General features: G+C 44.4%; 47 protein-coding genes, 3 tRNA genes and 1 other RNA gene (1 of these 51 running past the window's edge). 22 read left to right on the plus strand and 29 right to left on the minus strand.

The window, feature by feature from the left end; genetic code table 11:
• Window positions 1–69: 69 nt before the first annotated feature.
• The 12 genes from ACRN9H_RS10545 to ACRN9H_RS10600 all read right to left on the minus strand — a co-directional run bounded on the left by ACRN9H_RS10545 (window position 70) and on the right by ACRN9H_RS10600 (window position 17937).
• Window positions 70–384, minus strand: a complete 315-nt coding sequence (locus ACRN9H_RS10545) for a hypothetical protein (protein ID WP_432313614.1) — start codon at window positions 382–384, stop codon at window positions 70–72.
• Window positions 385–1245: 861 nt separating this feature from the next.
• The gene (gene panP / locus ACRN9H_RS10550) at window positions 1246–2895 is read right to left on the minus strand and encodes a pyridoxal-dependent aspartate 1-decarboxylase PanP (RefSeq protein ID WP_432313615.1); all 1650 of its coding nucleotides are present in this window, start codon (window positions 2893–2895) and stop codon (window positions 1246–1248) included.
• A gap of 288 nt (window positions 2896–3183) precedes the next feature.
• Window positions 3184–4377 (minus strand): glycerate kinase, encoded by a 1194-nt coding sequence (locus ACRN9H_RS10555; RefSeq protein WP_432313616.1) that lies wholly within the window; start codon window positions 4375–4377, stop codon window positions 3184–3186.
• 251 nt (window positions 4378–4628) lie between these two features.
• Complete coding sequence (locus tag ACRN9H_RS10560) at window positions 4629–5987, minus strand: GntP family permease (RefSeq protein WP_432313617.1); 1359 nt, start codon at window positions 5985–5987, stop codon at window positions 4629–4631.
• Window positions 5988–6293: 306 nt separating this feature from the next.
• Window positions 6294–7286 carry a catalase family peroxidase gene (locus ACRN9H_RS10565; protein ID WP_432313618.1) on the minus strand — a complete coding sequence of 331 codons (993 nt, stop codon included), beginning with the start codon at window positions 7284–7286 and terminating at the stop codon, window positions 6294–6296.
• Window positions 7287–7450: 164 nt separating this feature from the next.
• Window positions 7451–8692 carry a sugar diacid recognition domain-containing protein gene (locus tag ACRN9H_RS10570; protein WP_432313619.1) on the minus strand — a complete coding sequence of 414 codons (1242 nt, stop codon included), beginning with the start codon at window positions 8690–8692 and terminating at the stop codon, window positions 7451–7453.
• Between the two features lie 19 nt (window positions 8693–8711).
• Entirely contained in the window at window positions 8712–9365 is a 654-nt protein-coding gene (locus ACRN9H_RS10575) for a uracil-DNA glycosylase family protein (protein WP_432313689.1), read from the minus strand.
• Between the two features lie 54 nt (window positions 9366–9419).
• The gene (locus tag ACRN9H_RS10580; protein WP_432313620.1) at window positions 9420–10025 is read right to left on the minus strand and encodes a hypothetical protein; all 606 of its coding nucleotides are present in this window, start codon (window positions 10023–10025) and stop codon (window positions 9420–9422) included.
• Between the two features lie 225 nt (window positions 10026–10250).
• Window positions 10251–12338 (minus strand): MtrB/PioB family decaheme-associated outer membrane protein, encoded by a 2088-nt coding sequence (locus tag ACRN9H_RS10585; RefSeq protein ID WP_432313621.1) that lies wholly within the window; start codon window positions 12336–12338, stop codon window positions 10251–10253.
• Window positions 12339–12350: 12 nt separating this feature from the next.
• Window positions 12351–13352 (minus strand): decaheme c-type cytochrome MtrA, encoded by a 1002-nt coding sequence (gene mtrA / locus ACRN9H_RS10590; RefSeq protein WP_432313622.1) that lies wholly within the window; start codon window positions 13350–13352, stop codon window positions 12351–12353.
• A gap of 68 nt (window positions 13353–13420) precedes the next feature.
• Window positions 13421–15391 (minus strand): OmcA/MtrC family decaheme c-type cytochrome, encoded by a 1971-nt coding sequence (locus ACRN9H_RS10595; protein ID WP_432313623.1) that lies wholly within the window; start codon window positions 15389–15391, stop codon window positions 13421–13423.
• Between the two features lie 353 nt (window positions 15392–15744).
• Window positions 15745–17937: an OmcA/MtrC family decaheme c-type cytochrome gene (locus ACRN9H_RS10600; protein ID WP_432313624.1), complete on the minus strand. Its 2193-nt coding sequence runs from the start codon at window positions 17935–17937 to the stop codon at window positions 15745–15747.
• A 750-nt stretch (window positions 17938–18687) separates the two neighbouring features.
• Between ACRN9H_RS10600 and ACRN9H_RS10605 the strand changes: the two genes are divergently transcribed.
• The 3 genes from ACRN9H_RS10605 (at window position 18688) to glnS (ending at window position 23076) form a co-directional block, all read left to right on the plus strand.
• Entirely contained in the window at window positions 18688–18927 is a 240-nt protein-coding gene (locus ACRN9H_RS10605; RefSeq protein WP_432313625.1) for a FeoA family protein, read from the plus strand.
• Entirely contained in the window at window positions 18920–21214 is a 2295-nt protein-coding gene (feoB, locus tag ACRN9H_RS10610; RefSeq protein WP_432313626.1) for a Fe(2+) transporter permease subunit FeoB, read from the plus strand. Before ACRN9H_RS10605 ends, feoB begins: the two co-directional genes overlap by 8 nt.
• A gap of 191 nt (window positions 21215–21405) precedes the next feature.
• The gene (gene glnS / locus ACRN9H_RS10615; RefSeq protein WP_432313627.1) at window positions 21406–23076 is read left to right on the plus strand and encodes a glutamine--tRNA ligase; all 1671 of its coding nucleotides are present in this window, start codon (window positions 21406–21408) and stop codon (window positions 23074–23076) included.
• A gap of 189 nt (window positions 23077–23265) precedes the next feature.
• On the opposite strand, the gene ACRN9H_RS10620 is transcribed toward glnS, so the two are convergent.
• Window positions 23266–23862: a Yip1 family protein gene (locus tag ACRN9H_RS10620; protein ID WP_105252940.1), complete on the minus strand. Its 597-nt coding sequence runs from the start codon at window positions 23860–23862 to the stop codon at window positions 23266–23268.
• A gap of 283 nt (window positions 23863–24145) precedes the next feature.
• Here ACRN9H_RS10620 and miaE point away from each other — a divergent pair, with 283 nt between their 5' ends.
• Window positions 24146–24916 carry a tRNA isopentenyl-2-thiomethyl-A-37 hydroxylase MiaE gene (gene miaE / locus ACRN9H_RS10625; RefSeq protein WP_432313628.1) on the plus strand — a complete coding sequence of 257 codons (771 nt, stop codon included), beginning with the start codon at window positions 24146–24148 and terminating at the stop codon, window positions 24914–24916.
• Between the two features lie 127 nt (window positions 24917–25043).
• On the opposite strand, the gene ACRN9H_RS10630 is transcribed toward miaE, so the two are convergent.
• Together ACRN9H_RS10630 and ACRN9H_RS10635 are read right to left on the minus strand one after the other, a co-directional pair.
• Window positions 25044–25766, minus strand: coding sequence for a UDP-2,3-diacylglucosamine diphosphatase (locus ACRN9H_RS10630; RefSeq protein WP_432313629.1), 723 nt, complete (start codon window positions 25764–25766; stop codon window positions 25044–25046).
• 9 nt (window positions 25767–25775) lie between these two features.
• Entirely contained in the window at window positions 25776–26270 is a 495-nt protein-coding gene (locus ACRN9H_RS10635) for a peptidylprolyl isomerase (protein WP_076498185.1), read from the minus strand.
• Window positions 26271–26410: 140 nt separating this feature from the next.
• On the opposite strand from ACRN9H_RS10635, the gene cysS reads away from it, so the two are divergent.
• Window positions 26411–27790 (plus strand): cysteine--tRNA ligase, encoded by a 1380-nt coding sequence (gene cysS, locus ACRN9H_RS10640; RefSeq protein WP_432313630.1) that lies wholly within the window; start codon window positions 26411–26413, stop codon window positions 27788–27790.
• A gap of 133 nt (window positions 27791–27923) precedes the next feature.
• Here the strand turns inward: cysS and folD are convergent, their stop codons facing one another.
• On the minus strand, window positions 27924–28778 hold the full coding sequence (gene folD / locus ACRN9H_RS10645; protein ID WP_432313631.1) for a bifunctional methylenetetrahydrofolate dehydrogenase/methenyltetrahydrofolate cyclohydrolase FolD: 855 nt from the start codon (window positions 28776–28778) through the stop codon (window positions 27924–27926).
• Window positions 28779–29045: 267 nt separating this feature from the next.
• Between folD and ACRN9H_RS10650 the strand changes: the two genes are divergently transcribed.
• The 9 genes from ACRN9H_RS10650 to ACRN9H_RS10690 all read left to right on the plus strand — a co-directional run bounded on the left by ACRN9H_RS10650 (window position 29046) and on the right by ACRN9H_RS10690 (window position 38148).
• Window positions 29046–29122: transfer RNA gene (locus ACRN9H_RS10650), tRNA-Pro, on the plus strand.
• A 118-nt stretch (window positions 29123–29240) separates the two neighbouring features.
• Window positions 29241–29317, plus strand: a tRNA-Arg gene (locus ACRN9H_RS10655).
• 9 nt (window positions 29318–29326) lie between these two features.
• Window positions 29327–29402 (plus strand) — tRNA-His (locus tag ACRN9H_RS10660).
• Between the two features lie 264 nt (window positions 29403–29666).
• On the plus strand, window positions 29667–30971 hold the full coding sequence (gene tig / locus ACRN9H_RS10665; protein ID WP_432313632.1) for a trigger factor: 1305 nt from the start codon (window positions 29667–29669) through the stop codon (window positions 30969–30971).
• A gap of 89 nt (window positions 30972–31060) precedes the next feature.
• Entirely contained in the window at window positions 31061–31669 is a 609-nt protein-coding gene (gene clpP, locus ACRN9H_RS10670; RefSeq protein ID WP_006081124.1) for an ATP-dependent Clp endopeptidase proteolytic subunit ClpP, read from the plus strand.
• Window positions 31670–31754: 85 nt separating this feature from the next.
• Window positions 31755–33035 carry an ATP-dependent protease ATP-binding subunit ClpX gene (gene clpX, locus ACRN9H_RS10675; protein WP_220772604.1) on the plus strand — a complete coding sequence of 427 codons (1281 nt, stop codon included), beginning with the start codon at window positions 31755–31757 and terminating at the stop codon, window positions 33033–33035.
• Window positions 33036–33167: 132 nt separating this feature from the next.
• Window positions 33168–35525, plus strand: a complete 2358-nt coding sequence (lon, locus tag ACRN9H_RS10680; protein ID WP_432313633.1) for an endopeptidase La — start codon at window positions 33168–33170, stop codon at window positions 35523–35525.
• A gap of 259 nt (window positions 35526–35784) precedes the next feature.
• A complete protein-coding gene (gene hupB, locus ACRN9H_RS10685; protein ID WP_006081127.1) occupies window positions 35785–36057 on the plus strand; it encodes a nucleoid-associated protein HU-beta in 273 nt (90 codons plus the stop codon).
• A gap of 225 nt (window positions 36058–36282) precedes the next feature.
• Complete coding sequence (locus ACRN9H_RS10690) at window positions 36283–38148, plus strand: SurA N-terminal domain-containing protein (RefSeq protein WP_432313634.1); 1866 nt, start codon at window positions 36283–36285, stop codon at window positions 38146–38148.
• A 174-nt stretch (window positions 38149–38322) separates the two neighbouring features.
• On the opposite strand, the gene ACRN9H_RS10695 is transcribed toward ACRN9H_RS10690, so the two are convergent.
• The 8 genes from ACRN9H_RS10695 to pspF all read right to left on the minus strand — a co-directional run bounded on the left by ACRN9H_RS10695 (window position 38323) and on the right by pspF (window position 46570).
• Entirely contained in the window at window positions 38323–38535 is a 213-nt protein-coding gene (locus tag ACRN9H_RS10695; protein ID WP_006085368.1) for a TOBE domain-containing protein, read from the minus strand.
• Between the two features lie 256 nt (window positions 38536–38791).
• Window positions 38792–39994 carry an enoyl-ACP reductase FabV gene (fabV, locus tag ACRN9H_RS10700; protein ID WP_432313635.1) on the minus strand — a complete coding sequence of 401 codons (1203 nt, stop codon included), beginning with the start codon at window positions 39992–39994 and terminating at the stop codon, window positions 38792–38794.
• 104 nt (window positions 39995–40098) lie between these two features.
• The gene (locus tag ACRN9H_RS10705) at window positions 40099–40884 is read right to left on the minus strand and encodes a peptide ABC transporter ATP-binding protein (protein ID WP_432313636.1); all 786 of its coding nucleotides are present in this window, start codon (window positions 40882–40884) and stop codon (window positions 40099–40101) included.
• Window positions 40865–41872: a peptide ABC transporter ATP-binding protein gene (locus ACRN9H_RS10710; protein WP_432313637.1), complete on the minus strand. Its 1008-nt coding sequence runs from the start codon at window positions 41870–41872 to the stop codon at window positions 40865–40867. Before ACRN9H_RS10710 ends, ACRN9H_RS10705 begins: the two co-directional genes overlap by 20 nt.
• A gap of 3 nt (window positions 41873–41875) precedes the next feature.
• Complete coding sequence (locus ACRN9H_RS10715; RefSeq protein ID WP_432313638.1) at window positions 41876–42766, minus strand: ABC transporter permease subunit; 891 nt, start codon at window positions 42764–42766, stop codon at window positions 41876–41878.
• Window positions 42753–43784, minus strand: a complete 1032-nt coding sequence (locus tag ACRN9H_RS10720) for an ABC transporter permease (RefSeq protein ID WP_432313639.1) — start codon at window positions 43782–43784, stop codon at window positions 42753–42755. Before ACRN9H_RS10720 ends, ACRN9H_RS10715 begins: the two co-directional genes overlap by 14 nt.
• Complete coding sequence (locus ACRN9H_RS10725; protein ID WP_432313640.1) at window positions 43784–45409, minus strand: ABC transporter substrate-binding protein; 1626 nt, start codon at window positions 45407–45409, stop codon at window positions 43784–43786. Before ACRN9H_RS10725 ends, ACRN9H_RS10720 begins: the two co-directional genes overlap by 1 nt.
• A 69-nt stretch (window positions 45410–45478) precedes the next feature.
• Window positions 45479–46570, minus strand: coding sequence for a phage shock protein operon transcriptional activator (gene pspF / locus ACRN9H_RS10730; RefSeq protein WP_432313641.1), 1092 nt, complete (start codon window positions 46568–46570; stop codon window positions 45479–45481).
• Between the two features lie 178 nt (window positions 46571–46748).
• Between pspF and pspA the strand changes: the two genes are divergently transcribed.
• The 8 genes from pspA (at window position 46749) to ffs (ending at window position 53232) form a co-directional block, all read left to right on the plus strand.
• Window positions 46749–47432 carry a phage shock protein PspA gene (gene pspA / locus ACRN9H_RS10735; protein WP_432313642.1) on the plus strand — a complete coding sequence of 228 codons (684 nt, stop codon included), beginning with the start codon at window positions 46749–46751 and terminating at the stop codon, window positions 47430–47432.
• 17 nt (window positions 47433–47449) lie between these two features.
• On the plus strand, window positions 47450–47689 hold the full coding sequence (gene pspB, locus ACRN9H_RS10740) for an envelope stress response membrane protein PspB (RefSeq protein ID WP_432313643.1): 240 nt from the start codon (window positions 47450–47452) through the stop codon (window positions 47687–47689).
• Window positions 47676–48062, plus strand: a complete 387-nt coding sequence (pspC, locus tag ACRN9H_RS10745; protein WP_432313644.1) for an envelope stress response membrane protein PspC — start codon at window positions 47676–47678, stop codon at window positions 48060–48062. The genes pspB and pspC overlap by 14 nt, the downstream gene beginning before the upstream one ends.
• A 93-nt stretch (window positions 48063–48155) precedes the next feature.
• A complete protein-coding gene (locus ACRN9H_RS10750) occupies window positions 48156–49616 on the plus strand; it encodes a YcjX family protein (protein ID WP_432313645.1) in 1461 nt (486 codons plus the stop codon).
• Window positions 49613–50821, plus strand: coding sequence for a TIGR01620 family protein (locus ACRN9H_RS10755; RefSeq protein ID WP_432313646.1), 1209 nt, complete (start codon window positions 49613–49615; stop codon window positions 50819–50821). Before ACRN9H_RS10750 ends, ACRN9H_RS10755 begins: the two co-directional genes overlap by 4 nt.
• A gap of 342 nt (window positions 50822–51163) precedes the next feature.
• Entirely contained in the window at window positions 51164–52357 is a 1194-nt protein-coding gene (gene megL, locus ACRN9H_RS10760; RefSeq protein ID WP_432313647.1) for a methionine gamma-lyase, read from the plus strand.
• A 167-nt stretch (window positions 52358–52524) separates the two neighbouring features.
• Window positions 52525–52890, plus strand: a complete 366-nt coding sequence (locus ACRN9H_RS10765; protein WP_432313648.1) for a ComEA family DNA-binding protein — start codon at window positions 52525–52527, stop codon at window positions 52888–52890.
• A 245-nt stretch (window positions 52891–53135) separates the two neighbouring features.
• An RNA gene (gene ffs / locus ACRN9H_RS10770) (signal recognition particle sRNA small type) lies at window positions 53136–53232 on the plus strand.
• Between the two features lie 254 nt (window positions 53233–53486).
• Here ffs and ACRN9H_RS10775 read toward each other — a convergent pair.
• The 5 genes from ACRN9H_RS10775 to dinG all read right to left on the minus strand — a co-directional run.
• A complete protein-coding gene (locus ACRN9H_RS10775; protein WP_432313649.1) occupies window positions 53487–53777 on the minus strand; it encodes a late competence development ComFB family protein in 291 nt (96 codons plus the stop codon).
• 444 nt (window positions 53778–54221) lie between these two features.
• Complete coding sequence (locus ACRN9H_RS10780; RefSeq protein ID WP_432313650.1) at window positions 54222–54911, minus strand: DUF2057 domain-containing protein; 690 nt, start codon at window positions 54909–54911, stop codon at window positions 54222–54224.
• A gap of 9 nt (window positions 54912–54920) precedes the next feature.
• On the minus strand, window positions 54921–55589 hold the full coding sequence (locus tag ACRN9H_RS10785) for a primosomal replication protein (protein ID WP_432313651.1): 669 nt from the start codon (window positions 55587–55589) through the stop codon (window positions 54921–54923).
• A complete protein-coding gene (locus ACRN9H_RS10790; protein ID WP_432313652.1) occupies window positions 55580–56353 on the minus strand; it encodes a sulfite exporter TauE/SafE family protein in 774 nt (257 codons plus the stop codon). Before ACRN9H_RS10790 ends, ACRN9H_RS10785 begins: the two co-directional genes overlap by 10 nt.
• 9 nt (window positions 56354–56362) lie before the next feature.
• Window positions 56363–57671, minus strand: the 3' portion of a protein-coding gene (gene dinG, locus ACRN9H_RS10795) for an ATP-dependent DNA helicase DinG (protein ID WP_432313653.1). The gene runs 764 nt beyond the window's last position; only the last 1309 of its 2073 coding nucleotides appear in the window; its start codon lies beyond the right edge, outside the window — the gene reads right to left on this strand; its stop codon occupies window positions 56363–56365.

A 57671-nucleotide genomic window follows, 5' to 3' on the forward strand; every position in this document is an offset into this window, starting at 1 on the left:
TCCCAGCGTTCATCGGTTAGCATAAGTCTTGGCATGGCTTGAGGTTATGGTTACTTTTGGCGAAGCAAATTATAACGTCTTGCCATGCTGTCTAAAAATCACTCTCGAAAGATCAACAGACCCTAGTAACTCAAACGTTGTCTCATACTGGCTAATATCTGTGCCACACTTTCTCATAGTTAGCAGCAGATTACTCATCTCAAAAGTTGATGTAAATATGTTGTTACATTGTGAAATTTTCTGCCTAAAATTGACTAACTTATTGTATTTGACTGTTGCTTTTATTTGGTTACGCCAAGAATAAACACCTACCAATGCTGCATAAGATGCAATAAGACCCGCTAATCCTCCCATTATTTGAGCAACATCGGTTAATGTTTTCAAAAAAGGATGTTTAGTTTCAATACCGTGAATAATCATCGCTAGGTAGAAAAAAACCATAACAATGAGGATGACAGTTTTAAGTACATTGCCATTTATTTTTTCAGGGATAGGTAACTTTAATTTATAAACCTTTTTATTAATACTAAGAACACTAATCCAAATTGAAGGGTTAAACCATCAGAATCAGGCTGTGTGGTTCCTCTTCCTGTTACTTTTTTGGTGTGTGGAATACTTACTGGAAGTTCTACTCGATCACTATTAGTCGAAGGTTTAGCACCACTGACAAGCATTAGAGTCTTAAGTAAGCGCATGCAACCTTCTGTTAGTTTATTCCCATATCAAGCATCCGCAGCATAACCTAGTTTAAAACCCGTTTAAATCTTTGTTAAAGCGTTTAAGTAGTTTTTAGAAAACAAAGAGTGAGGAAGTGAAAATAGTGAGGACACCCACAGCTTTCATGGTTGCTCTTTCACACCATCATCCCAATAGAATGTGATTAACATCGCTGCTATGTGATCGCGGTATTTGTTCTTCCATGTACTGAAGATTACGCAGAAATTAGCTAAGGTGAATTTAACTGCGGACGTGACCTTCGATGACATGGATGTCATCGTAGAGCCGCCATGGATGGCTTCACGGCGAGTCACGGAAGTAGTTGAATTCGGCGTGTAACAGATTGATATATAATGGCTTAATTACATGAATGATAGGTTAAAACTGAGGTTTTGACTAATGTTGATTTTGCCTTTTATTATTTCAAATTGCTATCGAAAACCCAAAATCATCAATTCAAAGCAACCCCAAGGAACTCTGGGGCTGCTTTGCTATTTTTAAATCTTTATCTGCTTTATCTGAAAGTTGCTATTGGGTAACCATCGCCATGAGTGCGGGTAAAAACTCGTTATCTAATGCGGCGATTTCGCTTTGTTCGACCAGCACTTGATTGAGAATGTCATGGCTGGTGAGGGGGTTGGCTAGTACCACACGGAATACCACGGTCGCTTGTCTAAAATAGCGGGCTGGTTGAATGCGGGTGCGGGAGACAAAGGATTTACCCTGTTCGCGTTGGTGCTTTTGAATAAACTGAGTGAGGCCATCGAGCAGCTCGTTAAAGCGGGCGAGTTTTACTGTGTCTGCTTGCTCACAGGCAAGCTGCATGGCGGCTTGCACACAGGCGGGGACATAACGGTAAGTCAGCAGACACAGTTCTGGCTCAGTGACCAGCTCAAAATCCTCATGGGCTTTGATTTTTTCCGCAAAATAGCGCGCTTTTTCAAGGCTGTTGTTGATTAAGATTTCATACCCATCGCGGCCGATGATCTGTAAGCAAGCGTGCACTAACATCGCCATGCCGGGGCGTGAACCTTCGAGCGTTTGGCTGCCTAAGTCCTTTGAACCACGGCGCAGAATGTATTCGGCGTGATGGGCAATGGCGTGGGCGAACTCTGGGTCTTTAAATAACACCATACCTGCGCCCATGGGCACATACATTTGTTTGTGGGCATCGATGGTAACTGAATCGGCAAGTTCGATACCTGCGAGTAAGTGGCGGTATTTATTGGATAATAAACTTGCGCCGCCCCACGCTGCATCCACATGGAAATGACAATTTAACTCTTTTGCCAGCGCCGCTAATTCTGTCAGTGGGTCAACATTACCGGTTTCTGTGGTGCCAGCCACGCCAACAATCGCCAACACTTTGATGTTTTTACTGGCAAGTTCAAGGGCGGCTTGGCGCATTTTCGCGACATCGACCTTGTTATCGCTGTCAGTGGGAATGCTGATGATATTGTCGCGGCCAATGCCAAGCAGATCGACGGCTTTGCCTAGCGAATAGTGGCCTCGCTCCGAGACTAAAATCGCTAAATCGTCATAGCCATAGTGGCGTAGCGCCTTGAGTAATCCTTCGCGGCTGACGCCTTTAAACTCGCCATCGGCTTTTAATAATTGGTTACGGGCAATCCACAGGGCCGTGATGTTGGCCACCGTGCCGCCGGAGCAAAATGCGCCGAGGGAATGATTGGCGCTGTGCATCCAGCTTTGATAAAAATCCGTATCTTGGGCGTAAATCAAATGGTGCATCATGCCGAGCACTTGGCGTTCAAGCGGCGTAAATGCCTTAGAGGTTTCTATTTTGACCAGATTTTGATTGAGCCCGACCATCATTTTTGACAGTGGCAATACAAAGTAGGGCAGTGCCGAAGTCATGTGGCCGATAAAGCTTGGTGCGGCTGTGTGCACTGAATGCGCAACCAGATTTTGCATGATTTCGTCGGTGTAATCGGAGACGAAACGCGGCTGAGTTGGGATCTCAAAGGCTTGAAAATCGGTTTCGATTTCCGATAAGGGTTTTTCGAGCGCGGCGATACTGTCACCCAAAAAGCCTGCTAAGTCCTCGGAGAGCTTCTGCTCGATAATACTCAGCGTTGATCCTGCATCTTCCGGTGCAGTAAAAATGCGGAGCAGACTTTCTTCGGATGCTGTGGCTTGGCGAGGGAGTTTCTGGGTCATGGGGCTTGCCGTCTATTAATTTTTATAGTGAAACCGCAAATTTGCTCGAAGAGTATAACGGACCAGTGACTTTCGACCAGTGACTCTCAAATGTTCAATCTGCGGAATACTAAAAAGGGAGCTCACTTTACTGCAAGGCCTTTTAGGCATCAAGCACTAAAATTTTGTGTTACCAAAGCGTGCGGCCTAAATAAGCAAAGGCGCCGTTATGGCGCCTTTATGTTTAACTCGACGAGCCACTCATCAAGCCTGAGCATTAGCCCTAAAAACTCGCGTTAGCCCTAAAAATTAGCGCTGGCCTAACATGAGTACCGCGCCGATATTTCGGGCGGTATTGCAAAGGTTTAGCTTGGCATTGGCCAGCACATCATCAAGCGGACTTAAGTGCGGGATGATAGGGAAGATAGCCGCCATACCGTGATCCAATATGGCATTGGCGTTTTCACCCAGGCAGCCCGCGATACCGATAGTGGGAATGCCCTGCAGTTTGGCTTGCTTTAACACACCCATCGGGGTTTTTCCAAACACGGTTTGCCCGTCGATACGGCCTTCACCTGTGATCACTAAATCAGCGCCACGGATTTTGTCAGCAAGGCCAACGGTTTGCATCACAATCTCGACACCGGGTTTAAGCTCGGCATTTAAAAAAGCCATCACGCCAAGGCCCATGCCGCCCGCAGCACCTGCTCCCGCATGTTCACGGTGATCTGTCATGCCATTGCGGGCAATCACATCGGCATAATGGGCAAGAGCGGCATCTAGCTGCTTAACCATCTCGGGCGTCGCACCTTTTTGCGGACCAAAAATTGCCGAGGCACCGCGTTCGCCGCACAGCGGGTTATCAACATCACAGGCGACTTCGAAACTGCATGCACGCAGTAGTGGATGTGCGTTTGAAGCGTCAATTTTTGCAAGATTTGCTAATGCTGCACCGCCAGAAGGCAGGGTTTTACCTTGATTATCGAGCAATAAAATATCCAGCGCTTGGGCCATCCCCGCGCCGCCATCGTTGGTGGCACTGCCGCCCAGCCCTAAAATAATGTGCTTTATCCCCCGATTTAGCGCATCACAAATCAGCTCACCCGTCCCATAACTCGTAGTCAGTAGCGGATTACGTTGCTCCCTTGGCACATGATGTAAGCCAGATGCTGAGGCCATTTCAATCACGGCAATCGCGCTATGTTGATGCGACTTGTCGATTGAGCTTGTACTAGAAGCTGAATCGGTATTTAAAGCATCACCGAGAATGCCATAGTGCGCCTGTACTTTTAGCCCAAGTGGGCCCATGACTTCTAGGCTAATAATGCTGCCACCCGTGGCATCAACCATAGACTGCACCGTGCCTTCGCCACCATCGGCAACGGGAATTTTGATGATATCGCAGTCAGGGATAACTTGTCTTAAGCCCTGTTCAATAGCATTGGCTACGTCGAGCGCGCTTAAGCTTTCTTTAAATGAGTCGGGGGCGATAACTATTTTCATTAAAAATCCTACAGCTAAATGGGATAAAGCAGGGCTCAATGTTGAACATTTAACCCAATACCACTTACTTTTGGGGCAACAATATCCCTGTGCCAACATGGAGTTTATATAAAATAGATTTATATAAAGCGTTGGCGCATGAATTTGTTGCAATGATTAGGGCGTGTAACACAGATATCTTGGGCGCGCTATGCGCCCAAGGGACACTATTAAATTAATATCATATTGTATTCAATCAAGAATACAGCATTTTAGAGCAGCACTAGGCTTAACAGATACACGGTCACCATGGCGGTCACACCTTGGATAAGCGTTGCCATAGTTTGCGCTTTGTAAGCTTGCTGTACGCTCATGCGGCTAAACTGGGCGACAACCCAAAAGAAGCTGTCGTTGGCGTGGGATACCGTCATTGCGCCTGCGCCAATGGCCATTACCGTTAATACTCGGCCCATCTCGCTGCCAAGACCAATATCGCCAAGCATAGGCGCGACTAATGCTGAGGTCGCAACCAAAGCCACAGTCGATGAACCTTGGGCTGATTTAAGCGCAGCGGCAACGATAAAGGGCATAAAGATACCAACGCCCAGTGCCGACAGTGATGTACCTAAAAAATCACCAATAGGCGTCGCTTTTAATACCGCGCCAAACGCACCGCCCGCACCAGTGATCAAAATAATTGGTGCGGCTGTGACTAGCCCTTGGCTAATACGCTCACTGAATTCACTGATTTTATTCTTACCTTTTAATAACGACAGCGATAAGAATAGACCAATCATTAGCGCGTTAACCGGCTGACCGAGGAACACTAACGCGTCAAACAAGCCTTCTTTGCCTAAAGGCGCTGAGGGGAAATTAGCGATAGAGCCTAAACAAATCAATATAATAGGGACAAATATCGGTGCAAATGCTTTTAGTGGGCTGGGCAGTGTGCCGTAACTTTTTTTGAGAGTTTCATAGTCGTTTGCCTGAGCTTTAAGCTCGTCTGCACCTTCACCATCGGGTTCTACACCGGCAAAACGGTTGGCCCATAACATACCTGCTAATGTAGCCACAGCGGCTACAAATAGACCTACACCAATCACTAAGCCTAAATTAGACTCTAGACCTAAGTTACCCGCAGCGGCGATGGGGCCCGGTGTTGGCGGCACAAAGGTGTGAGTGGCGTACAGACCTGTGGCTAAGGCTACGCTCATCGAGACGCTAGAAACCTTCATGCGGTTCGCCATTGATTGTTTCAATGAGTTTAAAATAACAAAACCCGAGTCACAAAATACTGGAATGGAGACGAGGTAACCGATGACCGACATCGTTAATGTCGGGAAGCGTTTACCCAATATTTTTATCACCACATCTGCCATGGTAATGGCGGCGCCACTTTTTTCTAGAATGATACCTATAATCGTCCCCAAGACGATCACGAGGCCAATATAACCTAAAATATTGCCAAAACCTGTGGTAATGGTTTTAGCGATTTCTCCGCTCGGTAGGCCATAGGCAAAGGCCGCGATAAAAGCGGCCAGAACTAAGGTTAAAAAGGGGTGGAGTTTAAATTTTGAGGTCGCGATAACAATAAATGCAATCACGCCAATGAGAATAAGCACTAAGTTCATATTATGTCCCGTTCAGTTCTTGGCTGAAGTTTTTGAGTGAGTTTCTTGACTGATATTGTAGGGCGCAGCTTTTATTTGGGGTTAAGTCCAATAAGGGCTGCTTTAAGGTCATTCTATTATTGTGCAGGTCTAATTGAATAGCTTTGGCTAAAACCACGGAATTGCGGGATTATTACCATTAATTTTTGTGCGTATGCACAGAAATTAATGGTAATTAGGCAGGTAATTGATTTTATTTTGTCGCAGAAGGTTGGCAAATATTCTTATTTGCCAACCTTCGATATGAGGATTTAGGTTTATGCGCACTTAAAGGCGACGAATAAGGGATTCCACGTAGGCGGGTGTGCGCGCATTGAGGATGGGATCGGCCGAAGGCGTAATACCTTTTGGCAGTAACACTGGGCTAAATATGCCTTTATCACACTGTTGAACTTGGGTATCGCTGTCTCGTTCGCCGTTAATTATCACTTGACCGACTAATAAGCGTTGACGGGTTTCTGGCCAGATAACCATTGGATCATTTATCTCATCGTCTTTTTCGGCGAGTTGAATATAAAGATTCCATTGCGCTGGCTGGGTTTGAATACGCTTGAGTAATTCAGCCTGTAAAAAATTATCGCTAAGATTGGCAAGTTCAGCAGTGCTTAGCGCTGCAGTGCCTGCTACGGGTTCAAAAATCCAGCGTCCCGGTTGTATCTCGCCATTTTTAGCGGTAAACAGAAAACTGTTTATACCGTAATAAGGGCTATTGGCAAAACTTGGGCTAGGAGGCAATTGCTTAACATAGTCGAAGAAGGCTTTAGCGTGTGGCTGATTGTCAATCAGCCATTGTTTACCTTCAGCACCTTGTTTACTTTTTGTTTGAAAGGTAAAAAACTCGTCAAGATTGCTGGCAAAAAATACGGGAACATTCGTGGTCACGAAGTTAAGGTTTTCTTTATCGCCATCAATTTTAAGCGACATAAAACGACCCGACGTTTTGTCTGAAATATTTGGGTTCGCACCACCGAGTGAAAAACGTGCCGTTACTTTAATCGCATCTTGATTAAAAAAGGGAATCGCTAGCGTGTCTTGTAATTTGGGGTTGGGCTTAAAACTGCCTGAGGTACAAAAACCTTTAGTATGATTGCGCAGTTTGACTTTTTTACCTGCTTCTCGACTTGCTGCATCGGGCGTGCCATTCACAGCATCAACCAATTCTGGAATAGTTTTCTCAGCTGCGAGTAATGTTGGAGAAGTTAGCGCAAAGCCGGTAATAAGGCATGCTTTAGCGAGTAAAGTGAGTTTTATTGGGTTCATTGCAATTCCTTTCAATGGATTGAGTCGAATGATGTTTTAGCATTGATTGCAGTATAAGAAAGGCAATACGGTAAAAATCTTTCAATTGATTTGTGAATAAATGAGAAAGACGGTTCAACAGCTTAAAAAATAGCTTAGCCACGGCGTTTTTGCTCATTGACTTGTTAAAGTGAGCGAGTGGCGGTATCGATCAATTGTCCTAAATACAGGCTTAACAGCCCATGTAGGGATTGAATATCTGTTTGAGTAATTTGTTGAATTTTATCGAGGCGGTATCTTAAGGTGTTACGGTGAATAAACAGTGCATTAGCACATTGCTGCGCATCACCAAAGTGAGTGATATACGCCGCTAAGGTTTTACGTAACTGTCCATTTTTATCAGCCTTAGCCAGTTGCTGATAAGGTGATGCCAGGGCTTGACCGCGCCAATCATGTTTAAGCCCTGCAAGCAGCACTTGTAGTGAATAGGTTTCGAACAGGTATTTGTTAGCTTCAGGGTTAAGTTGCTTACCCAAGGTTAAGGTTTCTTGCGCTGTTTGATATGAGCGCGTGATGCCGCCTTTTTCAGGGAAAAAATGCCCAAGGGCAATTTTAAAGTTTAAATCCATTTGCGCGGGTAAACGTTGTAGCAGTTTGTCGATACGTTGATTTTCAAGCTCAGGATCCCATTGTTTGCCATCTAAAAAGGCTGGTTTTAAGATCACCAATTGCGACATTGAGGTCATGGCAATCAAGTTACCACGGTCAGGATATTGCAATAGATGCAGCACTTGCTTGAGGATTTCACTGACTCTGGGGCTGCGTTCATCGGCGGACTGAGTGGATGCCTCTTCTAAGGACAAGGCCGATGAGATGGCGTCAGTCTTTAAATTATGTTTTTGGGTATTTTTCTCGCTGATCTCAATAATGGCCGCCACCCGTGGCAGGCTAATATCTATCTCAAGTTGTTTGGCCCAGCGGTGCAGCTGCGCATCATCGTCGTTCTCTGCTTTGATCAACTGCAGGATAAACTCTTCCCGTTGGCGGTTTTCCCACTGTAACTTATCTTGAAGATTTGCTTGTTCGACAATCATTTCGGCGGTCATTTTAAGTAACTCACCATAATGTGTGAGCTCACTCGGATCACCGGTAATGCCGACGACGCCGATAATTTGTCCTTGATAATGCAAGGGTAAATTGATGCCGGGTTTAACGCCATGCAGCCCTGAGGCGACTTCTTGACTGATCTCCACATTGCGATTTTGGGCAATCGCCAGCATCGCGCCTTCATGAGTTGAGCCAATACGCTTAGGGTCGCCTGAGCCTAAAATCACTCCTTGGCCGTTCATCACATTGATATTGTGGCCGATGATTTTCATTGTGCGGCTTACAATTTGTTTCGCGATAGCTGAATCAAGCAGATACATACAAGTGCCCAGTATATTGTTAAGGGTGTAATAGCGATGCAATGCGCATTTTGAGTTTGGGTAGCATATCGCGCTCAAATTCGGGATTACGCTTCAGCCAGAGATTATTGCGAGGGCTTGGGTGGGGCAACACAATGTATTTAGGCCAATATTGTTGCCACTGCACAGTTGCTTGCGTCACTGTGATTGATTTTACTTTAATGCTTTTCGAGTGCGTCTTGCTAGCCTGTGCTGTCGTACTGATTAGATCAATAGGCTCGCGGGGCAGGTGGTAATCAATTGCATACTGTCCGAGGATCACGATTAACTCAATATGTGGCATTAAGGCGAGTAACTGTTGATGCCAAGTGGCCGCGCATTCGGGTCGAGGAGGTTTATCGCCCTGTTTCTTGCCATTTTTCTCAATACTACCGGGAAAACAAAATCCCATCGGCACAATAGCAAAAAGAGTCGGATCGTAGAATTCCTCCCGCGTGACATCTAACCAAGAACGCAAACGCTTGCCGCTGGCATCATCAAAGGGAATACCTTTGTGATGGGTTTTCACGCCCGGTGCTTGGCCAGCAATTAAAATCCGCGCTTGGCTACTGGCCTGTAATATCGGTTTGGGCGCAAAGGGTAAATAGGCCTGACATAGTGTGCAGGCCCTAATTTTTATCAATAGTTCATCCATGGGCGCTGAAGAGGATGGGTGAGGCGGCGTTTTAGTTAGTGTATTCATAGACGATTAAGATTGCAGCATCATTATCGTTTGGTATATCCAGTAACCAAAAAGTGCGTAACCAAGCACTAAGCCTAAATAACTTAATAGCTTAGGCACATTGCGGGGTGAAGAGGTCAAGCTGATATGGGCTAGCACAATCGTAAAAAAGGCGAATGGGGCAATCACATAGCTCAAAGTTAAGATAAATAATGCCCCTAGGCTGATGATCCAATCAGCATTGCAATTGGTGGGCTTATCGATTTGGCAAAGCTGTAGTGGCAATAAAATCAGTCCAATACCGACACAGATAATACCTAAGTTAAGGGCGAAATCACTCCAACCTCTATGATCATAAATGGCTAACGCAATGGCAATTAATGGCACTATTAGTGCGCTTAATACATGGCGTTTGGCAAAAGTGGCGCTACGATACTGACCCGCAAAAAAGAATAAGCCCTGTAGAAACAGATTGATTAAGGTAAAACCACCTAGGCCTAAAATGATAAATAGGCTCGCTGCGCCACCCGAAGGGTCGAACGCCATGGCGGGTAAGGGTAATAGGCTTAGCCCCAATAGTGCAGAAAGTGATAACAGCCACTGAGATTGGGAGAGTGAAGAATAAATACGCATGGGCTCAGAGGATTAACTAAAAGATTGAATTAAGATCCGCTAAAGTGAGCCAAAACTCAAGGAATAAGGTTTTTATGGGCTAACTTTAGTGCCAGAGTCTGATCTTATTCAAGATTCTAATGTTATCTACCGTGATTTACTGACTTTAATGGGGAATATTACGATAAAAAAACCCGCAAAATGCGGGTTTTAAATGCTGATTTTAAATATGAGTATAGCTATCGATTAGATTTTGTAGCTCATGCTCAGCATGATCATCTGCGCCGTGTAATCATGGCTATTACTGCCAAAGCCTACGACGTTCCAAATCCCATCAACGGCGATATCATTGGCGGCGTCATTATCCTCATAATTCTCAATTTTGTAATCAAAGCGTAGCGCCATTTTCTCGCTGGCTTGATATTGAGCGTATAGGTTAATGTTATGCACTTTGGCAAAATAATCGCCATAGTCACCGGTGATACCTTGTCTGACTTGAGTGTTACTGTCGGAGTCTGAGTAAGTATAATCCAGTCCCAGACGTAACTTATTCTCGAGCAGGTTGTTATAACTTAGGCCTGCGCCAACAACATCAATCTGGTCTTCAATTAATCCGGTCCAGGTTGGCGTGCTGTAATTACTGCTGCCAGCTTGTTCAGATTCAATCGTTTGATAATTGTAAAACGCCGTTGCCAGTATGTCATCGGTGATCATGTAGCTGATGTTGGCATCATAACTGGTGTCTTTTGACTCAGTTAAGCCAATCACAGTATCGCTGTAGTCATCAAGCGCATAGCGAGCACCTAAATCAATCGTCAGGCTTTCTATGGGCGAGTGAGTCACACGAGCTTCGACTTGGGTTCTGTCACGGTTAGCCAGATTATACTTACGTAACAGGCTGTTGGTTTCAGACGATGTCCATTCAGAAGCTTGATATTGCGAGCCATCACGCTGACCGTAACTGCCCTTAACCCACATATCCCAAGTTTCAAAGCTGTTAACGCGCAAACGTGCCCAAACAGTATTTTCATCCGTGGTTTCACGGTCTTGATAATTACGGTCGTCACGTTTGAAGTCATAGCCGCCATCAAGCTTCAGTCCATGGGTAATACGATAATCCGCCGCCACTTTGAAGCGTTGGCTAGTATTATCGTAAGGGGTGTTATAGGCCACCTTACCATTGACATTGTTGATGCTGACTTGGGTCCACTCTTCAATTTGAGTATTGTTATCACGGTCGCTATAGTCGTAGCTACCACTTAAGCGCAGTGAGTTAGTCACTTTACTGACGACTTTTAAGTTCAACCCTGTGAGGTCAACTTTCGCATCAACGGCCTCTGTCGGCACTTGATAGCCATAGCCTGAGGTGACTAACGCTTGGTCTTGACTCATTTGTCCTGCAAGCATACGGCCAGTGAATACATGGATACTGTCGTTGTATTGGCCCATTAATGACACTGTATGTGCCTGATTATCGGGGTCAAGGGCGAGAGTACCTGAAGTTTGTGCGCCAAAAGTAGGATTGAAAGTACTGTCGAAATTTAACTGATTGTACTCGTTCTTAAAAATCGAGCCATTGTAGTTAAGTGCAGTAAACCAACGATCGCCTTTAAGCTTGATGCCAGCTTCGATGGAGTCAGTGGTGTAATCCACAGGCTCAGCGAGCATCATCGATTGGTTAAAGAATCCACCCGATGTTTTTTTCAAGCCGGTTTTTTCTTCACGCATGTAGCTCACATGCGTGCTCCACAGCGATTCACCTTGATAATCAAACCCTAAACCTGTGCGTTCACGCTTAAGCGACAGTTCTAAGGCATTGAGGTTATCCAATAACAAAGGCATTTGGCTGCTTGAACCCGCCGTTATCCAGTTGTCTGGCAGGGTTAAGTTGTTACCACCCATGCCAGAGTAGGGCGTTAAGGCGCTATTGCTGTTGTACGTGGCTATCTGGCGATAGTTAACATTGACATTATATTGGCCTGGTTTGCCGGCGTTCACATCTAAGCGGCCGCCATCCATCCCCAGCTGATAAGCTTCAACACTGGCGCGATAACCTTTTTCACCGCGAAAGGCTAAGTCTGCATCAAACTTACCCGCGACTTCGTTTGAAGTGCCAAAGGCATTCGCTGAGCGAATATCATTTTCGTTGTTGTAACCAATCCCCACGCCTACTGTGCCTGATGTTCCGGTTTCAACAAGGCAGCCTTTACAGCTCCAAGCGGACATTTTGACTTTTTCAGTATTGGCATTGGCCAAACCATACCCATCGGCCGCTATCGCAAAACCTGTGTTTGCTAGTAACGCCAGAGTGATCAAATTGAGTTTGAATTTCATTTTCTCGTCTCCTTAGCGCTGTAATAGCTTGCCAGATGGATGGTTTGAACCATGGACCTGACTGTGGCAATTTAAACAGCTCTTTCCACCCGTAAAGGCATTGTCGCCGACGTTTGAACCTAAACCAGTGTTACCTAAGTAAGCATTGCTGGCGTGGCCATCGCTGGCGTGACATTGCTGACACAGCTGCGGTGCGCGGGTTTTCAACATGGCATCATTCACGCTGCCATGGGGATTGTGGCATGTAACACAATTCTCAGTAACGGGAGCATGTTCCCACAATTTTGGACCGCGTTTTTCGGCGTGGCAGGAGTAACACGTTTCGTTGATGGTAGGCTTGTTAAGATCGGAATCCGTCATACTCCCATGGGGATTATGGCAATCGCTACAAGTCATTTGAGCCCATTTCAGTGGGTGACTTGAGCGCTTGTTCATGTCTGCTTTTTGCTTAGTGTGGCAGCTAGTACAGACTTCCATTTCAGTATTTTTTGATAACACAGGATCTTTTGCCACATGCACTTGGTGGCAAGAGGCACAGGCAACATCGGCATTGTCATGGTGACCCGCGTTCCAAGACATACGTTTATCGTCTTGGTGACAGCTCATACATACACTGTTCTGCTTGTCTGCACTTAAGGTAGATAGCTTACCAAAAGTGATCATCGGCTCGTTGCCACCTTTATTGTGTTGACCCATAGGACCATGACAGGCTTCACATTGCAGGCCAGCCATTGGGCTCTTTGATGAATCAATGGCGCCATGGACACCTTTGAAGAGGTCCATCACTTTTTCAGATTTTTTATGGCACATTAAACAAGAATCAGCACCTTTGGGGGAATAGTTGCCTTCGGCAAACTTTTTATCCAATGTGGTTTCAACTTGTTCAGGGGTCATTTTTTCATCCCACTTCGAGGCGTAAGCGCTCGGTGTTATGCACAATGACATCACAGCAGACATAGTCAAAGATATGACCAGTGCCGGCAATAGGTTTTTAATTTTTAAGGTGTTCTTCATAATAGGCTTCCCAATTTGTCCCAACAAGATTCAAGAAAGGGGGAGCGAACTCCCCCTGCTTGGGCAAATTACATTTTCACCTGAGTGTGATCTGTTGGTGTGGGTTTGTGACAGTAGAAACACGTTTCTGACTGCGCCGCTTGGTTAGCTTGGACATAATCACCGTTCACAATCGCGCCCATATTTTCTAAGCCATGGCCAATGGATTCTGGCGTGTGGCATGAAGTACAAGTGGCTGTGATTGGCGTGGTGTATTTACCTGCAGATGTCGCCAGTGCGCCTTTGACCTTGAATGCATCTAGGTTGAAGTCGTTATGACACTGAGTACATTCTTTGATGACACCTTGCTTACCGTGAACCACGTGCAGTTTCATCTCCAATGCACCTTTGTTAGCGCCAGAGGCATAAGTACCATCAGGTGTATGACAAGCAACACAACCATCAACCCCGACGATAGCTTTACCGTTAGCATCTTTTGCATGTGATACTTGCTCAGTCATCACAAACCCTGAGTGGTGGCCTTTGTGAATTTCGAAAGTATCACCGTGACAGCCTTGGCAGGTGGCAAACTCAACTGAGTTAACATGGCGCATGCTTGGGGCGTTGCCTGATTTAGTACCAAAGGCGAGCTCTGCTTTCATACTGGTGGTTGCGCTATCAACGGTACATGCCGTTAAGCTAGTACCTGTGCTACACATTTCCAGACCGATAAAAGTAAAGGCCGTATCTGTATCGCCAGCACCGAAAGGCAGGGCAGGTGTAGTGAAAACCAGTTTGCCGTCAACTATGGTTACATCCGCTTGCAGTGCGCCATCTTTAACTAAATCTTTTGCTATTTTGGCTTTTCCACTACCTGGGCTTGGGTTATAGCCCATGATAGGGAAGTTAGGGCCAACGTTAGTGACAGTTTCTAAACGTTTGATTTTGTCTTGAACTGTTGCAGCATCAATGGCGTTACCGTCTTTATCTAAGAGAGAGACAGTTAATATCGCAGTATCGTCAGCTTGTGCCGCTAATGCTGCAGACATACCTAACTGAGCAATCACCGCTTTTTTCTCAGTGGTTTTACTTGTGTGGAGTTCAGCAGTCCAATCACTGTTATGGCAGGCAATACAATTAGAGTTATCTAGCTGTTGTGAGTGACCTTTACCCGCAGCGAAGTCGATATTGCTATGACAGCTTCCGCAGGTGGCGGCCGTTGGAATACGTGACCAATTACCCCAATCTGGCGCAGCATCACTGGCTGTGTGACAGCTTTGACAGCTGTCTAATGAGCCTAACGTTAAGTCTTTATGTTTTGCGTGCACCAGCACATTAAACTCATTCCCAGGTTTTACTTTACCTTCGGTATGGCAACTGGCGCAGAAGTTGACATCACTGGTGTAGTGTTTAGCGTTGATAACATCTTCGTGGCAAGTATTACAGCTGGCGGTAGTGACGATTTTGCGGCTATAGGTCGCTTCTGCGCCTGTGTCTGCAACGTAATCAAATATGCCGGTAAATACGGGCAGCGTAGTGCCATCTGGTAGTGGTGCTGGAGTTGTACCCCGGATATAGTTATTCAGCACAATACGTTGTGCTAATTCACTGTTAAAGGTTGCGCGAGTGCTTGATTTGAGGTTGGTGCTGAAGCTATAGCTGTAGCTACCATTTTTGTTATCAACTAAGCTGCCAGCGCATTTGTTTACCTTAGGCGTTAAATCACAGGTCTCGTCAACAAGATATTGCCACTGTGAGGCATTACCCGCCCCTGTTGCCCCTTGTGGTACCAGCTGTTCTGCATAAAATTTGAAGTACTGTAAGCCGACAACCGGCATGTCATCTTCGTTAGTAACGCGAAAATCCACACGAGGCAGACCATCAGTTATTATTGCTTTTTCGAACGTGAAATTAAGCGTTTTAATGGCGCCTGCGGGCTCGCCACCTGGTTCACCCGGTTCACCAGAATTACCATCGCTGCCACCACAACCCGTTAAGGCCATAGTCACTGCACTTGCTGCGAGCAACAGTGCGATTTTAGTTTTATGTGTGTTCATCATTTTTTCCCTGCATAGGTTTGGCATTGCTTAAACACTATGTTCTAAAGCCAACAGATCTATGTCTGTATTTTTTGGCCAGTAGAAGCATTCAAGTGGATGCTGGAAATAGAATTCCCCAAGGAAAGGCTAACCTAACATGACCTTAAAATCTCCAAGGCCTTTGCTAATGTGTGACTTGGATCTTTCTATTTCTAAAGTGGTATGTAAAGTGAGAGTTAAAAATGATTATAGAACGAAAAAACAGCAGATTTTTGAAGATGATAATAAAAAGAGAGAGAGGTTTGCACCTCTCTCTCTTTTTGTTAGCCCAGCACTGCGTCTTTATTTACAAAACGAGGCAGTGTTATTGTTGACTAATTACCGTGTACTTCACTCAGTTGAGTCGGCGTGTGGCATGTTGCACAGCTTTCAGATGCACGAGTTTGAACATCCGCTGCACTGCTACCATTTAAGATACCACCGTTAGTCTCAATGTGAGATTTCGCCGTGTCACTAAGGTACTTCTGGTGACAACTTAAGCAAGTACCCGTATCTGAGGAAATCCAAATATCGGCACCGTTATTAGCCATATCACCAAAACGCCATGTGCGTGTTGGCGCGCGGCCTAAAGTGATACCAGTAATGACGTTTGACTTATCAACCGTATGGCAAGTTGCACAATCGGTTTTTAATACAGTACCTGATTGTACGCCTGCATATTTCAGGTAATGGCCTTCACGCTCGTGGGCTTTCCAAGCGAAGCTGGTTGGGATCTTGCCACCAGGATAATTGGTGTCAGTTTTTAAGACTTTATCCGAAGTATGACAAGTTTGGCAGTTTACACCGTTGTCATAATGGTGGATTTCTTGATTGTGACAACCTTGGCACTTAGCAGCATCAATGATTTCACGACGATTTTTTGCTGTGGCAGAACTGTCTACTCCAGTATCTTTCCATACAAAATGGTATGGAGCTTCTTTAACTGCGACCTTACGTACGTTTGCTGCAGAACAATCAGTCATTATAACTGCTGCAACGCCATAGCCACCATTATTGAAACACACATCTAGTGTCGAAAATAGTTCGAATGTCTTGCCATTAGCATCAGCAGGTAAGTTGAAATTAGTGCCTGTTAATGAATAAGTTTTACTTACTTCATTATAGGTACCTTCACTTAGCGCGATACGACGTTTACTATAAGATGCGCTAGCATCACTTGGATAATCTTTATCTGAATCCCATGCAACCACTACACGTGAGCTTTGACTGACGAATTCTTTCTCGATGGCATTGCCATCTTTGTCAACAACTTGGACATCAAAAGTGATTTTACCCGTGTTATTAACGCCTACATTCGTGAATTTAACGCTCATTGCTTCGGCATCTGTGTATGCCTTTAATACATCCCCGTGACGCTTCAGTGCGCTGCCCGTGCCGCCGTACGGTTCGGTTGCATTATGGCAAGCGACACAATCTGTGCTGCTATGGTTGCTCGAAGGCTTCTCTGTATGACAAGCGATACAGGCGGTATTGCTTAAGTCTGCTTTAAATAGATCTGCATTCGCAGGCGCATTTGCACCTTCAACGTGGCAGGAACTACAATCAGCAGCTGGTTTTTGTGGGAAATTGACTTTTCCGTAGTCGATGACTTTACCGCCATAGCCCACAATCTTGTACGGCGCGGCTAATGGTGCACCATTGGCATCGACAGTATTTCGGTCAGCACCTTTATGAATTGCATGGATCATATAGGTAAAATCAACACTATTGCCTGATTCTGGGTCACCAGAGGTAGCAGTATGGCAGGATGCACAGTTTTCAATATCGATTCTGCGACCGCCGTGTAGCGCTAAACTTTCAGGCTGGTGACAGGTATAACAAGCCTCAATTGAAACAACGTTACGCGTCTGAATACCTTCTGTTTTACCTGTGGATGGCTGCCAGTCTAGGTGCGCATTAGCCGTGACTTGAGGTAATTCAAGTTCTAATGTTGCACGTTGAGTTGCATCAGCACTGTAAGTGATGGTTAATGGTTCAGTAACATTGGCAATATTGGCTTGGTATGTGTAGCTATAGCTACCATCACCATGGTCGATTAAACAGCTATCACACTTAGCTGCTGCTTCTACGTTTGCCTGATATTGATCTGATGGATTAAGATTATCTACACCTGAAGGGACTGTACCGGGTGCTTTTTTGTCATTGATATAGGCTTGCCATTGGAAGCCGCGGTCAGCAGGCTTGGCGGGATCGTCTGTTGCAACAGTGACATGTGTTAACTGTGCAATACCAAAGCGAATGTCGTGATCTTTTGTTAAGCCTAGAACGGCTACGCCATTGGCATTCTCTAATGTAAAGTTGACAGTGACCTTACCTGCTTCAACAGTAGCATTAGTGAAATCAGCTTTTAGTGTAGGAGTGGCATCGATATTGACACCAACCACTCCTGGTTTTCCATCTTCACCATCTTTACCATCACTCCCACCGCAAGCGGTGAGCAGTAGTGAAAGTAAACCGGCACCCAACATCGCTTTTGTTGCGCTATTGAAATTGAACCGTTTCATCATGATATTTCCCTGCAATAGTTGTAATCATCATCTAACAATGGGTAAATGGAAATAAATCTCATTACCCGCATAAGATGTGTGGAATTATTTTTCCATCTGTAAGGCTAACTAAGTCACTGCTATTAATCCTTCATTTTAGGTGGGTAATGTGACTAAGATCTGACTATTTCTTTTGGAGTAGTTGGCCGCATCGTAAACGTGCCTCTTATATCTGTTGTTATTGGCTTTTTAGGCTTGTGTTATAGGATTTATTTATTGTGTGAACGCTTAAGTCGTTAACCATTAAGTCTTGTTTGTGATAAATAAGCTCGATTTTAACTTTAACCATTTGATCAGTTATTTTTAATAAAGCAGTGACTTAATAGGTGCACTAAATGAGCGGCTATATAGCAATGGCTGGTGTGCGGATCATGGTTGGTGTTGTCGTGGTAATCATTTTTCCCCTTACTCCATCAAACTTGCCCAAACAGGGCACTTATAGGGCGCATTAGGTGAGGAGCTGCGCTTTGACTTGAAGAGTAATCGTTAGCAAATTTGTCGTCTTCAAGAGGTAACGATTCCTTCTGGCATTTTTTATTTTCAGTTGACCGTTTATTCATGAGGTTTTTTGTCACATAATAGCCAACACAATTGAAAACTATTATCGTTACCAATCAAAAATCTTGATCTAGGTAAAGTTATTAGGGTCATTGCTCAGTTACAATGAGCACAGTTTTCCGAACTGGACCTGTTGCAAAGGTAGGATACGTAATGAAGTTAAGCGAACTCACTCCCGGTGATCGCGGTGTTATTTCTGAAGTCGGGCGCTTAGATCTACCGCAAACCGTAAAGCGCAAGTTGTTATCTATGGGGATAACACCCAATACGCGTTTTTTATTGATCCGATACGCACCAATGGGCTCAGGTTTAGAGTTGGATATTCGTGGTAGTAAACTTTGTATGCGCAAAGACTTGGCAGACATCATTGAGGTGGAAAAGGCGAATGGCTAAGCAGTTTCATTGCGTCACCGTTGGTAACCCTAATGCGGGTAAATCGACACTCTTTAACGCGCTAACTGGCGCGAATCAACAAGTCGGTAACTGGTCTGGTGTGACGGTTGAGAAAAAGACGGGCCATTTTACCTTAAATGGTGCTGATATCTATCTGACTGACTTACCCGGTATTTACGATCTTCTTCCCGCGGGTAATAGTTGTGACTGTTCTTTAGATGAGCAAATCGCGCAGCAGTATCTGGCTGAGCAACGCGTCGATAGCATTATCAACTTAGTCGATGCGACCAATATCGAGCGCCACTTATATCTCACGGTTCAATTACGCGAACTTGCTATTCCTATGGTCGTCGTATTAAACAAAATCGATGTCGCGATAAAGCATGGGATTAAAGTCGATTTAAAGAAAATGAGCCAAGAGCTTGGTTGCCCTGTGATTGGCGTGTGTTCGCGCGATCCCGCTGATGTAGAAAAAGTACAGGCGCAAGTATTGGATTTACTGCAAGGGCGAGTGTCTGAAGCGCCATTAATGCTTAATTACGATGAAAAAATTGAAACAGGCGTTAAGCTACTCTGTGGTAAAGATGAGCAATTAAGTCGCGGCCGTGCTTTAGCGATGTTAGGTAATGGGTCGGGTTGTGGTAGTTGTCAAAATGCTGAATTGCAGGATGAAATTAACACTTGCACTCAAAGTATCTCTTCACAAGGCCATGATATTGAAATTATGGTGGCCACGACTCGTTTTAATTTTGTTGAAAGAGTATTTCAAGGCTCAGTCAAAGCCGATGGTTTTCTTACGTTAAGTGACAAGCTAGATAAACTGATATTACACCCGGTGTTGGGCATTCCGGTGTTCTTATTGGTAATGTATTTGATGTTTATGTTCAGCATCAATATTGGTAGTGCCTTTATCGATTTCTTTGATGTGTTTGCTGGCGCATTACTGGTGGACCATTTTGGGGCGTTTTTAACCAATATGGGTTCACCAACCTGGTTGGTGACTATTTTAGCGGGCGGTGTTGGCCAAGGTATTCAAACTGTTTCAACCTTTATCCCGGTTATTGCGGCTCTATTCCTTGCCTTGTCAGTATTAGAAAGCTCGGGTTACATGGCGCGAGCGGCATTTGTGGTTGATGGTTTGATGCGCCGCATTGGCCTTCCTGGCAAAGCCTTTGTGCCGATGATTGTGGGTTTTGGTTGTTCGGTGCCTGCAATTATGGCGACGCGAACCTTAGGCAGTGAACGTGAGCGTATCGTCACCGGTATGATGGCGCCATTTATGTCATGTGGTGCGCGTTTACCCGTATATGCTTTATTTGCCGCGGCGTTTTTCCCAGACTCAGGGCAAAATTTAGTCTTCTTGCTTTATGTTATTGGGATATTGGCAGCAATTGGTACGGGTTTATTACTCAGAAACACCCTGTTACCCGGTACCAGTAGTGCGGTCGTGATGGAGCTACCAAGCTATGAGATGCCTAAACTTAAAGCCGTGATGGTTCGCACGGGTAAACGTACTAAAAGCTTTATTTTTGGCGCGGGTAAAACCATTGTTTTAGTCGTTACCTTTTTGAATTTTGTTAATGCTATTGGCGTTGACGGCACATTTGGCCATGAAGATAGCCAAGCATCATTGCTCAGTGTCGCGAGCCAACAAGTGACGCCAATCTTTGCGCCTATGGGTATTGAGCAAGAAAACTGGCCTGCAACTGTGGGTATTATTACTGGTATTTTTGCCAAAGAAGCTGTTGTGGGTACGTTAAACAGCCTTTATAGCAATGCTGGTGAAGATGATGCCGAGTTAACTCCGTTAGCCGATAGTTTTAATGCCGCTTTGGCTACAATCCCCGCTAATTTATTTGGTTTAGATTTAGAGGACCCGCTAAAACTATCTGTTGGTGATGTATCTAGCACCAGTGCTGCGGCAGAGTCTCAAGGCGTAGCGACGTCGACATTTAGTGCATTACAGGCTGGGTTTACGACTAAGATCGCAGCATTTTCTTACTTGTTGTTTATCTTACTTTACACACCTTGTGTTGCAGCTATGGGCGCTTTAGTGCATGAGTTTGGTTCTCGTTGGGCAACATTTGCCGGTACTTGGACTTTTGCGCTCGCCTATGGCACTGCAACGGTCGTGTATCAAGCGACAACCTTTAATGAGCATCCGCTGCAATCGAGTTTATGGATTAGCTTCTTCCTGTTTGCATTAGCCGCTTTTTATCTGTGGCTAAAACGTAAAGGCAGAAGAACACAGCAAATCATTCCTGGGATCCGCATCATTACTGAATAAGCTACTGAATGACTGAGCTATAAATGTCAGCTTAGTAAGAGTAAAGATAAAAGCAGCTTTCATGGCTGCTTTTATTGTTTTACTATCTCGACCATAACCCATAGTTTTATCACTAGGCATTGTAACTAGTAGTGATCTGTAGGATCATGCTGGCTTTATTAAAATTGCCATTGTTCGCAAAGAGGAATTCCATGAGTCATGTGGACACTGAAGTACGTCCGAGTAACTTTATTCGTAACATTATCGATGAAGATTTAAAAACCGGTAAGCACACGAGTGTACAGACTCGTTTTCCGCCCGAACCTAATGGCTATCTTCATATTGGTCATGCTAAATCTATCTGCTTAAATTTTGGCATAGCGCGAGACTATAACGGTCAGTGTAATTTACGTTTTGACGATACCAATCCTGAAAAAGAAGACATTGATTATGTGAATTCTATTCAGGCGGATGTGCGTTGGCTTGGATTCCAGTGGGATGGCGACGTGCGCTATTCATCAAACTATTTTGATCAGTTGCATCAGTATGCGGTTGAACTGATCAATAAAGGTTTGGCCTATGTGTGTTTCTTGAATGCTGATGAAACCCGTGAATACCGTGGCACGTTAAAAGAGCCAGGTAAAAATAGTCCTTTCCGCGACACATCAGTCGAAGAGAACCTCGCCTTATTTGCTAAGATGCGCGACGGTGGTTTTAAAGAAGGTGAGTGTGCGTTGCGTGCTAAAATTGATATGGCTTCGCCATTCATGTGCATGCGCGATCCTATCATCTACCGTATTCGTTTTGCTCATCATCACCAAACGGGTGACAAGTGGTGCATTTACCCAATGTACGACTTCACGCACTGTATTTCTGATGCGTTAGAACATATTACCCACTCTTTATGTACATTAGAGTTCCAAGACAACCGTCGTTTATACGATTGGGTGTTGGATAATTTGAACGATTTTCAAGCGCCGAATCGTACTCGTCAATACGAGTTTTCCCGCTTAAATCTCGAGTATACCTTGATGTCTAAGCGTAAGCTGAACGACCTTGTGACGCGTAAACTCGTATCAGGTTGGGATGACCCACGTATGCCAACGATTGCTGGCTTACGTCGCCGTGGTTATACGCCAGCGTCAATTCGCGAGTTCTGTCAACGTATCGGCGTGACTAAGCAAGAGAATATGATTGAAGTCGGCATGTTAGATGCTTGTATTCGTGAAGAACTGAACGAACATGCACCGCGTGCAATGGCCGTATTACGTCCATTGAAAGTGATCATCGAAAACTATGCCGAAGGTGAGCTTGAGTACATTCAAGCGGCCGCTCATCCAAATGATGAAAGTATGGGCACGCGTGAATTAGCCTTTGGCCGTGAAATATTAATTGATGTCGCTGACTTTAAAGAAGAAGGTAACAAACAATACAAGCGTCTGGTGACCGGTAAAGAAGTGCGTTTACGTAATGCTTATGTGATTAAGGCTGAGCGTTGTGATAAAGACAGTGATGGTAATATCACTACAGTTTACTGTACTTATGATCCTGAAACCTTAGGTAAAAACCCCGCTGATGGCCGCAAAGTCAAAGGCGTAATCCATTGGGTTGAGGCATCAACGGCTAAACCTGCGCAGTTCCGCTTATATCAACGTTTATTTACCGATCCTAATCCTGCAGCTGCAGAGACAGTGGATGAAGTATTAAACCCAGAGTCACTGATTATTGTGCAAGGCTTTGCCGAAGCAAGTCTAGTCAATGCGCCAGTTGAAAAAGCGTATCAGTTTGAGCGTGAAGGTTATTTTTGCGTGGATAGCAAAGATTCATCACCAGATAATTTAGTGTTTAACTTAACCGTAGCACTACGTGATTCTTTCGAGTAATTTACTGAATTAAATCAGTTTAGCGTAGTGAGTTATATCGCTCTGTTGCATTGCTTAATCAAATTGTTCTTAGAGTTAATCAAATCTAAAAAAGAAGGCCTTTTAGGCCTTCTTTTTTATTTTACGGATTTAATATAACGTTGCGCTGGATTTGCGTGAATCGCGATGAGTTACAATTAATTTTAATGACTATTGATACATAGGGCCAAAGCCTAAGCTCCATAGGATTACGCTGGTTGCCATTAACCCAACTAATAACACTAAACCAGCAGTTACCATTGAACTGGCATAAATAAAGCCTTTCTCCTCCGGAATATTCATAATGATTGGCACCCCTGCATAGAGCAAATACACAGAGTAAGCCAAACCAATTAACCCCACTATCATGATAAACCACAGTACAGGATAGAGCGCCGCTAAACCGACCATAAACAGTGGTGTTGCTGTGTAGGATGCGAGTTCTAATGCTTGGGTATAGGTTGGATTAGCATCGAAAGTTTTTGCCATCCAATAGGCTAAATAGGCGAGGGCGAAGACGCCCGCAATAAGGCCTAAGTACATGCCCGCAGACATAAATAAGGCGCTTTGGGGTGTAAGGTAAATAGGATCGCCAGCGCCAGGGTTCCAGCCAATGTAAGCCGTAGCAATATAGCTGCACACCGCAGGAATTAAGGCGATAAGTACTACATGGCTTAAGCTACTTTTCAGTGCCTCATGGTTTTTTTCAATTGTTTGCCACTCTTGTTTTGGATGAGTGTATAGCCCCATTAAGTGATTCAGTATCATTATAATTATCCTTGTTCAGCATTGATGAATGGCTCGCCAAACGTCAGACGAGCTGATAACAGCTCTACAATCGAGGTTAAAATGGTGTCCTGTCTCTTTATCCATCGATTGGTTACACATAGAGAAGTGAGAGGCTGCGTGATCAGGATCTCAGTTCTTTAGAGTGTAGATTATTTATTGAACAAAAAGTTCAGCGCGTCAAGTTTACTTAAGCCTAATGCTATAGCTTATGAGTAAATATGCGTAAAATAGTGCGATATTCAGAATGATATTGAGTGAGTCCATGCTGCAACTTCTTGCCCCCATCCACGCATTTCTTAGCTGTGAAACACCGCAAACTTGGATTGATGTCGCGATAAAATCAGATTCCTTGGATGAGTTGCTGATCGACCATTGTAACTGTGAGTTAAAAGCCGCTCAGACAGCGATTTTTTTGCTACGAAAATATGTGTTAGATAAAGACAGTGGTCGAGCTCTGTTGGCGTGGGCGAAACCCTATGAAGAGTTTATCTATTCGCAAGACCACGATGTGGTGAGCTTTCTGGCTCGTGATGTGAAAAAGAATGAACTGGTGGCCGAACTTATACCTAAGCCAAACTTTAAGTTTGCCGCGAATTTAGTTTCACCTTTAATCCGCTTGATTAAAGAAGAGTTTCATCATTTTGAACAAGTATTGGAGTTGATGCATAAACGTGGCATCGATTACCGTAATATTCGCGCGGGTCGTTATGCCAAGGGCATGATGAGTCATGTGACAACCCATGAGAAAGATATTTTGCGAGATAAGTTGATTGTAGGGGCATATATTGAAGCGCGTTCGTGCGAGCGCTTTGCTAAGTTGGCGCCTTATTTAGACAGTGAACTGAGTAAATTTTATGTGTCATTGTTGCGCTCTGAAGCGCGTCATTATCAAGATTATCTTGCGCTAGCACAGTTGGTTTCACCAGAGGATATTAGTGAGCGAGTAAAGTACTTTGGTGAGGTCGAGGCTGAGTTGATTTTGGCGCCGGATGATGAGTTTCGTTTCCACAGCGGATCGCCGCAATCAAATTAATTTGATTGCACCTTCTCTTTAAAAATTGATGAATTAAGTCTATATAGCTAAAACGATTAACGGTTCGCTCGAACCGTTAATTTGAAGCGTCTTTAAGCTGAAACAAGGTCAATAAAAGCAAGCTAATTTAAGTTGTCGGCTCGAAAGGTAACGATTCTAAATTAATCCCTTCAGCACTCACACTGAGTACACTTCCTTGTTCATACCAATCACCCACCACAATACGTTTACAGCCATTATCGAGTTGATGAATCGCGGGTCTATGGGTGTGACCGTGGATCATCTGCTGAGTATGTGTCTGGGCAAATAATGCTTCGACCGCATAGGGCTCCACATCCATGATGGTATAGCTTTTTTGCTGATTACTACTCTTACTCTTATTACGAATTTTATTAGCAATACTTTGGCGAGTTTTTCTCGATAAGCAACCGTATAACCATCTTGCTAGTGCAAAACGGCGTAACGTTCTAAAGCGTTGATAAGCCTTATCTAACGTACATAAGCTGTCGCCGTGTAAAATGACGGTTTCTACACCGTATAAATTCAGGCAAGTCACTTCGGGTAAGATTTGCATACCTGCGGCGCGCGCAAATTGCTTACCTAGCATAAAGTCACGATTGCCGTGGATGAAATACACCGGTAGCTTTTGTGATACTTGCTTAAGCTTTTTGGCGAGTTCGAGGGCAAAAGGCAAGGCGATATCATCGCCAACCCAGACTTCAAACAAATCACCGAGGATATAGAGGGCGTCAGCATTATCGAGTTGTGTATCGAGAAAATGAGTGAACGCTTGGGTGATATCAAGGCGATCTGCACTCAGGTGCAGATCGCCTATAAATAGAGTTCGCATTAGGCGCAATTATGCCGCAACGCTGACTTTTTCAATCACCACGGCTTCTAAAGGTACATCTTGATGCATGCCTTTATTACCTGTGCTAACCGCTTTGATTTTTTCGACAATATCCATACCTTCAACGACTTCACCAAATACGCAGTAGCCCCAACCTTGGTTGTTCTCTGCTTTAAAGTCTAAGAAAGTGTTGTCATTAATGTTAATAAAAAATTGTGCAGTGGCTGAATGTGGATCAGAGGTACGTGCCATAGCCACAGTACCAGTGCGATTTGATAAGCCATTGTTCGCTTCGTTTTTCACGGGCTCGCCGCTACGCTTTTGGCTCATATCTTCATTAAAGCCACCACCTTGGATCATGAAACCGTCAATCACACGGTGGAAGATAGTGCCGTCGAAGAAACCTTCGTCAACATATTTCATGAAGTTTGCTACTGTTAACGGTGCTTTCTCAGCATTCAGTTGCAGTTTAATGTCGCCAAAATTGGTGTGTAATGTGATCATGTTTTCATACTCTCCATAAATAGTGGCGCGATTCTAACTTATCTAGGATTGCGCGCAAAGTGCAGTATTCAAAAGCGGGCTTGCCGTGGTAGACTGACTCATTGATTTTACACCTGAATGTATCATTAAAGAGAATGTCGATGTTGAAGATTTACAACAGTATTACCCGCCAAAAACAGGAATTTAAGCCAATTACTCCCGGAAAAATCGGGATGTATGTGTGTGGTGTGACCATATACGATCTCTGTCACATTGGTCACGGGCGTACTTTTGTTTCCTTTGACATGATAGTGCGCTACCTGCGTTATGCAGGTTATGAAGTGAATTTTCAACGCAATATTACCGATGTTGACGACAAAATCATTAAGCGTGCCAACGAGAATAACGAAAGCTGTGAAGCCTTAACTGAGCGTCTTATTGGTGAAATGCATCAAGACTTTGATGCTTTGAATATGCTTCGCCCTGACTTTGAACCGCGCGCAACACTGCATATCGAAGAAATTATTGATATGGTCGAGTTATTACTCGCTCGTGGTCATGCCTACGTGGCGAGCGATGGTGATGTACTTTTCAGCGTGGCCTCTTATCCTGATTACGGCCGTTTGTCGGGCCAGAATTTAGATCAACTACAAGCTGGTGCTCGGGTTGAAGTGGACGAAACTAAACAAAATCCGATGGATTTTGTACTGTGGAAAATGTCTAAGCCAGGTGAACCAACGTGGGAATCACCATGGGGGCCAGGTCGTCCAGGCTGGCATATTGAATGTTCCGCGATGAACAGCAAACATTTAGGTCTGCATTTTGATATTCATGGTGGGGGTTCAGACTTACAGTTCCCACACCATGAGAACGAAATAGCTCAGTCCTGCTGTGCCCACGACACGCCCTACGTGAACTATTGGATGCACACTGGCATGGTGATGGTCGACCGTGAAAAAATGTCTAAATCTTTAGGCAACTTCTTCACAATTCGTGACGTACTTGGCCATTATGATGCTGAAACGGTGCGCTATTTCCTGTTGTCTGGCCATTATCGTAGCCAACTGAACTATTCGGAAGATAATTTAAAACAAGCTCGTTCAGCATTAGAGCGTTTATATACTGCGTTAAAAGATGTCGATTTAACTGCTATAGCCGCACCCGCAGAAGAGTTTGTCGCAAGATTTAATGCGGCCATGGACGATGACTTTAATACGCCTGAAGCCTATTCAGTGCTATTTGATATGGTGCGTGAGGTTAATCGTTTAAAGCTAACCAATATGGTGCAAGCATCTGCGTTAGCGGTCACGTTAAAGCAGTTAGCGGATGTTTTAGGCTTATTAAGCCAATCGCCAGAGACTTTCTTTCAAGGTGGTGGTAGTGACGATGAAGTGGCCGAAATTGAAGCCTTAATAGTTGAACGTAACCGTGCTCGTACTGAAAAGGATTGGTCTGCTGCCGATGTGGCGCGTAATCGCTTAAATGAGTTAGGGGTTGAGCTCGAAGATGGCCCTGGTGGCACTACTTGGCGTAAGAAATAAGCTTATTAGCTTTATCTTCAATATAGGTTAATCACCTGACATAAAAAAACCTGCATTACGCAGGTTTTTTTATGCTTACAGAACCTAGAACCTAGAACCTAGAACCTAGAACCTAGAACCTAGAACCTAGAACCTAGTCGTGATACTGCTCAGCAGCGTACAAGGTGTTTTCTAAGAGGCTTGCTATAGTCATAGGGCCAACGCCGCCAGGTACAGGAGTAATAAAACTGGCATGTTGCGCTGCTACATCATATTGCACATCGCCTACTAAGGAACCGTTATCTAAACGGTTAATACCTACATCAATGACAATTGCGCCAGGTTTGATCCATTCTCCAGGAATAAAGCCGGGTTTACCCACAGCAACGACGACTAAATCTGCGAGGCGGATTTTTTGCTCAAGATTTTTAGTGAAACGATGGCAAGTGGTGGTAGTACAACCCGCCAGCAGTAATTCTAATGTCATAGGGCGACCAACAATATTAGACGCGCCAACCACCACAGCATCTAAACCATAGGTATCAACGCCGGTGGATTTGATGAGCGTCATGATGCCCATCGGTGTGCATGAGCGCAGCACAGGAATACGCTGGGCTAAACGGCCAACGTTGTATGGGTGAAAGCCATCGACATCTTTATCTGGGCGAATACGCTCGATAACTTTTGAATCTTCAATATGGGCAGGCAAGGGAAGTTGCACTAAAATGCCATCGATTGTCGGATCATCATTAAGGCTATCAATAAGGCTTAATAATTCATGTTCACTGCAACTTGTTTCTAAATCGTATGAATGAGAAATAAAGCCAACTTCTTCACACGCCTTACGTTTGCTTCCAACATAAACCTGAGATGCCGGATCGGCCCCCACTAATATTACGGCTAAACCCGGTATGCGCTGTCCAGCCTCTTTGCGGGCGGTGACTTTTTTACGCAGTTGAGTGCGGATGGATTGAGCAATCGCCTTGCCGTCGATTATTTGGGCTGTCATGGGTGTAGGATATCCTTTATATGGGCGATGGTTAAAACAGAGATTGGCAATCGCCGCTATTTTAACAGGGCACAGCTACTGTGTCATGATTAAAGCTGATATCGAATGGATTTAAAAAACGATATTAGCCTGATAATTCAGCACCTAGAGTCAATCATTAAAAAAATCGTTGACGGGTGCAAAGTGAGGCGATAAGATGCGCTCCGTTCTCAGGCACATGTGTTGATGTCGTCTGTAAACCTCGTTTTTGTTATACAGTAAGACTTTCGGTGATTAGCGCAGCCCGGTAGCGCATCTGGTTTGGGACCAGAGGGTCAGAGGTTCGAATCCTCTATCACCGACCACTTTAAAATCATTTGCACTAATTTGAGTTAAAACTATTTTGGACTCAAAAAGCGAATGATAGGGTTAGCATAAATGCTTTCCAAATCGGTTAGGATACAGAACATTCTGTAAAACCATGCGCCCGTAGCTCAGTTGGATAGAGCACCCGCCTTCTAAGCGGGTGGTCGCAGGTTCGAATCCTGCCGGGCGTACCAGTTTCAATGGTGATTGTAGCTCAGTTGGTAGAGTCCCGGATTGTGATTCCGGTTGTCGTGGGTTCGAGCCCCATCAGTCACCCCATTTTTAGTACTTTGAGTACAAAATAAAAAAAGCGACCTAGGTCGCTTTTTTTATACCTAAGATTCGGCTATAGAGGCTCGACTCTGCAGAAAACGGTGGCTATAATGTCGCGTCTTGATAGATATCAAATATTATGAGCGACTTGTGCCTAAAGCCAGTAGTGGTAGGCATTGTAGTCAAATTTAATGATCAAGAAACGAATACCTGAATAGTTGATAACTCGGCTATTACTAAAGGACGTTAGACAAATTTCGAGGTAAAACAATGCAAGTTTCTGTTGAAGCAACCCAAGGCCTAGAGCGTCGCCTGACCATTTCTGTTCCTGCGGAACAAATTGAAAAGCTGGTTAAAGACAGTCTACAACGTGAAGCTAAGCGTGCTCGTATTCCAGGTTTTCGTCCTGGTAAAGTGCCTATTACTGTGATTAACAAACGTTACGGCGCAGCGATTCGTCAAGACATCATGGGTGAAGTAATGCAACGTAACTTCATCGACGCCATTATTGCTGAGAAGTTAAACCCAGCGGGTGCACCGACTTTCGTACCAGGTTCAACTGATAGCGAGAAATTTGAATTTATCGCTACGTTTGAAGTCTACCCAGAAGTTGAGCTTAAAGGTTTAGATGCAATCGAAGTAGAACAACCTAAAGCGACGGTAACAGACGCTGACGTTGATACCATGATTGAAACCTTACGCAAACAACATGCAACATTTGCAGTTGTTGACCGCGCAGCTGCCGATGGCGATAAAGTGAAAATGAACTTTATCGGTTCTGTTGACGGTGAAGAATTTGAAGGCGGCAAAGCTGAAGATTTCGAACTGCAATTAGGCAGCGGCCGTATGATCCCAGGTTTTGAAGCGGGTATCTTAGGTCACAAAGCGGGTGAAGAATTTGTTATTGACGTGAACTTCCCAGAAGAATATCACGCTGAAAACCTGAAAGGTAAAGCCGCTAAGTTCGCGATTACTTTGACTGAAGTTCAAGCTGCTAACCTGCCAGAAGTTAACGATGAGTTTGCTTCATTGTTTGGTATTAGTGAAGGTGGCTTAGAAGCCTTAAAAGCTGAAATCCGTAAAAACATGAACCGTGAACTTGAGCAAGCGTTAAAAGCTAACGTGAAAGAACAAGTGATCGAAGGTCTGTTAGCGAATAACGATATCACTTTACCAAAAGCATTGATCGATGCTGAAGTAAACGTGCTGCGTCAGCAAGCCATGCAACGTTTTGGCGGCCAAACGGCAAATATGCCTGAACTGCCAGCTGAATTGTTCACTGAACAAGCTGCTCGTCGCGTTAAAATCGGTCTGCTATTAGGCGAAGTTATCAAGACTAACGAGCTAAAAGCTGAAGACGAACGTGTACAAGGCTTGATCGCTTCTATGGCTTCTGCCTATGAAGATCCAAGTGAAGTTGTTGCTTATTACAACAGTAATAAAGAAATGATGCAGAACATGCGCAACGTTGCTTTAGAAGAGCAAGCAGTTGAAGCACTGTTAAAATCTGCCAAAGTGACCGAAAAAGAAGTCGCTTTTGAAGAATTTATGAACAAGGCTACAGGTCGCGCATAAGCTAAGCTTGACTTGATTAGCTGTTCGCCATTTATAATGGCTCGTATGAGGCTCCTCATGCGAGCCATTTTTATTTAGGGAAGTGAATAATGCATAATGCGTCAGACATACAAAGTGCTTTAGTGCCTATGGTGATCGAACAGACCGCTAAGGGTGAACGCTCATACGATATTTATTCTCGTTTGTTGAAAGAGCGGATTATCTTTTTGGTCGGTCAAGTTGAAGAACACATGGCAAACCTTATCGTGGCGCAATTATTATTCTTAGAATCAGAAAGCCCAGATAAAGATATTTTCTTATATATAAACTCTCCTGGTGGCTCAGTAACAGCAGGTATGGCTATTTATGATACTATGCAGTTTATCAAGCCAAATGTGAGTACTGTTTGTATCGGCCAAGCCGCCAGCATGGGTGCTTTCTTGTTAGCCGGTGGTGAGAAGGGCAAACGTCACTGTTTACCTAATTCTCGCGTGATGATCCATCAACCACTGGGCGGTTTTCAAGGGCAAGCTTCTGACATTGCTATTCATGCCAAAGAAATCCTAGGCATTAAGAATAAGCTTAACCAGATGCTAGCCGAACATACTGGTCAACCACTTGAAGTGGTTGAGCGCGATACCGATCGTGATAATTTTATGAGCGCCACTCAAGCCGTTGAATACGGGTTAGTTGACTCTGTGATGACTAAACGCGGCTGATTTTTGCTTTTGACTGAGCTATGCTCTGTAAAAGTTAAGCAAATTTAAGACAGGCAGTACAGCAGACTGCAAAATGAGGTAATTAATGGGCGACAACAAAAATAATGGTGACAGTGGTAAACTGCTGTACTGCTCTTTTTGCGGAAAGAGCCAGCATGAAGTCAGAAAACTCATTGCTGGCCCATCAGTGTATGTATGCGACGAATGTGTTGAGTTATGTAATGACATTATTCGTGAAGAGATTAAAGAGATCTCTCCTAAGCGCGATAGTGATAAATTGCCGACACCGCATGAGTTACGTGCGCATTTAGATGATTATGTTATTGGCCAAGACAGAGCAAAAAAAGTGCTCGCTGTGGCAGTTTATAATCACTATAAGCGTTTAAAAAATGCCTCACCTAAAGACGGCATTGAGCTCGGTAAAAGTAACATTTTGCTGATCGGTCCAACCGGTAGTGGTAAAACGCTATTGGCTGAAACATTGGCTCGCTCACTGAATGTGCCTTTCACTATGGCGGATGCAACTACATTGACCGAAGCGGGATATGTGGGTGAAGACGTTGAAAACATCATTCAAAAGTTGCTGCAAAAGTGCGACTACGATGTCGAGAAGGCACAGCGCGGTATCGTTTATATTGATGAAATTGATAAAATCAGTCGCAAGTCTGACAATCCATCAATTACCCGTGACGTATCGGGTGAAGGCGTGCAGCAAGCACTGCTTAAGCTGATTGAAGGTACTGTTGCCGCGGTTCCACCTCAAGGTGGCCGTAAGCATCCACAACAAGAGTTCTTACAGGTTGATACTTCTAAGATCCTGTTTATCTGTGGTGGTGCATTTGCGGGGCTTGAAAAGGTCATCGAACAACGTGCACACGTTGGCTCGGGTATCGGTTTTGGTGCTCAAGTTAAAGGCGAGAAGGAAAAGGCATCTATCTCTGAAACCCTCGCTCAAGTTGAGCCGGGCGACTTAGTCAAATATGGTCTGATCCCAGAGTTTATTGGCCGTTTACCAGTGGTCGCGACCTTAACTGAGTTAGATGAAGAAGCCCTAGTACAAATTTTGTCTCAACCTAAAAATGCGCTCACTAAGCAATACAGTGCGTTATTTGAGATGGAAGGTGTAGAACTTGAGTTCCGCGAAGATGCACTCAAAGCGATTGCACATAAAGCGATGTCACGTAAGACAGGCGCCCGCGGTTTACGCTCAATCGTTGAAAGTATTCTACTGGATACTATGTACGATATTCCTTCAGTTGATGGTGTAGTGAAGGCCGTTGTCGATGAATCAGTCGTGAAAGGTGAATCTGCACCTATCTTGATTTATGAGTCCAATGAGACCCAAACTGCCTCTGGCGAACAATAATTGTACTGATCGTTAATAAACTGAAAAACAAGGAGTCCAATGGGCTCCTTTTTTCGTATTAGCCATTGAAACTCAATAAAGCGTCCCAATATACTCCAGTATTAATCCATTTCACCAAAACGGAATCGAGCTATGACCCAAGAGCGTGAAGCGCATATCGAACTCCCCGTGCTGCCACTGCGAGATGTGGTGGTCTATCCCCATATGGTAATTCCGTTATTTGTCGGACGAGAAAAATCTATTCGATGTCTCGAAACCGCAATGGCGCAGGATAAACAAATTATTTTAGTGGCGCAGCGTGATGCTGAACTCGATGAACCATCTAAAGATGACATCTTCGAAGTCGGTACCGTCGCCTCTATTTTACAGTTACTCAAGCTGCCAGATGGCACTGTGAAAGTGCTGGTTGAAGGCGGCCGTCGTGCCCGTATTACCGGTTATACCCAAGAAACAGAGTTCTTTGTAGCTAAGGCTGAGTATCTGGAATCAGAACCGCTGGAAGACAAAGAAGAAGAAGTGTTAGTGCGCAGTGCTATTGGTCAGTTTGAAGGTTATATCAAGCTGAACAAAAAGATCCCGCCAGAAGTCTTGACCTCTTTATCGGGAATCGATGAAGCGGCGCGTCTGGCAGATACTATGGCTGCTCACATGCCGCTTAAGCTTGAAGATAAGCAATCTGTGCTTGAGATGGTCAACGTTGGCGAGCGTCTGGAATATTTAATGGCGATGATGGAATCGGAAATCGACCTGTTACAGGTTGAGAAACGTATCCGTACTCGCGTTAAAAAACAGATGGAAAAGAGCCAGCGTGAGTATTATCTCAACGAACAGATGAAAGCCATCCAGAAAGAACTGGGTGATTTAGACGAAGGCCATGACGAATTTGACGTCTTAAATCGTAAGATTGAAGACGCCAATATGCCAAGCGATGCGAAAGAAAAAGCCCTCGCCGAGCTGAACAAGTTACGTATGATGTCGCCCATGTCAGCTGAGGCTACTGTTGTACGCAGCTATGTCGATTGGATGACCGCTGTGCCTTGGAGCCAACGCTCTAAAATCAAACGTGATTTAGCAAAAGCTAAAGACGTACTCGACGCGGATCATTTTGGTCTTGAAAAAGTTAAAGAACGTATTTTGGAATATTTGGCCGTGCAAAGCCGAGTTCGTCAGCTTAAAGGGCCTATCCTGTGTTTAGTTGGACCACCAGGTGTGGGTAAGACTTCGCTGGGGCAATCGATCGCTAAGGCGACTGGTCGTAAATATGTGCGTGTTGCCTTAGGCGGCGTGCGTGATGAAGCGGAAATCCGTGGTCATCGCCGTACTTATATCGGTTCTATGCCGGGTAAAGTCATTCAGAAAATGGCTAAAGTGGGCGTTAAAAACCCATTATTCCTGCTCGATGAAATCGATAAAATGAGCTCAGACATGCGTGGCGACCCAGCATCGGCACTATTGGAAGTGTTAGATCCTGAACAAAACTCAACGTTTAACGATCATTATCTTGAAGTTGATTATGACTTATCTGATGTAATGTTCGTGGCAACGTCGAACTCGATGGATATTCCTGGGCCGCTACTTGACCGTATGGAAGTGATCCGTTTATCGGGTTACACCGAAGATGAAAAGCTGAATATTGCCAAACAACATTTGTTAAATAAGCAAATTGAGCGTAATGGCTTAAAAGCGAGTGAAATTCATGTGGATGATAGTGCGATTGTCGGCATCATCCGTTATTACACCCGTGAAGCGGGTGTGCGTTCACTCGAGCGTGAATTGTCTAAAATTTGCCGTAAAGTCGTGAAGATGATTTTACTTGATAAGTCAGTTAAGTCTGTGACGGTTAATCAAGATAATCTTAAATCGTTCCTTGGCGTGCAGCGTTTTGATTACGGTAAAGCTGAATCGAAAAACCAAATCGGTCAAGTGACTGGCTTAGCGTGGACTCAAGTGGGCGGCGACTTACTGACGATTGAAGCCACTTCAGTGCCTGGTAAAGGAAAGTTAACTTACACCGGTTCCCTTGGCGACGTGATGCAAGAGTCGATTCAAGCAGCAATGACAGTTGTTCGCGCCCGTGCTGAACAATTAGGTATCAATGCGGATTTCTACGAGAAGCGTGATATCCACGTGCATGTGCCAGAAGGTGCCACGCCAAAAGATGGTCCATCAGCCGGTGCGGCTATGTGTACCGCTTTAGTATCAAGCCTAACGGGTAACCCAGTGCGTAGTGATGTAGCCATGACAGGTGAAATCACCTTACGGGGTGAAGTGTTACCTATCGGTGGTTTAAAAGAGAAACTACTGGCCGCTCACCGTGGTGGCATTAAGTTAGTATTGATTCCAAAGGAAAATGAGCGTGATTTGGAAGAAATTCCTGCCAATGTGATCGCTGATTTAGAAATTCGCCCTGTGCGTTGGGTCGATGAAGTACTGAAACTGGCATTAGAAAGACCCGTTGAAGGCTTCGAGGTGGTTAAAAACTTGGCATAACGCAAGAAATTGCGCTATCACACTAAAAAAAGTGAAAAAAGGGCTTAACAAAGCGCAGACCTGTGGTAGCCTAGGTCTGTGGAGAGCCAGCTGCTCCAAGCCCTTGGCGCAACTGGCTTTGAGCTGTATCCAGTTTTAATTCTTTGGTTTTCGAACTCAGCTTGAACTTTGAATTCAAGCTTGTTATAAAAGCCTCCGCAGACCGCTCTAGACATGGATTTGGTTGCGGCGCAAAAAAAATTACATTCAAGGGGATGACATGAACAAATCTGAACTAATCGAGAAAATCGCATCTGGTGCTGACATTTCTAAAGCCGCTGCTGGCCGCGCACTGGATTCTTTTATCGCTGCTGTGACTGAAGGTCTGAAAGAAGGCGATAAGATTTCTCTTGTTGGTTTTGGTACTTTTGAAGTGCGTGAACGCGCTGAGCGTACTGGTCGCAACCCACAAACGGGTGAAGAGATCAAAATCGCAGCAGCTAAAATTCCAGCATTCAAAGCCGGTAAAGCACTGAAAGACGCTGTTAACTAATCATTAATATCGTAGCCTTTGTAAGGCGTTCGTAATCACAAGCACTGTTTATCAGTGCTTTTTACGAATTGAAAGTAATGGAATATGAAGCTTAGTTTCTACCATTACTCGGGGTTTTAGAGATTACCTGTGGTAGCGTCTGAATCATCCCCATAAATTACAGAAAGGCGCATCTCGAACTGATGCGCCTTTTTATTTTGTTAATCGCAACAAGCGAGAAATCTGATGTTAGAAAAGATCCGCGACGGTTCGCAAGGCGTGATTGCTAAAAGCATTCTCGTACTTGTGATTTTATCTTTTGCATTCGCAGGAGTCAGTAGCTACTTAGGCTCAACCACTGATGAACCCGCAGCAGAAGTTAATGGTGACATGATCACTAAAGCAGAATTAGAACAAGCCTACCAGAGCGAGCGCTCTCGTATGGAGCAACAACTCGGTGAAATGTTTGCCGCATTATCGGCAGACGAAAGATACCTAGAAAGCATTAAACAAAGCGTATTAGAGCGCTTAGTTGCTGATAAATTAATTGACCAAGCGGCTAAAGCTATGGGTCTGCGCGTTTCTGACGAACAGATTATTAATGCAGTTAAAACTGAACCGGCATTCCAAACGGATGGCAGATTTGATAATGATCGTTATCAAGCTATTTTGCGCCAGTTAGGTTATCAGCCTCAAGCTTTCAGAGATATGATGCGTGTCGATATGACCCGTCGTCAGTTAACTGCAGCGCTTATTGGCACTGAGTTTGTTTTGCCTGGTGAAGCTAAGCAATTGGCAGAACTTCAAGGCCAAACACGTGATGTGCGTTATTTACTTGTCGACTCCGCTCCTTTCTTCGCGACCGCAGTTGTCAGCGATGAACAAGTCAAAAATTATTACGACGCTAACCAAGGGCAGTTTATTAGCCCTGAAATGGTGAGCTTAGAATATGTTGAGTTAAATGCTGCCGATTTCGCTAAAAATAGCCCAGTTTCAGATGATGAAGCGCGAGCTTATTACGAAGAACATAAAGTGCAATACGTGTCTAATGAAAAGCGTTTAGCAGCACATATTTTGGTCATGCCAGGCAGTGATGAAGCTGCGGCAAAAACCAAAGCAGAAGATATCGTTAAGCAATTAGATAATGGCGCCGATTTTGCTGCATTAGCAAAAACAAATTCAGATGATACCTTGAGTGCTGAGCAGGGCGGCAAGCTGGATTGGTTTGAACCTGGCGTAATGGACCCGTCTTTTGATGCTGCATTGTTTGCATTAAATAAAGGTCAACATTCAGCAGTCGTTAAAACTGACTTTGGTTTCCACATTATTAAGTTATTAGATGTGCAAGCCGGTGCAACAGTACCATTTGATGATGTTAAAGCTAAAATTGTCGCTCAGTTGCAAGATAAGCACGCTGTTGATCAGTTTTATAGCTTACAAAGCAAATTAGCAGATACCAGCTACGAAGTACCAGATACACTATCTGAAACCGCAAAAGCAGTGGGTGTCGATGTTAAGACTACAACTCTGTTTTCTCGCGATAACGTTCCTGCTGCGCTGAACAAGCCTGACTTAGTCAAAGCTGCTTTCTCTGACACGGTTATGCTGAAAGGATTAAACAGTGAAGTGATTGAGCTTGAGCCTAACCATGTTGTGGTTATTCGTATAAAAGAGCATCGTGATGCGGGCACAATGGCGTTAGCTGAAGTAAAAGACAGCATTGTGGAACGTTTAAAGCAAGAACAAGCCAATGATGCTGCGCGTGCTAAAGCGCAAGAGTTGATGGCACAGGTGAAGGCCGGTGCAACTGATTTGGCATTCGTGTCTAAAGTTAAGCTCGCTCGTGATGCGCAGGACGTAGACGCTGCAATTGTAGGTAAGGCGTTCCAAATGCCAACACCTAGCTCAACTGCGGTTGTAGACATTGTTGCTTTAGCCAATGGTTATGCCGTCGTTGCACTCGATAAAGTTAACGTAGCAGAAGGCGTAAACGATGAGCTCGTTAATGCGCTTAAACAACGCTTGAACGCACAATACAGTGAAGCAGACTACCGTGGGCTGATTGATTCGTTAAAAGCTAACGCTAAGGTGCTTTATCCTGTAGCTGAGTAGTCCAAGTATAAGGTGGCGGGGTAAACCTGCCATGCTACTGATAAATGTTAATTAAAAAGGCCAAGTAATTTTACTTGGCCTTTTTGTTTTCTAGTTCTTTTTTTTTAAAAGAGGGCGGTTTTATTTATCTATCAATACAATAATAAGCCATTACTCAGTACTAATGATTCGGGGCTAGTCGTCAACGCCTATCATCACGCTACTGGCTTTGATGAGTGCATAGGCAGAATCACCCACTTTAAGGCCAAGACGCTCACAGGAAGCTTTAGTGACCACTGACGTTAATACTACGCCAGGTGCGAGCTCAATTGTGACTTCATTATTAACGGCGCCCATTTCGATTGATTTTATTGTGCCGCTGAGTGTGTTTCTTGCGCTAATTTTCATTATATTTCCTTATAGAGTATTTCAAACTAAGAGTTTTAATATTCAATCAGTTCAGCGTCTTTCTGACGGATGACAGCTCAGTTTATCTAATACAGCATGTGTGAGCTTACCGACTGAAAAGTGCTGGACATGATAAATATTTTTTATAAATTAACAAAGCTAGTATAACCATTTTAATCATAGCGTTATAAATAAAAACGCCACTAAAAAGTGGCGTTTAATGCTTTTGTGAGCGCTAACTAATTATTAGCGTTGATTAGAGCTCAATAACGTCAAACTCAACATAGGGGTTAACGTCAGCATCGTAATCAATGCCTTCGATACCAAAGCCAAATAACTTAATGAATTCGGCTTTATATTCACGGTAATCAGTTAGTTCTGATAGGTTTTCAGTCGTGACTTGTGGCCATAAATTACGGCAGTGCTGCTGAATATCTTCACGCAGTTCCCAGTCATCTAGGCGCAAGCGGTTGTCGCTGTCTGTCTCGGGTTTAGCGCCGTCAGCGCGGAATAGACGCTCGGTAAATAGACGATAAATTTGCTCCATACAACCCTCATGGAGACCTTCTTGGCGCATTTTTTTGAATACCATAGCAATATATAATGGCATCACAGGGATAGCTGAACTTGCTTGAGTCACTACGCTTTTAAGCACTGCAACATTGGCACTGCCACCCGTGCTAGACAGTTGCTCATTTAAGGCTTTTGCCGCACGATCGAGATCCATCTTGGCCTTGCCAAGTGCGCCGTGCCAGTAGATAGGCCAAGTGAGTTCAGTACCAATGTAGCTATAGGCAACTGTCTTACAGTTATCGGCTAAAACGCCAGCGTCAGATAAGGCTTTGATCCACAGTTCCCAATCTTCGCCGCCCATTACGGTAACCGTATCTGCAATCTCTTGTTCAGTTGCAGGCTCTACTGTGGCTTCAATAATGCAGTCTTTATTGGTATCAACGGCAGTCGCGGTGTAAGTTTCGCCAATTGGTTTTAAGGCTGAGCGAATTAACTCACCAGAATCCGGTAGTTTACGCACAGGCGAAGCCAGTGAGTAAACGACCATATCGATTTCACCAAGATCTTGCTTAATGAGCTCGATAACTTTTTGTTTTGCTTCGTGACTAAATGCATCACCGTTAACACTTTTAGAATATAAACCCTCTGCCTTAGCAAACTTATCAAAGGCTGCAGTGTTGTACCAACCTGCAGTACCCGGTTTAGTTTCAGTCCCCGGTTTTTCAAAGAACACCCCAATGGTGGCAGCATCGCTACCAAATGCTGCTGCAATACGAGAAGACAAGCCATAACCGCTTGATGAACCCACTACTAATACCTTTTTAGGGCCATTAGCTATTTTACCTTTTGCTTTGGTAAAGGTGATTTGTTCTTTCACGTTTGCTTCACAACCAACTGGATGTGTAGTGGTACAAATGAATCCACGAATTTTTGGTTTGATAATCATGTTTAAGCTCTTCTATCAAAATAGCCAATAGGATAAATATTTAAGCGGGTAAATGGCACCTATTTTTAGCCAATTCATCCGATTACTTAAGTGGTTGGAGCAGTTTAACGTTTGTGGATAAACACACTTTGCTCTTGAATCAACCTCTGGGTGTATTCATGCTGAGGTGAGCTAAACATCTGTTCTGTCGATGCTTTCTCAACCATAATGCCTTTGTGAAGCACCATTATTTTATCGCTGACATGGCGAATAATATTGAGATTATGGGATACGAAGATATAGGACAAACCGAGTTCTTTTTGTAATTTCAGCAGCAAATTCAAAATTTGCGAGCGTACCGAAAGATCCAAAGCTGTTAATGCTTCATCGGCAATAATGATTTTAGGATTTAACATTAAGGCTCGTGCAACTGCAACCCGTTGTTTTTGACCTTCAGAAATCATATGCGGATAAAAGTCGGCATGCTCGGGTAATAACCCTACTTTTCTCAACGCATCCACCACTTGCGTTTGACGCGAGTGTGATGATAATTGAGTGTTGAATTTTAAGGGTTCATCGAGTAGTTGCCCTATTGTTAGCCGCGGATTAAGCGAGGTATTCGGATCTTGGAAAATCATCCTGATTAAGCGACATCTTTGCTTAAGATTACGGCTGTCTAATGCTTCCCCCTCAAATAATATTTCACCACCGCTGCGAGGCTCCGCGCCAACTAAAATCCGTGCGAGTGTACTTTTTCCCGAACCCGTTTCACCGACGATAGCTAAGGTTTCACCGCGGTTTAACTCAAAGGAAATCGGGGCTAGCGCATTCTTATACTGACGCGAAAATCCTTTATAACCAATATCGTACCTTTTATAAAGGTCGTTAACTTTAAGCAGTGGGGTCGTCATTTGGAGTGTCGCCGTGATAAGGAAAATGACAGGCAAAATAGCGGTCTTTTATATGACTCAACTTTGGCTGATGAACGCATTTTTTTTGTGCTTCAGGACAACGGGGCCCTAAACGGCAACCAATAGGTAAATGCTGCAATGCAGGGGCTGAGCCTGGTAATGTAGCCATGATGGCTTTGTGTCCAATGATACCAGAATAGCCGGGCATATTATCCAGCAGTGCTTTGGTGTAAGGATGATAGGGCTGCTTGATGACATCGTCCGTCGGTCCTGATTCCATCACTTGACCACAATAGAGTACCGATAAGTGATCGCACCATTGGGCTAAGGTTTCCAGCTCGTGGCTTATCAATAAAATCGATACGTTTTGTAATTGATTTAATTGCGATAATAGCCTGAAAATTTGTGCTTGAGTACTGAGCTCCATTGAGCTTGTCGGTTCGTCGGCAATTAAAAGGCGAGGTTGGTTAGCCACCGCCATAGCGATCATCACCTTTTGGCACTCACCTTCAGATAGCTGCCATGCATAGCTTGACATGACTTGCCGAGGATTTTTAATCCCGACTTTATGTAACCATTTTTGTGCTGTAAGTCGCGCATGTCTGCGCCGTTTCCAAAAATAAGTATTTGGATTTTTAGGCATCGCCGGCATTAATTGGCGGCCAATGGTTTGAGTGGGATCTAAGCTACCCGAGGGGTCTTGAAAAATCATCGCAATATCTGAGCCCATCAGGTTACGACGCTCTTTTGAGCTCATGGCCATCAGGTTACTACCATCCCACATCATACGGTCAGCGGTAATCGTCCAGCTAGGTCCCGGTATTCCTAAGATCGCCCTTGCTAATAAACTACGGCCTGAACCAGACTCACCGACTAGGCCATGAATTTCACCAGCATTAAGGGTTAAGCTGACATTTTCAAGTGCCCGCACTCGGCCGTGGGGAGTATCGAGTTCAATCGTTAGATTGCGTATGTCGAGTAAAGGCATAAGTTAGTTTCTGATGGGCGCAAGCGCCGACCGTAAGCCATCACCAACCAAGTTAATGGCCAGCACACTGAAGAGAATTGCTAAACCCGGAATGGTCACAGCCCATGGTGCAGTTAATAGATTATCCATGCCTTGTGCCACCATAGCGCCCCATTCAGGACTTGGTGCTTGTGCGCCTAAGTTTAAAAAACCGAGGGCTGCAATATCTAAAATTGCCGCAGAAATAGCCAGTGTAGTTTGAATAATGACCACTTCCCAGACGTTTGGCATGATCACATACCAAAAAATTTGCAGTGAGTTCGCGCCATCTAAACGCGCGGCAGTTACGTATTCTTTTTGTAACTCCTCATGCACTGAATGATGAATTGAGCGTACAAATTGCGGGGTTAACGCGATACCAACAGCCCAAAAAACATTTTCTAACCCTGGTCCCATCACGGCGACGACTAAAATGGCCATTAATAACGATGGGATTGATAGAAGCGCATCGAGTAAATGGGCAAGAATACTGGATTTTAACCCTCGCATCATGCCCGACAGCGACCCGATAATAAATCCCATAGTCAGTGCCGTCATCACAATCAGTAGCGCCATACCAAAGGTAAGATGGGCACCGTATAATAATCGACTAAAAATATCGCGCCCAAGATCGTCAGTGCCTAAAAAATGCGTCACTGTACCAGAAGGATCCCAAGAGGGAGGTAATAGTAGGGCTCTAGGATCTTGTGTTTCCGGCGCAAAGGGCGCGATCATTGGGCCAAATAGGGTGAGTAAAAGTAATAACGTAATCGTCCACAGACCGGCTAAGGCAAAAGGATTGGCCGAAAACGTCATCCAAACCCGTTTTGCTGGAGAAGCGATTCGATCTTCTTGAAAGATTTTAACGTGTTGCATAAAGGTCTTTTCTACTCAATGGATTAAAGACTGTGTGCAGTACTTCAATCAAGATACTTAGGAAGATGATCAGTAGGGCAACAGCCAGAATACCACCCTGGATCACAGTATAATCCCGTTGATAAATGCCTGAGACCAACCAAGAACCTACCCCCGGCCAAGAGAAAATCACTTCAACGACAATAGCATAGCTAGCAAATGAGCCAAGCATGAGGCCTAAATGCTTAAGCACTGGGATGAGTGCATTAGGCAAGGCGTGGCGCAGTATGATGGTGCTAGTGTGCATGCCGCGCGCTTCTGCTGCGCGGATATAGGTTTGATCCATTACATTCATCATGGCTGATCGGGTGCTACGAACGACAACGGTAAAGGGTAATACTGCTAAGGTCATCGCGGGTAAAATAATATGCAGTAGGGCATCTTTAAACGCTGATACACCATATTCAGATTTCGACAGCAAAGTATCGACCAACATAAAACCAGTGATAGGTTTGATTTCATATAGTAGGTTGATTTGACCTGAAATGGGTAACCAACCCAAATCGACCCCAAACCATAGCGAGAGATACAATCCTAACCAAAATACCGGGACTGAGTAGCCAGTTAAGGTGATGGCCATAATGGTATTTTGGGTGAGTTTATGCTGACTTTGGGAGGCCAGCACGCCTAAAGGGACTCCGAGACAAATGGCGATAATGGCCGCCATTGTGGCTAATTCAAAAGAGGCTGGTAAAACAGAACGTAGCTCTTCAGCGACGTGTTGGTGTGACGTTACTGAAATGCCCAAATTACCGCTAAGCCGCTGTTGCAGGTAAGCGATAAATTGCCAACCTGAGTTTTGATCTAACTTATAGTCTTGTTCGATTTGAACCAACTGGCTTGTTGTTGGCGCATGGATCCCCGTTAATGCATAGGTACGTTCAACTGGAAATAAACCTGTGGCATAAAATAATACCCCTATCATCACTAATGAGGTCGCAAGGAACAAATTAAGGCGGCGTAATAGATAGGTAAACATTAATTCGCCTCCGGTTGAACTTGGCTGGTATGCGCAAAGGAGATCCCGCCAAAGGGAGTTAACTGCATATTGCTAATATCATGTCGTTTTAAAACAACGCGTTTGGCATGGGCAAAACTAAGCAGGGGGACTTGGTCGGCTAAAAAGGCCTCTGCCTGTTGGTAAATCACTTTACGTTCGGCTTGGTCCGCAATTTCCCTCGCGCTGTTTAGTAGGGCATCAAACTCAGGGTTACACCAACGTGACCGATTATTGTTCGATTGCATTGCTGAACAGCTCAGTAATGGCGTAAAAAAGTTATCCGGATCGCTGTTATCAGCATTCCAGCCAATGAGTACGGAATCATATTCATCACGACTAAGCCTTTGAGTAAATACGCTCCAATCGTAACTGATAATATTCACTTTTACGCCTATGTTGGCCAGATCCGATTGAATTAATTCAGCCGTTTTTAACGCATTGGGGTTATAAGCGCGGGCAACTGGCATAGCCCAAATATCGATAATGAGGTTTTTTATACCCGCCTCTTGCAATAAATCACGTGCCTTTTGCGGATTATAGTCATCAACTCTTTTATTGTTTTCATAGGCCCAAGAAGCCGGTGGCAGGACGCCTGTCGCTTCAATGGCCGTATTTTGATAAACCGCCCGTAGAATATCTTGTTTATCAACAGCGTAGGCTAGGGCGCGACGCACACGGACATCATCTAAGGGTGGTTTCTGTGTATTAAAAGCCCAAAATGCCACATTAAGCCCGGGTTGAGATTCAATATTTAATTCTTCATGTTGTTTCATTACGGCTAGCTCACTGGCTTTAGGTAGAGCTGATACACTGCAGTCACCGGTAATCAGTTTCGCGAGTCGAGTGGTACTTTTTGGCGTGATATCAAATACGAGCATATCCACATTCGCAGGCTCTCCCCAAAAGTCAGGGTTGCGTCGATAGCGGATATATTCATTTTTGGCATACTGAACTAAGGTGAAGGGACCCGTGCCAATAGCAAAGTGATCCACGTTTTCTGGCTGGCCTAACGCTAACTGTTGCTGTGCATATTCATCAGACAAAATAATGGCGAAGTCGGTTGCTAGATTGGATAGAAACGACGCATCTTTACGGGTTAAATAAAAGACCACTTCATATTCATTAATTTTCTCAATCCTTTTAACTTGCTTTGCAAAGCCAATACTTTGAAAGAAGGGATAGCCAGTGCGAGAGACAAAATGATAAGGATGCTGAGTATCGATAATGCGATTAAAGGAGAACAACACATCGTCGGCATTAAAAGTTCGACTTGGGGTAAAACGGCTTGAATGCTGGAACTGTACATTTTCTCTGAGAGTGAATCGATAGCTTAAACCATCATCTGACATGGTCCAACTCGTTGCCAAAGCAGGGACGAGTGTACCTGATTGGGTATCATAATCGATGAGTCGACTGTAAATCTGATGTGAAGTCGCATCAATTGTGGTGCCAGATGTCACCAATTGTGGATTAAATGACTCAGGATTCCCTTCGGAGCAATACACCAAACCAGAAGGGAGTTGTTGAGGACTACACGCGACCAACAACCAACTCATGCAGATTACTGCAGTTGTTAGGCACCAGCGTCTAATTTGCATACTCATTTATAAATCATTATTTTATCGACTATGAATGCCCATTTTAGCAGTGCATCTCCCCCGTGGGCAATCTGCTTATGCTTTATCAAGTAAATTGTATTTTTTGAGGATGCCACGTAGTTGGTGATAGCTTAATCCGAGCATATCAGCGGTTTTCTTTTGGTTGTATTGGCTGTTTGATAGTGCCTGCTGAATCAGGTCCATCTCATATTTCTCAGTTTGCTCTTTAAAATCCAGCGGAAAATTAAAGCTATTCGCTGAAGATTCTGCTGGAGCTTGGACTTCAGCCTCAACTATTGGGGCTGATTGTGGTGCATTAGCCACCGTTGTTGGCGTCATTGTGGCTATTTGACGTTCGCGTGTTTTCATTCGCATTTTAGGGCGATAAGGCGAAGCAAAGGGATCGAGGGTGATATGCTCAATAGGACAATTTTCACCGCCATTACGATACACGCTGCGCTCAACGACGTTTTTAAGCTCGCGGATATTACCCGGCCAATCGTAGGTCATTAATTGCTCTACCGCATGGGCACTAAAACCGCTGAAAAGTTGTAGTTTTAATTGCCGCGCCATTCCTATAGCGAAGTACTCCGCCAGCGTCATAATATCTTCGGGACGACAACGCAGTGGCGGCAACGTGATGACATCAAACGCGAGTCTATCTAACAAGTCGGCACGAAATTCGCCTGCCTCAGCAAGTGATGGTAAATCTTCGTTGGCGGCGCAGATTAAACGGACATCGGCCTGCACAGTTTTACTGCCACCGACCCGTTCAAATTCGCCATACTCAATCACGCGCAGTAATTTTTCTTGAATAAGTCCTGAGGTGTTGGCGAGTTCGTCAAGGAATAACGTACCGCCATCGGCGCGCTCGAAACGGCCTTCGTGTTTACCTTTTGCGCCGGTAAAAGCGCCTGATTCGTGGCCAAATAACTCACTTTCGAGTAAGTTTTCACTTAACGATGAACAGTTTAGCTTGATAAAACTTTGATCCCAGCGCTTGGACAAATAATGTAAGCGCTCAGCAATAAGCTCTTTACCTGTGCCACGTTCACCAATAATCAGCACGGGTTTAGACAGCGGTGCAAGTTGCGACACATGTTCTAATACTTCGAGTAGGGCGTTAGATTGACCGATCAGGTTGTCTTGCTGAAATTTATTATCCACGATATTTTTTAGTCTTTCGCGCTAAAATTTGGTGAAAATGATAATAGGTGGCTTGGAACGTAAAAGGAAGTAAAAAGTTAATGTTTTGTTTATGTTATTGTATTCGTTATAAAATTAATAGTTGGCACGGTTAGTGTATTACCTTATACGAGACCAACATCAATTTGAGGATAGGATTATGGGTATTTTCTCTCGTTTCGCCGATATCATTAACTCTAATATCAGCGCATTGCTGGATAAAGCAGAAGACCCAGAAAAAATGGTTCGACTGATTATCCAAGAAATGGAAGATACACTCGTTGAAGTGCGTTCTACCTCAGCTAAAGTGTTAGCTGAGAAGAAAGAGCTGCAGCGCCGTATCAACCGCGTGTTAGAGCAAGTACAAGATTGGCAAGATAAGGCTGAACTGGCACTGTCGAAAGACCGTGAAGATTTAGCTAAAGCCGCTTTAGTTGAAAAGCAAAAAGCGACAGGTTTAGCAGACACGCTGAATCAAGAGTTAGCCGTTATCGAGGAACATATTGCACGCTTGAAAGATGAAGTGGGCATGTTGCAAGAAAAGCTGCTCGATGCTAAAGCGCGCCAAAAGACGATTATTTTGCGCACGCAAACCGCGTCATCACGCTTAGAAGTGAAAAAACAGTTAGATCCAAGCAAGATTGACAACGCTATGCTCAAATTTGAGCAATATGAGCGTCGTGTCGAAGGCTTAGAAGCTCAAGTTGAATCCTATGATCTTGGCAGTAAAAAGACTTTAGCCGATGAGTTTGCGGCGCTAGAAGCGGAAGATTCTGTGAATGCAGAACTGGCAGCACTAAAAGCCAAGATAAAAAGTAAAGCGCCAACTAAGTCAAAAGAATAACAATTCAGAGGTGAGTTATGGATATGGACATGCTAATGGCGCCGATTATTATTTTTATGGTGATAGTCGCGCCTATATGGTTAGTTCTTCATTATCGCAGTAAGCGACAAGTGAGCCAGGGACTCACAGAGGAAGAGTTTTCACAACTCAATGATTTGATCTCTAAAGCCGATAAAATGGCAGATCGTATTGAGACCTTAGAGGCGATTCTGGATACAGAGTCGCCTGAATGGAGGGGAAAACATGAGAGGATCTAATGGTCGTACTTTGTACCGCATTCCCCAGTCAGGCAAAATAGCAGGTGTATGTGCAGGGATTGCCGAGTACTTTGCGATTGAAACCTGGCTAGTACGAGTATTAGCAGTGTCTATCTTCTTACTCGGCGGTTCAGGTGTTGTATTTATCATTTATGTCGCTTTGTGGGTGATTTTAGATATCAAGCCACAAAAACATTACGATAGAGACGACATCGAGCTAAAGAAGAAGCCGTGGCAATCGGGAGAACCCGCAAAGCAAGCGCTGAGCGACGTGAGTCGTCAATTTAGAAGTTTAGAAATCAGACTACAAAATTTAGAACGTCACGTCACCTCTGACAACTTTGATTTAAAAAGACAAATCAACAGTTTATAATCCCTCTAAAGGGCGGCCATGTCCGCCCTTGTTGTTTAATTTCTTTTTCATTCTAGTGTATAGTTAACATCATTCGACATAAGGGAAGTCTCTATGGGAATGCTTGATGCCTCGCTCCATAAATTAACCCAAAAGGGCCAATCCCTGTTGCATCGCACCGCTGACCGGCATTTACGTTTGGCCGTGACTGGGCTTTCCGGTGCAGGAAAAACAGCGTTTATCACGGGGTTAGTCAATCAGTTACTCAATTCTGGACCTGTCTCAACCTTACCCCACGCCCGCAACAACAGCGCTTTGCCACTGTGGCAGGTGAGCCGCGATCAGCGTTTGCTCGGGATTAAGCGTGCCATGCAGCCGGATCTTGAAATCGCCAGTTTTGATTATCAAGGCGCCATGTTAGCGCTCACTTCCGAACCTGCGACTTGGCCAGCCTCTACCCGTACTATTTCTGAATTACGACTGGCGATTAAATACCAACCTAAGAAGGGCTTACTTGCCAAGTTTTCTGATACCGCCACCTTGTATTTGGATATAGTCGATTATCCTGGCGAATGGTTACTCGATTTACCTATGCTGCGCCAAGACTTTGTCACTTGGTGCCGTGCCCAGCAAGTTCGCATCGAGAATCTTAAAAGCTCTCCCTTGTATGCCGAGTTTGAGCAATCTTTGACATCATTGGATTTAGCCGCGAGCGCCGATGAACAGCAATTAAAGCAGATTGCCGATCAATATCAGCTATTACTCAATGATTTAGTGCACGTGCAAGGTTATTACCAAGCGCAACCTGGGCGCATGTTATTGCCAGGTGAATGGCAGGGTGCTCCCTTATTGGCTTTTTTCCCCTTGTTATTGATAACAAGTGAAGAATTTACTAAGTTACAGCAAAGTCATAAGCACAGTGCTTTTCATGTGCTTGAAAAACGCTATCAAGAATACGTGGCTAAAGTGGTTAAGCCTTTCTATAAAAACCACTTTGCCGGTTTTGATCGGCAGTTAGTACTCGTTGACTGTTTTAGTGCATTGAATCGCGGTAAAAAGCAATTTGAGGATATGGGCGCGGCGCTCAATGCCATTATGGAAAGCTTTCAGTTTGGCCAATCGAGTTATTTACGGCGTTTATTTTCTCCCCGTATCGACCGTTTATTGTTTGCTGCGAGCAAGGTTGACCATGTGACGCGCGATCAGCAGAGCCATGTTTTGTCCCTGCTGACCGATATGTTGAAACACAGCCAGCATTTTGCCAGTTTCGATGGCTGTAAAGTGGAGACGATGGCGATTAGCGCCATCAAAGCGACTCGCCATGGCATGGTAACGACCCAAGAGGGTGAGGTCGAAGTCGTTCAGGGGATGGGACTCAACGGTAAAGCCCTGACCTTGTTTCCCGGCGAAGTGCCCACTCGCTTACCTGAAGCGCATTTTTGGCGTGAACAAGGGTTTAACTTTGTCGGCTTTGCACCGCCGAGCAATGCCAATGTTGACCCCTCTCAAGTGCACTTTGACCATATTCGTCTCGATCATTTGCTGCAGTACTTACTGGGAGATAAGTTGGAATGACGCTAAAGCTATCGGATAACGCTAATGAGCTGGCTTCTAATTCTTCTGCGAACTCATTTGAACGCTCGGCTGAACATAAGCCGCTGAAAAAGCAGCAGCTGTTTGACTCACAAGTTGTTGAGCTCAAACCCAGCAAAGAGGAGCTCAAAGCAGCGAAAGCCTTTGATCCGCATACGCCAGTACAAGACGTTGTAGCTGATGTTGAGGCGTTAATGGATGAGACATTGTTAGCCCATCCTAAAATGATCGATGCTAAATCGGTATCGCCTCAACTGGTTAAATCCCGTCGTTGGTCTTGGCTAGCCCGTTTTGCGGCGTTGAGTTTATTGCTGCTCGTTGTGGTTCAAACAGGATTAGGGCTAAGGGATGCATGGCTTGAAAGCCCTTGGTTGTTTAGTTTTTATGGTGCGGTACTTGGGGTCGTCAGTGCGTGGGCATTGGCGGGAGCTGTCAGTGAATACCGCAAACTTAAGCGACTCAAACAGGTCGCTGATACCCAAGAAACGGGCGCAAGGTTAGCGCAGAGCATGCAAATGGGTGAAGCTGACAGTTTTATCGATAATATCGTTTGCCACTATAAAGATAGCCAAGGTTTGCAGCAACTTCGCCGCTCATTAAGAGATGAGCATAATGATGCCGAGAAAGTCATGCTATTCGAAGATTTAGTGCTTACTGAACGGGATGCGCTGGCGAAAAAAGTGGTGCGAAGATATGCGGCAGAATCAGCCGTGTTGCTGGCTGCTAGCCCTTTAGCTGTGCTCGATATGGCGATTATCCTATGGCGTAATCAACGTATGCTGCGTGATGTCGCCCGCTGTTATGGCATAGAGCTAGGTTATTGGAGCCGGATTAAACTTATCCGCAGCATCATTATTAATATCATCTATGCGGGGACAAGTGAGTTAGTCACCGATTTAGGCACACAGTTATTATCGGTTGAAATGACAGGTAAATTGTCAGCTCGCTTGGCTCAAGGCTTAGGCGGCGGCATGTTAACCGCACGCCTTGGTTACCAAGCCATGGCGCTGTGTCGTCCGATAGTGTTTAGGGAAGATCAAAGGCCTAAATTATCAAAAGTGCATCAGGAATTATTAATCGAGCTTAAGCAGTTTTCGGGCAAGTTGTTTACTAAGGAAGGCCGCGATGCACTAAAAGGCCAATTTGCTGATGTAGATGACAAGGTTTATCGACCGTCTAAAGAGTAAAAAATACTCTCTATCAAATAGAAATTTAAACTGCCGAAAATGCGCTAATGGAATTACTCCTTAGCGCATTTTTTATAGCTTATTGTGGATATTTCTGTTCGTAAATAGCTATTAACAAGTACTTCGCAACAAGCTCTACGTAACAAGTTAGTTACAGTTTGGCCGTAGCTTTTTTCGCCATGTTACTGGCTTAAGTGTTTAGTCACGGTATGGTAGAACTTATTCGATGAGACTAATCCTTTCTATAGCATCGTCCATCATGCAGATATTAAGCTTTCTAACCCTACAACTAATAACCATAAAGAGCAGAAAGGGCTCAAAGCTAATGACAAGGAGCTAGGTATGCAAGATGAGTCAGGCAAGATGTGGAAGGCGGCAACACAGGTTATTCATGGCGGCCATGAGAGAGAGGCCTTTGGTGCCTTAGTGACGCCGCTTTACCAAAGTGCGACTTTTGTGTTTGAGTCTGCACAGCAAGGTGGTGAGCGATTTGCGGGCAATGAGCTGGGGTATATTTACACGCGTTTAGGTAATCCGACAACTGCCGAGCTTGAACGTAAAATGGCGATTTTAGAAGGGGCAGAGGCCGCAGCAGCAACTGCTTCTGGTATGGGCGCAGTATCCGCCGCATTGCTGGCTAATTTACAGATGGGCGATCACTTAGTGGCGTCGAATGCCGTATACGGTTGTACTTACGCGCTAATGACGACTCAGTTTGCCCGCTTTGGTATTGAAGTGTCCCTAGTGGACTTTTCATCGGTAACAGAAATAGAAGCTGCGATTAAATCCAATACTAAGGTCATTTTCTGTGAAACCCCAGTCAATCCGCATTTGCAGGTATTTGATTTAGCGGCAATTGCGAATATTGCCAAACGTCATCAGTTGGTCAGTATTGTCGACAATACCTTCATGACGCCATTACTGCAGAGGCCGCTGGATTTTGGCATTGATTTGGTAGTCCACAGTGCGACTAAATATCTGAATGGCCATGGCGATGTGATTGCGGGGATAGTGTGTGGCAGTGAAGAGCAGCTCCACAAAGTGAAGTATGAAATTTTAAAGGATATTGGTGCTGTGATATCGCCACATGATGCTTGGCTGATCTTACGCGGCCTTAAAACCTTAGATGTACGTTTACAGCGCCATTGCGATAGTGCCCAGCGCGTCGCTGAGTTTTTATCTGAGCATCCCGCAGTGACTCGAGTGTATTACCCTGGTCTTAAATGCCATCCCGGTCATCAGTTTATCGGTAAGCAGATGAAACGTGCTGGTGGTGTGATTGCATTTGAATTAGCGGCAAATTTAGATGAATCCATGGCATTTGTGGGCTATTTAACGCTATTTTCTATTGCGGTAAGTTTAGGTGACGCTGAATCCCTTATTCAACATCCGGCATCAATGACACATTCGCCTTATACCGCAGAAGCCAGAGCCGCAGCGGGGATTAGTGATAATTTACTGCGGATTTCGATTGGCTTAGAAGATTGTGATGACATTATCGCCGACTTAAAGCAGGCTTTTGCGCGTATGACATAGCCTGTTAACTTGTCCATCCTGTCTAAGTCTATGTGCAGTTAGATAATTGGTGCAGTTGAATATATTTTGGATATCGATTTGGTGTTTTAGTATTCCTTAGTCTATTTTTGATTGAAGGCCACGGAAGTAGGACGAGAGGCCGAATTTCATGGAGCAGAGGAATCGTTATGAAAACCATAAATGGTATACCCGTTATTATGAGTGCCATGGCATTAACCTTGTTATTAACAACGCCAGTTAGTGCCGCAGAAACAACAAAAGCCGCTGAAAAAATGCAGACTCAGGTTAAATCTGAGGCCAGTGAGATGACATCAACTGCGAAAAAAGCGATGCCAGATACCGCCCAAGTCAACATAAATACGGCTTCGGTTGAACAGTTACAAGTACTAAAAGGGATTGGTGCAGCAAAGGCTCAAGCGATTGTCGACTACCGCACTAAAAATGGTAAGTTCAATGCAATCGATGATTTAGCAAATGTATCGGGTGTTGGGACTAAATTGATTGAACAGAATCGTCATATAATCAAGTTATAATATTTAAGATATTCAGTGAGTTTAGTATAACAATGTTCAGTAACATCTAAATAAAAGCCTACATAGTTAGGCTTTTATTATTTTAATCACTATATGTGCTTATAGATTGTGCAGTTGGTGAGGATATTAACGGATCTTGTTGATTAGCGCTTGATCCCGTGGGAGCCATAGGGGATAATACTTCGCGTTCTAGCAAGCTCTTTGGTTTATCTAATCACAAGAAAATGCTCGAAGTTATGGTGACCCTAGGGTCCCCCCGCAATGATAACTTGTGAACTCGGCCAGGCCTGGAAGGGAGCAACCGCAGCAAGTGACTCGTGTGCCGGGGTGTGGCTCTAGGGGAACCTCCAAGTTCAATTTTTCTCCTCTAATATCCTTTCTTATTAGTATTTTTCGTTTAGTTCCTCATTTTTCAATAGCGGCATAACTGACTATTTTCAGTATTCGAATGTGTTTCGGATCTACGTCAATTTTATGTATCGACGTTTTCTATTTAAGTACACCTGTCTTTATGAGTGTCATTGGATTGTTTGATAACTGTGTATTTGATAGTCATTCAGCAGTTGATTAAGCTCGAGTGCCATTTCTTGTAGGCATTAATTATTCGCTTCGGCTTCTTCTTGTAATCTTTTTTGTAAATTTTGCTTAAGAAAGACGCGCGACTTTTCTAGCGCAGTTTGGATCTCACGCTTTAACTCTTGCAACTCTTTGTAATCCTCAAAGAAATAGGTATCGACAAGGTGACGAACGTAACGCACGGGGAGTTGGTTTAAGGTTACACAACAAAGATCTGCAAGATAATCCTCGGGAAGCTCGTCCATCAGCCCTTCGTCTGACAATATTTCCATCAAAAGAACTTCGTAGTAATTACGGATTTCAAGTTGCATTTTTATACTCCATGACAGTTTTATTGAGTTTGCTACTACAAATCGTTTATCGCAATGAAAAATTAGTTAAATCTTTGGCTTATATTGTAGTGCGACTCTGGCATCGTTGCAGCGAATGATGCTTATAAATGGATTTTCTGATGTTATTATTGACAGTGCTGCCAGCCGCCATTTGAATAGTCCTTATCTTACGGTAAAGCAATATCCCCACGTTTTTTTAACATGGTAGAACATCAATCTACTTTTTTAGTCAGCTTTAACACTATGGTTTTATGAGAATACCGCTATTGATACTCTTTTAACGTCATCATTTTATGGTTTGTATGAGGCAGTATTTTTATTGAAGTGGGAAGTTTTTTTAAAGAAAGCGCCAGCTTAGATGTGCTGGCGCGATAGCTATTGGCTCGATAATTAATATCGATTAAACCTCGTTATAACAAATTGCTATAACTGTGAAATGGCCCAACTCATAAACTCTTTACGTGTTTTTTCATCTGCCTGCAGCCACCAGTATTGCAGCATTTGCTGTGGATTAGCGCCTGCAGCTTTGGATGTATCAACTGGAGCGGTTAATGACGTTGCGCTGACAGCAGTTTGAGCCGATGTAGTTGCGGGGGCAACTGCTGCTACTGCACCTGCAGCGCCAGTTGCTGCAGTGACACTACCTGCTACATCATCAGCTTGATTTCCTGTGAATAAGCGCGAAACAAAGCTTTCTTCTTCTAAATTGGTATTTGTCACTTGGTAATTGACGTCGCCTTTATCACTGCGTGTTAATTTAACTTGCGGATTTTTAGCGAAGACTTTGGGCTTTTTAACGACGTCTCCTTCGGCGGCTTGAAGGTGGTATTGATAGTCGCCATCCACGTTTAACGTCACGATGAAAGGAGCCGATTTAACAAAGGTTTGGCTATCACTATAATCATCTTCGACCATTTCGTGGTAACGAATGGCGATTTTGTGAGTGCCGGGTGCCAAGGTTAAGCTGCTTTTATGATTGAATAAACTAGACTCTACTTTTTTACCGTCGAGGGCAATATATTCAAATGACATTGGAATGGTCAGATCTGCAGCGAAGGCTGAGGCAGAACTGAGTAATATTAGCAGGCTGCTAATTGGCAAAAGTGATTTCATTATTATTCCTTAACGATTATTACTCTGATACGGGCGTTCGAATATTTGAATGCGATCTTCTATATAACTAATAGCTTGCCTGCATTTTCCTAAACGACGATGCATCAAAAGGATGTCATTTTGCAATTGTATTTTGTCAGCACTATGACAGTTTTCAAGTTTTGATTCCATTTCTTCAATTTTTTGTTCAAATTTTTTTGCCCAATTTAGATGTTTGTTCAATTCTGCGTAAATTTCATGACTATTTTGCATCACGTTATTGGCAATCCATTCAAAACCACTGGCTTGATGAGATTGATTCTGACGTTGAACAAAGCGGGCACGGCTACTGGCGCGTTGTTGAGTTTTGGACTTAATATCAATAGAGGTCGTAAGCAAGGCACGTTTGACGGCGGTAAATCTGTCTTGAATTCGCTCACAGCTCAGTGCGATAGTTTGCGGGGCAAGTTTGAGCTTAATTTGTTTTTCGAGCTGCATAATACTGCTACGAATTTGTTCAATACAGGGGCCGAGTTGGGCGCCGTGTTGGATAAACAGCGAGTGATTAAAACGCTCCGTTTCTAGCAGGAGCTTGCGCTGCGGCGGGGCGAGTCGATTATCGTGTTGCAGCACTTCTTGTTCTAAGGCTTTAAGCTGATTCTTCAACATCACCATTAATTGTTGGGTGTTCACAACCATGCACTCCATGCCAAATTTGCTGCAATCATTAGCACAATTAAAATAAACAGTGGACGGATAAAGGGCATGCCAAATTTAATCGCGCAGCGAGCGCCGATAAATGAGCCTAACATCATGCACAATCCCATCCCTAAACCTATTTGCCACTGTACTTGCCCAAGCCAGCCAAAAATAGCTAATGCGGTTAAGTTGCTGGTAAAGGTCATTGCACGGGCGAGCCCACAACTGTGCAGTAACGGCAGCTGATATAAAGAGCCTGATGTCACCGTCCAAAATGCGCCAATACCGGGGCCAGCAAAACCATCATAAGTACCTAAAATTAATCCCTGTAGCCACTGCTTTTTAGCGGGAGGTTTAGCTATTGGGGCTTGGCAGTTGATATCTGATATCGCATTTGGGCTGACTAAACTGTAAATAGCGATGCCGATGATCATCAACGGCAAGACTTTTTCGAGCCACTGTGTATCGACTAAATACACTAGAAAACTGCCCAATACCGCGCCAATAAAGGTGGCGATAAAGGCCATGTACCAAAACGAAGGAGTAAAGAGATGCTGGCGATAATAGGTCCAAGCTGCCATGGAGGAGCCAAAACTTGCTGCTAGTTTATTAGTGCCTAATACCGTATGCGGCGGCATACCTAAAGCTAATAGTGCAGGAATCGACAATAAGCCACCTCCACCGACTACGGCATCAATAAATCCAGCGATAAGGCCAATCACTGCCAACAGGGCCCAATGGCTGGGCTCGAGTAACAATTCCAAATTTTAATCCTACTCTATAACTCGTCTGAAGGGCGGTAAGGCATCTAACAAAGATTTGCCATAACGCTTAGTCACTAGTCGCCTATCCAAAATAGTGACTCTGCCATAATCTTGCTCTTTACGCAGTAATCTACCACAACTTTGAATTAGCTTGCGGGAGGCATCAGGGATGGTCAATTGTAAGAAGGGGTTACCACCTTTAACTTTGACATATTCTGCATGGGCTTGCTCAACGGGCGAGGTCGGTACCGCAAAGGGCAACTTAGTGACGATTAAATTAGTGAGATAATCGCCAGGTAAATCCAGACCCTCGGAGAAACTACCTGTGCCAAATAAAATACTGGGTTCACCCTTATCGCATTTGGCTTTATGATTCTCTAACAATTGTTGCCGCGGGGCATTACCTTGGATGAGGAGCTCGGTAGTGAGTTTACCTTCAAGTAATTCGACTACTTTTTCCATCTGCCAATAAGAAGCAAATAGTACTAAGGTGGCCATTTCACCATCAATAAGCGTGATGATTTGCTCCGCAAGCTCTGCCGTATAGGCATCATCCGTAGGCTCTGTGCGCATTTTTGGCAAATACAGGGTCGCGTTATTGGGGTAATCGAAGGGCGATTGTAAGGCTAAATAACGGCTGCCATCATTGAGGGATAATCCCACCTGATGCACGAAATGGTCGAAGTTATTCAGTGCGCGCAGCGTGGCACTACATAAGACAACGCCCGCAGCCTTTTGCCACAACATAGACTCCAGCATAAAACCGACTTCGATAGGTGAGGCGCTAAAGAGATAATCCGCCTGTTTACCCGTGATAAGCTCAACCCAGCGCGCCATAGGGGCACCTTTGTGTTTATCTTCTTTAGCCATCATCTTCCACAATTTTTGTAGATTCTCGAGCCTTTGCAACATAAATCCTGTTTCAGCCAGTAGGGCTTCGGATTGATGTTTAGGAATATCGCCATCTTTTATCGCTTCGGCCAGCAGTGACAGCATTTTATTAAATTGCTTCAGGGCAAGATTAGAGGTAACAGCGAGGTTTTCGGCGAGAATGAGCAGTGACTCGGGAAGTTTGCCGTGCTCAAACCGCAAGCGGTTTTCTGGATTGGCAAAGTGCTTGGTCTGGGAGTCACAATATTGGGCTACCTGATTAAGCTGAGTGATCAAATCGCTTAAATGATCTTGCATAGCCTGAGCAGGGGCAATGATATTGTTGCTCTTTATTTGGTTTTGTAACTTAGCGCAAGTTTTACCAATTTTTTCGAGCCAGTCGCATGCGCCCCTCAGCGTGGCCTGCGCACTGGAAAAGTCCCGCGCC

The organism is Shewanella sp. MF08487, assembly GCF_050848685.1.
Classification (GTDB): Bacteria; Pseudomonadota; Gammaproteobacteria; order Enterobacterales; family Shewanellaceae; genus Shewanella; species Shewanella glacialipiscicola.

Excerpts from the sequence above, each read along its gene's own strand:
- ACRN9H_RS10635 (WP_076498185.1), bottom strand. The coding sequence starts at position 26,270 with ATGATCACATTACACACCAATTTTGGCGACATTAAACTGCAACTGAAT.
- mtrA (WP_432313622.1), bottom strand. The coding sequence starts at position 13,352 with ATGAAGAACACCTTAAAAATTAAAAACCTATTGCCGGCACTGGTCATA.
- ACRN9H_RS10560 (WP_432313617.1), bottom strand. The coding sequence starts at position 5,987 with ATGAACTTAGTGCTTATTCTCATTGGCGTGATTGCATTTATTGTTATC.
- ACRN9H_RS10710 (WP_432313637.1), bottom strand. The coding sequence starts at position 41,872 with ATGCCTTTACTCGACATACGCAATCTAACGATTGAACTCGATACTCCC.
- clpX (WP_220772604.1), top strand. The coding sequence starts at position 31,755 with ATGGGCGACAACAAAAATAATGGTGACAGTGGTAAACTGCTGTACTGC.
- ACRN9H_RS10570 (WP_432313619.1), bottom strand. The coding sequence starts at position 8,692 with ATGTATCTGCTTGATTCAGCTATCGCGAAACAAATTGTAAGCCGCACA.
- hupB (WP_006081127.1), top strand. The coding sequence starts at position 35,785 with ATGAACAAATCTGAACTAATCGAGAAAATCGCATCTGGTGCTGACATT.
- glnS (WP_432313627.1), top strand. The coding sequence starts at position 21,406 with ATGAGTCATGTGGACACTGAAGTACGTCCGAGTAACTTTATTCGTAAC.
- ACRN9H_RS10575 (WP_432313689.1), bottom strand. The coding sequence starts at position 9,365 with ATGGATGAACTATTGATAAAAATTAGGGCCTGCACACTATGTCAGGCC.
- ACRN9H_RS10600 (WP_432313624.1), bottom strand. The coding sequence starts at position 17,937 with ATGATGAAACGGTTCAATTTCAATAGCGCAACAAAAGCGATGTTGGGT.
- tig (WP_432313632.1), top strand. The coding sequence starts at position 29,667 with ATGCAAGTTTCTGTTGAAGCAACCCAAGGCCTAGAGCGTCGCCTGACC.
- ACRN9H_RS10720 (WP_432313639.1), bottom strand. The coding sequence starts at position 43,784 with ATGTTTACCTATCTATTACGCCGCCTTAATTTGTTCCTTGCGACCTCA.
- ACRN9H_RS10780 (WP_432313650.1), bottom strand. The coding sequence starts at position 54,911 with ATGAAATCACTTTTGCCAATTAGCAGCCTGCTAATATTACTCAGTTCT.
- ACRN9H_RS10715 (WP_432313638.1), bottom strand. The coding sequence starts at position 42,766 with ATGCAACACGTTAAAATCTTTCAAGAAGATCGAATCGCTTCTCCAGCA.
- pspC (WP_432313644.1), top strand. The coding sequence starts at position 47,676 with ATGAGAGGATCTAATGGTCGTACTTTGTACCGCATTCCCCAGTCAGGC.
- ACRN9H_RS10605 (WP_432313625.1), top strand. The coding sequence starts at position 18,688 with ATGAAGTTAAGCGAACTCACTCCCGGTGATCGCGGTGTTATTTCTGAA.
- pspA (WP_432313642.1), top strand. The coding sequence starts at position 46,749 with ATGGGTATTTTCTCTCGTTTCGCCGATATCATTAACTCTAATATCAGC.
- pspB (WP_432313643.1), top strand. The coding sequence starts at position 47,450 with ATGGATATGGACATGCTAATGGCGCCGATTATTATTTTTATGGTGATA.
- ACRN9H_RS10755 (WP_432313646.1), top strand. The coding sequence starts at position 49,613 with ATGACGCTAAAGCTATCGGATAACGCTAATGAGCTGGCTTCTAATTCT.
- lon (WP_432313633.1), top strand. The coding sequence starts at position 33,168 with ATGACCCAAGAGCGTGAAGCGCATATCGAACTCCCCGTGCTGCCACTG.
- ACRN9H_RS10725 (WP_432313640.1), bottom strand. The coding sequence starts at position 45,409 with ATGAGTATGCAAATTAGACGCTGGTGCCTAACAACTGCAGTAATCTGC.
- clpP (WP_006081124.1), top strand. The coding sequence starts at position 31,061 with ATGCATAATGCGTCAGACATACAAAGTGCTTTAGTGCCTATGGTGATC.
- ACRN9H_RS10750 (WP_432313645.1), top strand. The coding sequence starts at position 48,156 with ATGGGAATGCTTGATGCCTCGCTCCATAAATTAACCCAAAAGGGCCAA.
- ACRN9H_RS10580 (WP_432313620.1), bottom strand. The coding sequence starts at position 10,025 with ATGCGTATTTATTCTTCACTCTCCCAATCTCAGTGGCTGTTATCACTT.
- ACRN9H_RS10775 (WP_432313649.1), bottom strand. The coding sequence starts at position 53,777 with ATGCAACTTGAAATCCGTAATTACTACGAAGTTCTTTTGATGGAAATA.
- miaE (WP_432313628.1), top strand. The coding sequence starts at position 24,146 with ATGCTGCAACTTCTTGCCCCCATCCACGCATTTCTTAGCTGTGAAACA.
- ACRN9H_RS10555 (WP_432313616.1), bottom strand. The coding sequence starts at position 4,377 with ATGAAAATAGTTATCGCCCCCGACTCATTTAAAGAAAGCTTAAGCGCG.
- feoB (WP_432313626.1), top strand. The coding sequence starts at position 18,920 with ATGGCTAAGCAGTTTCATTGCGTCACCGTTGGTAACCCTAATGCGGGT.
- panP (WP_432313615.1), bottom strand. The coding sequence starts at position 2,895 with ATGACCCAGAAACTCCCTCGCCAAGCCACAGCATCCGAAGAAAGTCTG.
- fabV (WP_432313635.1), bottom strand. The coding sequence starts at position 39,994 with ATGATTATCAAACCAAAAATTCGTGGATTCATTTGTACCACTACACAT.
- ACRN9H_RS10695 (WP_006085368.1), bottom strand. The coding sequence starts at position 38,535 with ATGAAAATTAGCGCAAGAAACACACTCAGCGGCACAATAAAATCAATC.
- ACRN9H_RS10620 (WP_105252940.1), bottom strand. The coding sequence starts at position 23,862 with ATGATACTGAATCACTTAATGGGGCTATACACTCATCCAAAACAAGAG.
- ACRN9H_RS10565 (WP_432313618.1), bottom strand. The coding sequence starts at position 7,286 with ATGAACCCAATAAAACTCACTTTACTCGCTAAAGCATGCCTTATTACC.
- megL (WP_432313647.1), top strand. The coding sequence starts at position 51,164 with ATGCAAGATGAGTCAGGCAAGATGTGGAAGGCGGCAACACAGGTTATT.
- ACRN9H_RS10690 (WP_432313634.1), top strand. The coding sequence starts at position 36,283 with ATGTTAGAAAAGATCCGCGACGGTTCGCAAGGCGTGATTGCTAAAAGC.
- ACRN9H_RS10630 (WP_432313629.1), bottom strand. The coding sequence starts at position 25,766 with ATGCGAACTCTATTTATAGGCGATCTGCACCTGAGTGCAGATCGCCTT.
- ACRN9H_RS10585 (WP_432313621.1), bottom strand. The coding sequence starts at position 12,338 with ATGAAATTCAAACTCAATTTGATCACTCTGGCGTTACTAGCAAACACA.
- ACRN9H_RS10785 (WP_432313651.1), bottom strand. The coding sequence starts at position 55,589 with ATGGTTGTGAACACCCAACAATTAATGGTGATGTTGAAGAATCAGCTT.
- ACRN9H_RS10705 (WP_432313636.1), bottom strand. The coding sequence starts at position 40,884 with ATGACGACCCCACTGCTTAAAGTTAACGACCTTTATAAAAGGTACGAT.
- cysS (WP_432313630.1), top strand. The coding sequence starts at position 26,411 with ATGTTGAAGATTTACAACAGTATTACCCGCCAAAAACAGGAATTTAAG.
- ACRN9H_RS10765 (WP_432313648.1), top strand. The coding sequence starts at position 52,525 with ATGAAAACCATAAATGGTATACCCGTTATTATGAGTGCCATGGCATTA.
- ACRN9H_RS10595 (WP_432313623.1), bottom strand. The coding sequence starts at position 15,391 with ATGATGAACACACATAAAACTAAAATCGCACTGTTGCTCGCAGCAAGT.
- folD (WP_432313631.1), bottom strand. The coding sequence starts at position 28,778 with ATGACAGCCCAAATAATCGACGGCAAGGCGATTGCTCAATCCATCCGC.